At 72.3% G+C, this 56460-nt stretch carries 52 protein-coding genes (1 of these 52 only partly in view); 31 read left to right on the forward strand and 21 right to left on the reverse strand.

Annotated features, from left to right (window positions below; all coding sequences use genetic code 11):
- Both ACZ66S_RS25865 and ACZ66S_RS25870 read left to right on the forward strand, forming a co-directional pair.
- A partial coding sequence (locus ACZ66S_RS25865; RefSeq protein ID WP_469903902.1) for an MmyB family transcriptional regulator occupies positions 1–533 on the forward strand: 533 nt, incomplete at its 5' end.
- Positions 534–635: 102 nt separating this feature from the next.
- On the forward strand, positions 636–1496 hold the full coding sequence (locus ACZ66S_RS25870; RefSeq protein ID WP_469903903.1) for an alpha/beta fold hydrolase: 861 nt from the start codon (positions 636–638) through the stop codon (positions 1494–1496).
- 69 nt (positions 1497–1565) lie between these two features.
- Here the strand turns inward: ACZ66S_RS25870 and ACZ66S_RS25875 are convergent, their stop codons facing one another.
- Complete coding sequence (locus ACZ66S_RS25875) at positions 1566–1910, reverse strand: hypothetical protein (RefSeq protein WP_469903904.1); 345 nt, start codon at positions 1908–1910, stop codon at positions 1566–1568.
- A 201-nt stretch (positions 1911–2111) separates the two neighbouring features.
- Between ACZ66S_RS25875 and ACZ66S_RS25880 the strand changes: the two genes are divergently transcribed.
- On the forward strand, positions 2112–2684 hold the full coding sequence (locus ACZ66S_RS25880; protein ID WP_469903905.1) for a TetR/AcrR family transcriptional regulator: 573 nt from the start codon (positions 2112–2114) through the stop codon (positions 2682–2684).
- On the opposite strand, the gene ACZ66S_RS25885 is transcribed toward ACZ66S_RS25880, so the two are convergent.
- The 3 genes from ACZ66S_RS25885 to ACZ66S_RS25895 all read right to left on the reverse strand — a co-directional run bounded on the left by ACZ66S_RS25885 (position 2678) and on the right by ACZ66S_RS25895 (position 6186).
- A complete protein-coding gene (locus tag ACZ66S_RS25885) occupies positions 2678–3583 on the reverse strand; it encodes a Bax inhibitor-1/YccA family membrane protein (protein WP_469903906.1) in 906 nt (301 codons plus the stop codon). The genes ACZ66S_RS25880 and ACZ66S_RS25885 overlap by 7 nt on opposite strands.
- Before the next feature lie 193 nt (positions 3584–3776).
- Positions 3777–4517: a GNAT family N-acetyltransferase gene (locus ACZ66S_RS25890; protein WP_469904326.1), complete on the reverse strand. Its 741-nt coding sequence runs from the start codon at positions 4515–4517 to the stop codon at positions 3777–3779.
- A gap of 265 nt (positions 4518–4782) precedes the next feature.
- Positions 4783–6186, reverse strand: a complete 1404-nt coding sequence (locus ACZ66S_RS25895) for an FAD-binding protein (RefSeq protein WP_469903907.1) — start codon at positions 6184–6186, stop codon at positions 4783–4785.
- Positions 6187–6585: 399 nt separating this feature from the next.
- Here ACZ66S_RS25895 and ACZ66S_RS25900 point away from each other — a divergent pair, with 399 nt between their 5' ends.
- A complete protein-coding gene (locus ACZ66S_RS25900; protein WP_469903908.1) occupies positions 6586–9372 on the forward strand; it encodes an ATP-binding protein in 2787 nt (928 codons plus the stop codon).
- Between the two features lie 260 nt (positions 9373–9632).
- Positions 9633–10058, forward strand: a complete 426-nt coding sequence (locus tag ACZ66S_RS25905) for an SRPBCC family protein (protein WP_469903909.1) — start codon at positions 9633–9635, stop codon at positions 10056–10058.
- Positions 10059–10269: 211 nt separating this feature from the next.
- Here ACZ66S_RS25905 and ACZ66S_RS25910 read toward each other — a convergent pair whose 3' ends face one another.
- Positions 10270–11808 carry an MDR family MFS transporter gene (locus ACZ66S_RS25910; RefSeq protein ID WP_469903910.1) on the reverse strand — a complete coding sequence of 513 codons (1539 nt, stop codon included), beginning with the start codon at positions 11806–11808 and terminating at the stop codon, positions 10270–10272.
- 198 nt (positions 11809–12006) lie between these two features.
- On the opposite strand from ACZ66S_RS25910, the gene ACZ66S_RS25915 reads away from it, so the two are divergent.
- Positions 12007–12495, forward strand: coding sequence for a TetR/AcrR family transcriptional regulator (locus tag ACZ66S_RS25915; protein WP_469904327.1), 489 nt, complete (start codon positions 12007–12009; stop codon positions 12493–12495).
- Between the two features lie 74 nt (positions 12496–12569).
- Here the strand turns inward: ACZ66S_RS25915 and ACZ66S_RS25920 are convergent, their stop codons facing one another.
- Both ACZ66S_RS25920 and ACZ66S_RS25925 read right to left on the reverse strand, forming a co-directional pair.
- Positions 12570–13487, reverse strand: a complete 918-nt coding sequence (locus ACZ66S_RS25920; protein WP_469903911.1) for a TIGR03619 family F420-dependent LLM class oxidoreductase — start codon at positions 13485–13487, stop codon at positions 12570–12572.
- Positions 13488–13497: 10 nt separating this feature from the next.
- Positions 13498–14148 carry an HAD-IA family hydrolase gene (locus ACZ66S_RS25925; RefSeq protein WP_469903912.1) on the reverse strand — a complete coding sequence of 217 codons (651 nt, stop codon included), beginning with the start codon at positions 14146–14148 and terminating at the stop codon, positions 13498–13500.
- Between the two features lie 166 nt (positions 14149–14314).
- On the opposite strand from ACZ66S_RS25925, the gene ACZ66S_RS25930 reads away from it, so the two are divergent.
- Positions 14315–14896 (forward strand): TetR/AcrR family transcriptional regulator, encoded by a 582-nt coding sequence (locus ACZ66S_RS25930; protein WP_469903913.1) that lies wholly within the window; start codon positions 14315–14317, stop codon positions 14894–14896.
- 314 nt (positions 14897–15210) lie between these two features.
- On the forward strand, positions 15211–17955 hold the full coding sequence (locus tag ACZ66S_RS25935; RefSeq protein WP_469903914.1) for a helix-turn-helix transcriptional regulator: 2745 nt from the start codon (positions 15211–15213) through the stop codon (positions 17953–17955).
- A gap of 7 nt (positions 17956–17962) precedes the next feature.
- Here the strand turns inward: ACZ66S_RS25935 and ACZ66S_RS25940 are convergent, their stop codons facing one another.
- Positions 17963–18760 (reverse strand): alpha/beta hydrolase, encoded by a 798-nt coding sequence (locus tag ACZ66S_RS25940; RefSeq protein ID WP_469903915.1) that lies wholly within the window; start codon positions 18758–18760, stop codon positions 17963–17965.
- Positions 18761–19195: 435 nt separating this feature from the next.
- Here ACZ66S_RS25940 and ACZ66S_RS25945 point away from each other — a divergent pair, with 435 nt between their 5' ends.
- The gene (locus ACZ66S_RS25945) at positions 19196–19648 is read left to right on the forward strand and encodes an SsgA family sporulation/cell division regulator (RefSeq protein WP_469903916.1); all 453 of its coding nucleotides are present in this window, start codon (positions 19196–19198) and stop codon (positions 19646–19648) included.
- A 289-nt stretch (positions 19649–19937) separates the two neighbouring features.
- Here the strand turns inward: ACZ66S_RS25945 and ACZ66S_RS25950 are convergent, their stop codons facing one another.
- The gene (locus tag ACZ66S_RS25950; RefSeq protein ID WP_469903917.1) at positions 19938–20960 is read right to left on the reverse strand and encodes a class I SAM-dependent methyltransferase; all 1023 of its coding nucleotides are present in this window, start codon (positions 20958–20960) and stop codon (positions 19938–19940) included.
- Positions 20961–21265: 305 nt separating this feature from the next.
- Here ACZ66S_RS25950 and ACZ66S_RS25955 point away from each other — a divergent pair, with 305 nt between their 5' ends.
- Positions 21266–21949 (forward strand): aggregation-promoting factor C-terminal-like domain-containing protein, encoded by a 684-nt coding sequence (locus tag ACZ66S_RS25955; protein ID WP_469903918.1) that lies wholly within the window; start codon positions 21266–21268, stop codon positions 21947–21949.
- Between the two features lie 248 nt (positions 21950–22197).
- A complete protein-coding gene (locus ACZ66S_RS25960; RefSeq protein WP_469903919.1) occupies positions 22198–24843 on the forward strand; it encodes a beta propeller repeat protein in 2646 nt (881 codons plus the stop codon).
- Positions 24844–24888: 45 nt separating this feature from the next.
- Here ACZ66S_RS25960 and ACZ66S_RS25965 read toward each other — a convergent pair whose 3' ends face one another.
- Positions 24889–25197 carry an acetyl-CoA synthetase gene (locus ACZ66S_RS25965; RefSeq protein ID WP_469903920.1) on the reverse strand — a complete coding sequence of 103 codons (309 nt, stop codon included), beginning with the start codon at positions 25195–25197 and terminating at the stop codon, positions 24889–24891.
- Between the two features lie 368 nt (positions 25198–25565).
- Here ACZ66S_RS25965 and ACZ66S_RS25970 point away from each other — a divergent pair, with 368 nt between their 5' ends.
- Together ACZ66S_RS25970 and ACZ66S_RS25975 are read left to right on the forward strand one after the other, a co-directional pair.
- Entirely contained in the window at positions 25566–26024 is a 459-nt protein-coding gene (locus ACZ66S_RS25970; RefSeq protein ID WP_469903921.1) for an SRPBCC family protein, read from the forward strand.
- Positions 26024–26353 carry a TfoX/Sxy family protein gene (locus tag ACZ66S_RS25975; protein ID WP_469903922.1) on the forward strand — a complete coding sequence of 110 codons (330 nt, stop codon included), beginning with the start codon at positions 26024–26026 and terminating at the stop codon, positions 26351–26353. Before ACZ66S_RS25970 ends, ACZ66S_RS25975 begins: the two co-directional genes overlap by 1 nt.
- Before the next feature lie 17 nt (positions 26354–26370).
- Here ACZ66S_RS25975 and ACZ66S_RS25980 read toward each other — a convergent pair whose 3' ends face one another.
- The 3 genes from ACZ66S_RS25980 to ACZ66S_RS25990 all read right to left on the reverse strand — a co-directional run bounded on the left by ACZ66S_RS25980 (position 26371) and on the right by ACZ66S_RS25990 (position 28699).
- Positions 26371–27246: an LLM class flavin-dependent oxidoreductase gene (locus ACZ66S_RS25980; protein WP_469903923.1), complete on the reverse strand. Its 876-nt coding sequence runs from the start codon at positions 27244–27246 to the stop codon at positions 26371–26373.
- A gap of 160 nt (positions 27247–27406) precedes the next feature.
- Entirely contained in the window at positions 27407–27649 is a 243-nt protein-coding gene (locus ACZ66S_RS25985; protein ID WP_469903924.1) for a DUF5302 domain-containing protein, read from the reverse strand.
- 39 nt (positions 27650–27688) lie between these two features.
- The gene (locus tag ACZ66S_RS25990) at positions 27689–28699 is read right to left on the reverse strand and encodes an NADP-dependent oxidoreductase (RefSeq protein ID WP_469903925.1); all 1011 of its coding nucleotides are present in this window, start codon (positions 28697–28699) and stop codon (positions 27689–27691) included.
- A gap of 112 nt (positions 28700–28811) precedes the next feature.
- Between ACZ66S_RS25990 and ACZ66S_RS25995 the strand changes: the two genes are divergently transcribed.
- Both ACZ66S_RS25995 and ACZ66S_RS26000 read left to right on the forward strand, forming a co-directional pair.
- Positions 28812–29399 carry a TetR/AcrR family transcriptional regulator gene (locus ACZ66S_RS25995; RefSeq protein ID WP_469903926.1) on the forward strand — a complete coding sequence of 196 codons (588 nt, stop codon included), beginning with the start codon at positions 28812–28814 and terminating at the stop codon, positions 29397–29399.
- A 44-nt stretch (positions 29400–29443) separates the two neighbouring features.
- The gene (locus tag ACZ66S_RS26000; RefSeq protein ID WP_469903927.1) at positions 29444–29995 is read left to right on the forward strand and encodes a GNAT family N-acetyltransferase; all 552 of its coding nucleotides are present in this window, start codon (positions 29444–29446) and stop codon (positions 29993–29995) included.
- Positions 29996–30010: 15 nt separating this feature from the next.
- Here ACZ66S_RS26000 and ACZ66S_RS26005 read toward each other — a convergent pair whose 3' ends face one another.
- Positions 30011–30607 carry a TetR/AcrR family transcriptional regulator gene (locus tag ACZ66S_RS26005; protein WP_469903928.1) on the reverse strand — a complete coding sequence of 199 codons (597 nt, stop codon included), beginning with the start codon at positions 30605–30607 and terminating at the stop codon, positions 30011–30013.
- A 131-nt stretch (positions 30608–30738) separates the two neighbouring features.
- Between ACZ66S_RS26005 and ACZ66S_RS26010 the strand changes: the two genes are divergently transcribed.
- The 5 genes from ACZ66S_RS26010 (at position 30739) to ACZ66S_RS26030 (ending at position 37420) form a co-directional block, all read left to right on the forward strand.
- Entirely contained in the window at positions 30739–31641 is a 903-nt protein-coding gene (locus ACZ66S_RS26010; protein WP_469903929.1) for an NAD(P)-dependent oxidoreductase, read from the forward strand.
- 437 nt (positions 31642–32078) lie between these two features.
- The gene (locus tag ACZ66S_RS26015) at positions 32079–32699 is read left to right on the forward strand and encodes an SRPBCC family protein (protein ID WP_469904328.1); all 621 of its coding nucleotides are present in this window, start codon (positions 32079–32081) and stop codon (positions 32697–32699) included.
- 62 nt (positions 32700–32761) lie between these two features.
- Positions 32762–35053: an FdhF/YdeP family oxidoreductase gene (locus tag ACZ66S_RS26020; protein ID WP_469903930.1), complete on the forward strand. Its 2292-nt coding sequence runs from the start codon at positions 32762–32764 to the stop codon at positions 35051–35053.
- Positions 35054–35240: 187 nt separating this feature from the next.
- Entirely contained in the window at positions 35241–36308 is a 1068-nt protein-coding gene (locus ACZ66S_RS26025) for a hypothetical protein (RefSeq protein WP_469903931.1), read from the forward strand.
- Between the two features lie 2 nt (positions 36309–36310).
- Positions 36311–37420 carry a hypothetical protein gene (locus tag ACZ66S_RS26030; RefSeq protein WP_469903932.1) on the forward strand — a complete coding sequence of 370 codons (1110 nt, stop codon included), beginning with the start codon at positions 36311–36313 and terminating at the stop codon, positions 37418–37420.
- A 299-nt stretch (positions 37421–37719) separates the two neighbouring features.
- Here the strand turns inward: ACZ66S_RS26030 and ACZ66S_RS26035 are convergent, their stop codons facing one another.
- Positions 37720–38205, reverse strand: a complete 486-nt coding sequence (locus ACZ66S_RS26035; RefSeq protein WP_469903933.1) for a MarR family transcriptional regulator — start codon at positions 38203–38205, stop codon at positions 37720–37722.
- A 136-nt stretch (positions 38206–38341) separates the two neighbouring features.
- On the opposite strand from ACZ66S_RS26035, the gene ACZ66S_RS26040 reads away from it, so the two are divergent.
- From ACZ66S_RS26040 to ACZ66S_RS26070, 7 genes are all read left to right on the forward strand, one after another.
- On the forward strand, positions 38342–39514 hold the full coding sequence (locus tag ACZ66S_RS26040; RefSeq protein WP_469903934.1) for a PP2C family protein-serine/threonine phosphatase: 1173 nt from the start codon (positions 38342–38344) through the stop codon (positions 39512–39514).
- A 136-nt stretch (positions 39515–39650) separates the two neighbouring features.
- Positions 39651–40550 carry an STAS domain-containing protein gene (locus tag ACZ66S_RS26045; RefSeq protein ID WP_469903935.1) on the forward strand — a complete coding sequence of 300 codons (900 nt, stop codon included), beginning with the start codon at positions 39651–39653 and terminating at the stop codon, positions 40548–40550.
- On the forward strand, positions 40547–40972 hold the full coding sequence (locus tag ACZ66S_RS26050) for an STAS domain-containing protein (protein ID WP_469903936.1): 426 nt from the start codon (positions 40547–40549) through the stop codon (positions 40970–40972). Before ACZ66S_RS26045 ends, ACZ66S_RS26050 begins: the two co-directional genes overlap by 4 nt.
- Positions 40972–41415, forward strand: coding sequence for an anti-sigma regulatory factor (locus tag ACZ66S_RS26055; RefSeq protein ID WP_469904329.1), 444 nt, complete (start codon positions 40972–40974; stop codon positions 41413–41415). Before ACZ66S_RS26050 ends, ACZ66S_RS26055 begins: the two co-directional genes overlap by 1 nt.
- Positions 41412–42497, forward strand: coding sequence for a SpoIIE family protein phosphatase (locus ACZ66S_RS26060; protein ID WP_469903937.1), 1086 nt, complete (start codon positions 41412–41414; stop codon positions 42495–42497). The genes ACZ66S_RS26055 and ACZ66S_RS26060 overlap by 4 nt, the downstream gene beginning before the upstream one ends.
- A complete protein-coding gene (locus ACZ66S_RS26065; RefSeq protein ID WP_469903938.1) occupies positions 42481–44343 on the forward strand; it encodes a PP2C family protein-serine/threonine phosphatase in 1863 nt (620 codons plus the stop codon). The genes ACZ66S_RS26060 and ACZ66S_RS26065 overlap by 17 nt, the downstream gene beginning before the upstream one ends.
- Positions 44321–45508 carry a PP2C family protein-serine/threonine phosphatase gene (locus ACZ66S_RS26070; RefSeq protein ID WP_469903939.1) on the forward strand — a complete coding sequence of 396 codons (1188 nt, stop codon included), beginning with the start codon at positions 44321–44323 and terminating at the stop codon, positions 45506–45508. The genes ACZ66S_RS26065 and ACZ66S_RS26070 overlap by 23 nt, the downstream gene beginning before the upstream one ends.
- 11 nt (positions 45509–45519) lie before the next feature.
- On the opposite strand, the gene ACZ66S_RS26075 is transcribed toward ACZ66S_RS26070, so the two are convergent.
- Positions 45520–46023 carry a MarR family winged helix-turn-helix transcriptional regulator gene (locus ACZ66S_RS26075; protein ID WP_469903940.1) on the reverse strand — a complete coding sequence of 168 codons (504 nt, stop codon included), beginning with the start codon at positions 46021–46023 and terminating at the stop codon, positions 45520–45522.
- A 413-nt stretch (positions 46024–46436) separates the two neighbouring features.
- On the opposite strand from ACZ66S_RS26075, the gene rph reads away from it, so the two are divergent.
- Positions 46437–49034 carry a rifamycin-inactivating phosphotransferase gene (gene rph / locus ACZ66S_RS26080; RefSeq protein ID WP_469903941.1) on the forward strand — a complete coding sequence of 866 codons (2598 nt, stop codon included), beginning with the start codon at positions 46437–46439 and terminating at the stop codon, positions 49032–49034.
- Positions 49035–49089: 55 nt separating this feature from the next.
- Here the strand turns inward: rph and ACZ66S_RS26085 are convergent, their stop codons facing one another.
- From ACZ66S_RS26085 to ACZ66S_RS26100, 4 genes are all read right to left on the reverse strand, one after another.
- Entirely contained in the window at positions 49090–49428 is a 339-nt protein-coding gene (locus tag ACZ66S_RS26085) for an STAS domain-containing protein (RefSeq protein ID WP_469903942.1), read from the reverse strand.
- Positions 49425–50717: a PP2C family protein-serine/threonine phosphatase gene (locus ACZ66S_RS26090; protein WP_469903943.1), complete on the reverse strand. Its 1293-nt coding sequence runs from the start codon at positions 50715–50717 to the stop codon at positions 49425–49427. The genes ACZ66S_RS26085 and ACZ66S_RS26090 overlap by 4 nt, the downstream gene beginning before the upstream one ends.
- A gap of 2 nt (positions 50718–50719) precedes the next feature.
- Entirely contained in the window at positions 50720–51520 is an 801-nt protein-coding gene (locus ACZ66S_RS26095; protein WP_469903944.1) for an alpha/beta fold hydrolase, read from the reverse strand.
- 71 nt (positions 51521–51591) lie between these two features.
- Entirely contained in the window at positions 51592–52308 is a 717-nt protein-coding gene (locus ACZ66S_RS26100; protein ID WP_469903945.1) for a CBS domain-containing protein, read from the reverse strand.
- A 329-nt stretch (positions 52309–52637) separates the two neighbouring features.
- On the opposite strand from ACZ66S_RS26100, the gene ACZ66S_RS26105 reads away from it, so the two are divergent.
- From ACZ66S_RS26105 to ACZ66S_RS26115, 3 genes are all read left to right on the forward strand, one after another.
- A complete protein-coding gene (locus tag ACZ66S_RS26105) occupies positions 52638–53843 on the forward strand; it encodes a globin domain-containing protein (RefSeq protein WP_469903946.1) in 1206 nt (401 codons plus the stop codon).
- 178 nt (positions 53844–54021) lie between these two features.
- On the forward strand, positions 54022–54588 hold the full coding sequence (locus ACZ66S_RS26110) for an Rv1733c family protein (RefSeq protein WP_469903947.1): 567 nt from the start codon (positions 54022–54024) through the stop codon (positions 54586–54588).
- A gap of 46 nt (positions 54589–54634) precedes the next feature.
- Positions 54635–55090, forward strand: coding sequence for a universal stress protein (locus tag ACZ66S_RS26115; RefSeq protein ID WP_469903948.1), 456 nt, complete (start codon positions 54635–54637; stop codon positions 55088–55090).
- Positions 55091–55139: 49 nt separating this feature from the next.
- On the opposite strand, the gene ACZ66S_RS26120 is transcribed toward ACZ66S_RS26115, so the two are convergent.
- Positions 55140–56460: the 3' portion of a sensor histidine kinase gene (locus ACZ66S_RS26120; protein ID WP_469903949.1), read on the reverse strand. Its footprint extends 404 nt past the window's final position; 1321 of the gene's 1725 nt are visible here — the last part of the coding sequence; its start codon lies off the right edge, out of view; it ends in the stop codon at positions 55140–55142.

Below are 56460 nucleotides of genomic sequence, written 5' to 3' on the forward strand. Positions count from 1 at the left end.
TCGACCAACTCACCCACACCCCCGCCCTCGTCCTCGGCAAACGCCTCGACATCCTCGCCTGGAACCCCACCGCCACCGCCCTCTACACCGACTTCGCCGCCGTACCGGCCCCACAGCGCAACTACCTGCGCCTCATGTTCACCGACCCCGCGATCCGGGGGTTGCACAAGGAGTGGGCCCACGACGCCCGGGACGCGGTGGCCGCCCTGCGGATGGAGGCGGGCGCCGATTCCGACGACCCGGAGCTCGCCCGCCTGGTCGGGGACCTGACCATTCAGGACGCCGACTTCCGCACCTGGTGGGCCCAGCAGCGCGTCAACAGCGCGACCTACGGCACCAAGCACTACCGCCACCCCCTGGTCGGCGACCTCACCCTGGACTGCGACACCTGGTCCGGAGGCGACGGCTCAGGGCAACGACTGATGGTCCTCACCGCCGAACCCGGCAGCCCCTCCCACGACGCCCTGCGCATCCTCGCCTCCTGGACCGCGAGGCAGACGGAACCGGACTCGGCGCGGCACACATCCCGATAGGCTCCGGCCGGCTGAACCCGCGGGCCCTCCTCCCTCGTCGTCCTAGGGAGGCTCGTCGTCCCGGGGAAGCTCGTGCTCCTGGGGAAGTGGGAAGAGGTGGGCATGCTCGCGTACGACGTCCGGGGCAGCGGACCCGGTCTGGTCCTGTTGGCCGGGATCGGGGGCACCGCGGCGGACACCTGGGAGCTGTTGCTCGCGGACCTGGCGGCCGAGCACACGGTCGTGCCGATCGACCTCCCCGGCTCGGGCCGCAGTCCCTTGCCCGTCGGCCCGCTGCGGGTGGATGCCGTGGCCGACCAGGTGGTGGCCACCGCGCGCGAGGCCGGGCTGACGGAGTTCGTGATCGCCGGGACCTCGCTGGGCGCGGCCGTCGCCGTCGCGGTCGCGGCCCGCCATCCCCGTTCGGTGCGCGGCCTGTTCACCCTCTGCGGATTCGCCCGGCCCCGCACCACCCTGTGGCTCGGTCTGGAGATGTGGGCCTCGGTGCAGGTCCGCGGCGAGAGCGAACTGAACGCCTTCCTTGCCTCCCTGTCCTTCTCCCGGACCTACCTCGCCGGGCACACGGCCCACACGGCCCGGCTGCTGACCGCCCGGCTGGCGGGATCCGCACCCGGTGTCTCCCAGCAGATCTCCCTGGCCCTGAACATCGACCTGCGCGACGATCTCGCCGCCGTCACCGCTCCCACCCTGGTCGTCGCGGCCACGGGCGACCAGTTGGTCGCCCCGGAGCACTCGGTGGAACTCGCGGTGGGGATACCCGGTGCACGGCTGGCCGCGGTCAAGGGCGGGCACGCGGCGACCTTCGAGGAACCGGAACGGACGCTGGAGCTCCTCACCGAGTTCCTCCGCGACCTCCACCGCCGCCCCCGCCCCGCACCCTCCCCCACCGACTCCGTCGGTCGCCCGACGGCACCGGGCTCCCCGCGGACCGTTCCGGCTCCTCGCCGTCCCCATGAACGCTGACCACGTCATCGGCCGGGACGGCAGGACGGGACCCGCCCCCGGTTGCGCCCCCAAGGGCAGACCTCCCCGTCATCCCGTCCCGGGGTGCGGGGCGGGCTCCGGTTCCTGCGCCACCCGCTCCAACAGCCTTTCCGCGCTTGCCAGTTCGACGCCGGCGTCAGGCCCGGGGTGGGTGGTCACCTCGTGCAGTGCGGCGAGGAGACGGGCGAGCCGGCCGTCACCGGCGTGGGTCAGGGCGACGCTGCCCTCCCAGAGGATCTCGCGCAGCCGGACCGGGGTGAACTGGCCGTCCCCGGCGCAGGCCACCAGCAGGCGGGCCGCGAGCGTGCGCTCCAGCGGTCCCGGGACCCAGTCGCCCCGGTCGAGGTCCTCGGTCAGGGCGGCGGACAGTGCGGTGAGGCGCTCATGCGGCATGGGAGTCGGCGGCCTTCTGTTTCGTCGCGGACGAGATGTCGGTGCCCCACCCCGTTCGGACGGCGCACGGGTGTAGGTTTCCTTCAGAATACGTGTCTCATGTGTGCCCCACGCGGAGACGGCGACATGTATGACACTCCACCACTTGCCCGGCGCGGTGCACCGCGCTGTGTGGCCCACCGGAGAGAGACCGGAGCATCGATGAGAGCGGACGCACGCCACAACCGGCTGCGCATCCTCGAAGCCGCGGCGGAGACGCTGGCCGCTGCCGGTGACACCTCGCTCAAGTCCATCGCACGCAGAGCCGGCGTGGGCCAGGGCACCATCTACCGCCACTTCCCCACCCGGGAGGCTCTGGTGCTCGAGGTGTACTGGGAGGAGGTGGAGGAGCTGGTGGCCGCCGTGCCCGTCCTCCTCGGCGCCCTGTGCCCGCCGGTCGCGCTGCGGGCGTGGCTGAAGCGGCTCCTGGACGTCGGCGGCCGCACCCCGGAGTTCGCGTGCGCCATGAGCACGGCGGGCGACGTACTGACCGAGCAGTGCCGGCAGGCGTACCAGCCGCTGCTGGACGCGCTCACGGCCCTCGTGGCGGCCAACCAGGCGGCCGGGACCATCGTGCCCGGCACGACGGCCGAGGACGTGCTCCTGCTCCTCGGCCCGCTGTGGCGGGTCGGAGCGGACGACGAGGAGTGCGCCCGGTCGGCACGGCTCCTCGACGTGCTCCTGCGCGGGCTGTGCCCGTCGGGCGACCCGCGGGAAGCACCGCCCGGTCAGTAGCAGTCCTCACCGGGAAACAGGGTGAGCAGCCGTACGGTCTCCACGTACAGCCAGGACAGGGTCAGCGTGAGCCCGAACGCGGCCGGCCAGGACTGGCTCCTGGGCGCGCCGTGGGTGATGGCCTCCTCGACCTTCCTGAAGTGCAGGGACAGGAAGGACGCGGCGAGCACGACACCTACCAGGCCCGTGCAGACCCCCAGCCCGAAGGGACGCAGGCCCAGGACGTCCCAGCCGGTGACGGGGAACAATGTCCAGTCCGCCAACGCGAGGAGACACGCGCCGAGGAGCGCGGCGCCGGTGAAGCCGCGGAAACGGCGGTGCACCCGCATCCAGTGCAGTTTGTGGGCGAGGAGGACTCCGGCGGAGGTCGCCATCGTGGCCAGCACGGGCTGGACCAGGACACCGGGTGAGATGTGGCCGGAGACCGTTGCCGAAAGCACGGCGAGGAACACGCCCTGGAACCCGGCGAACGCCAGCGTCCGCGCCGGGGACGGCGCCTGACTACGGCACTGGACCACCACCAGCGCGGCGGCGGCGAGTCCGGCCCCGGCGGCGATGCCGTAGGCGACGGGCGCGCCGAAGGGGGCGTACGGCAGCAGCGTCCAGGACGGGACTGCCGCGAGGGCCGTCACCGTGAGCCCCGCCAGTGTCCTGGCGAGGACCTCGTCCATCGTCATCAGGTCGCCGACGGAGAAGGGAAGAGGCGCGGAGCCGTCCGCATACGGCGGGTCCCTGTCGAGGTCCTGTTCCTGGGCCGTTCCGAGCCTGCTCTGCGCGAGGGCGATCCCGGCCCATGGATCCCGGACCGCCGTCTTCTGTCCGCCGCGTCGCCCGAACTGCGGCCGGGCGAGTATCGGGTTGCTGCTCTTCAGGGAACGCTGCTGCTCGACTGGTGTCACGCCAGGTCCTCTTCCTCGTCTCGGACGTACCGGCACCGGTTCCGCGGGGCGGCGGGTCCGGTGCCGAGGGGCTCGCCGGAGGTGTCGGCTGTCGTCAGCCTGCGCTTGCGGACATACCGCGCGCATCAGTCACTTGACGTTCGGTCCGATACGCCCGCCCCGGAAACGGGACGCACGGTCAGGGCGGTTCGGCTCAGCCCTGCAGCGCGTAGAAGTGCATCGGCGAGTTCGGCTCGAAACCGATGCGCGGATACACGGGGGCCCCGGCGACGGTCGCGTGCAGGGTCGCCCGGGTCAGACCGGTGGCGCGGGCGCCCTCGTACAGCGCCTTGCGGGTGACCGCCTCGCCGTAACCGCGGCGCTGCTGCCCGGGGTCGGTGGCGACGAGCACGACGAAGAGCCTGCCCTGGGCCTCGACGGTGGCCGCACAGGCGACCGGTGTGCCGTCCCGCAGGGCCAGGTAGGCGTGCACGTCCCGCTTCCACAGGCGGGAACCCGCCAGTCCGTCGCGGCCGTCGTCGAGGGGGAAGCCGTAGGCGCGCGAGTTGAGGTCCGCGTACGCCAGGAGGTGCTCGTCGGAGGTGACCCGTTCGAACGTCAGCTCCGGGTGGTGGGGTTCGGGGATCGGCAGCAGGTCGCCGGCCATGCCGGTGCCGGGGAAGGCGTGGGCGAGACCCGCGCGTTCCGCGGCCTCTTCCAGTGCCTCGCGTGCGTCATCGGCGAGCAGGTCCTCGAACAGCCACAGGAAGCCCGGCTGCCGCTTGGACGCCATGATGTCCGCCGCCTGTCGCAGCCGCTTCTCCAGGAGCGTCGCGTCGGCCCCGGTCTCGGTCAGGGTGACCGCGTTCCAGAAGGCGAAGCGGCAGTCGGCCCAGCGAACAGCGACCCCCGGCAGATCGCGGACGTCCGCCTGCTCGGTCCGGTCGAGCACCATGGCACGCCAGACCGTGCAGAGCTGTGCCACGGATTCGGTCGCGGCGGTCAGGTTCGTCACGGCAGTCCCTCGCTTCGTCGTGTGCTGCGGAATGTGTGGTGCCTGGTGCGACGATCTTCGCCGTCCCGGGTGCGGTGACACCGCCGTTCACGTCGGAGAGCGTCCGGTTCCGGACAGCGCCCACCCCGGGGGCGGCCGCCGGAAGGTGTGCCCGTCGACCCTTCGCGACCGGCACGGCTCCCGGACGGCCGCCGGTTCACGTCCGTCAGGCGGGCCTGATGTTGTGGTTGAAGCGGAAGACGTTGGTGGGGTCGTACCGCTTCTTCACCGCGGCGAGCCGGTCGTAACGCTGCGCACCGAACACCGCGCGCACGCCCTCGGCATCGGTCGCCTCGTCCGGCGAGAGGAAGTTGACCATTCCCCGCTGCGCCGCCCAGGGCGCCAGACCGTCCATGACCCGGGCCAGGTCGGCCCGCAGCGTCTCCGCCTGGTCCGGAGCGCCCGCCGCGAACGCGAAGACGACATACGGGAGGCCGCGGCTGGCCACCGCGTTGGGGAACTCCGGCTCGCGGTCGAAGGCACCGCCGAGCGCCCGTATCTCGACGTTGGCCAGGGTGCATCCCGACTCCGCGCCGGTCAGCTCCACAAGCGTCTGAACGGTCTTCTCGGAGAACTCCTCCAGGCAGAGGCTGCGGTCGTAGTACGGCATCGGTTCCACCGGGTCCAGGTGGATCTCCCCGATCGAGGTGAAGGGTTTCTCCCCGACCAGGTCGATCAGCACCGGCGCGGACTCCCGCAGCGGGGCGATCAGTTCGGCCCCTTCGGCCGCGGAGCCGAGGTGCCCGACGCGCAGGTGGATCACGAAGGCACCGCGCAGCGGCTCGGGCAGCACCGGCAGGTCGGGCAGGCGCTGGATGCCCAGGGACGAGGTGGTCTCCTCCCCCACCGTCGGCAGCCAGGCCCGCCAGGCCTCCAGCACCCGGGGCAGGTGCTCGCCCGCGAAGAAGAGGCCGCCGCCGTAGAAGCGGGTGACCGGGAACACCTCGAACTCGATCTCGGTCACCACCCCGAAGTTGCCCTTGCCGCCCAGCAGGGCCCAGTACAGGTCGGGTTCGCTCCGCGGTGTCACGTGGCGCAGTTCACCGTCGGCCGTGACCACGTCCAGCCGGCGCACGTGGTCGGCGGCGTAACCGAGGCTGCGGCCCAGCAGCGGGCTCTGGCCGCCGCCCAGCGTGTAGCCGACGACACCGACCTCCGGCGCCGAGCCCACGACCGGGGCCAGGCCGGCCTCCGCGGCGCGCGGCAGCACCTCGCTCCAGCGCACACCTGCCTCGACACGGACCGTGCGTTCCCGCGCGTCGACGGAGATCCCCTTCATCCGCCGCGTGGTGATGAGCAGCCCGTCCCGGGCCGGGGCGACGATCTGGTGGGCCGCCGACTTCACCGCGACGGGCAGGCCGTGCCGCACGGCGAAGCGCACCGCCTCCTGGACGTCGAGCCCACTGCTCGCGCCGACCACCAGGGCCGGGCTGAGACCGCAGGTCAGGTTGAACGTGGCGCACTCCGCCGCGTACCCCTCCGAGTCCGGTTCCAGAACCGGGCCGCGTACGGACCGCCGCAGAGCCGCCACGTCCTCCGGGCCCCAACCCGCATCTGCTGTACGACACATGTCCGCGCTCATCCTGATCACAACCTCACTCACACCCGAAAGGGCGTCACAACCTGACGTCACTGAGACGGGCCGAACACCCTGCGGCGTTCACACCAACATGATCGAAGTGGTCAGCACACGTGTGAGCAGCCGTGCTCAGCGGCGGTGACGAGGCGGACGGCAGCCGCCGATGGCGATGACCTGGGACCGTGAACCAACGGTATGGTGGATCGCGGACCATCGATTCACCAGGAGACCGCCGCCATGCCCCTCGCCCCCCGACCGCGCTGACGTGGGCGCGATATGGACGTCCTTTACACTCCAGTGATTGCATGGGCCGCACGGAGCCAGGTGCGGGCGCAGCCGGGTCGGCGGACCCCACCGGGCCTCCAGACGTCAGCCGTTGGAGGCAGCTCGATGAACGACCAGGACCCGCCCGCCCGCCTGGCCGCGACACGGCTGGTCGGACGCGACCGGGACCTCGACTTCATCCACTCCTTCCTCAACAACTCCGAGGTGCACGGGGCGGCCCTGCTGCTGTCGGGCGAGGCGGGAGTGGGCAAGACCGCCGTGCTCGACGCGGTGGCGCAGGGCGCGGCGCACAACGGCGTCCGGGTGCTGCGCGCGGGCGGGGTGCAGTTCGAGGCGGACATCAGCTACGCCGGGCTCAACCAGCTCCTGGTGCCCCTCTTCGACGAGTTCGACGTCCTGGACCCCGTGCACCGCGACGCCCTGCGGGTCGCGATCGGCATCGGCGGCGGACCGGCGCCCGACCGGCTCCTGACCTCCACCGCGGTCCTGCTGCTGCTGAGGCTGATATCGGCCCGTACGCCGCTGCTGCTCGTCGTCGACGACCTGCCGTGGCTGGACCGGGCGACCAACGCCGTGCTCGGCTTCGTGGCCCGGCGGCTCGTCGGCAGCCGGATCGGTTTCCTCGCCGCCTCCCGCACGGGCTCCGAGAGCTTCTTCGAGTCCAGCGGCCTGACCGAGCGGCGGCTGGAGCCGCTGGACGACGCCTCGTCGGCCGAGCTGCTCGCCCGCACGCACCCCGACGTCTCCCCCGCCGTACGGCGCCGCATCTCGGCCGAGGCGCGCGGCAACCCGCTGGCGCTGGTGGAGCTGCCGATGGCGCTCTCCGCCGAGCAGCGCACCACGCTGGCGGCGGTGCCGGGGGTGCTGCCCCTCAGCGAACGGCTCCAGGCCATGTTCGCCTCGCGCGTGGCCGGGCTGCCCGACCCCACCCGGCTGATGCTGCTGCTCGCGGCCCTCGACGGGACCGGCGACCTGGCCGCCGTCGAGGCCGCGGCCGCCGACCGGGCCGGTGTCGACGACCTCTCCCCCGCTGAGCAGAACCGGCTGGTGACGGTCTCCACCGACAACCGGCGGCTGTCCTTCCGGCACCCGCTGATCGGTTCCGCGGTGGTGGAGCTGGCGACCGCCGCCGACCGCAGACGGGCCCACCGGGCGCTCGCCGACGTGCTCGGCGACCAGTTGGAGCGGCGCGCCTGGCATCTGGGCGAGGCTGCCGTGGGACCGGACGAGACGGTCGCGGCACTGTTGGAGGAGTCCGCGCGCCGCCGGCTGCGGCGCGGGGACGCGCTCGGCGCGGTGGCGGCGCTGACCCGCGCCGCGGGACTCAGCCCCGCGGCCTCCGACGAGAGCCGCAGGCTGGCGGAGGCGGCCTACGTCGGCGTGGACTCCAGCGGCGACCTCGACGACGCCTCGCGGCTGCTGGCCGGGGCGCAGGCCCATCCCACCGGACAGCAGTCCCTGCACGCGGCGGCCGCGGCGGCGTTCCTGCTGATCAACCGGGACGGCGACATGGACACCGCCTACCAGCTCCTGGTCGGCGCGATCGAGTCCGGCGAGCACGGTTACGACGCCTCGGACGAAGGCCTCGTCGAGGCCCTGCACGTCCTGGTGCTGCTGTGCTGGTACGGCGGTGACCCGAAGCTGTGGCAGCCGCTCCTGACGTACGTGGAACGACTGACTCCCGAGCCGCCCGAACTGCTCTGGGTGATCATCCAGACCTTCGGCGACCCGGCGCGCACCGGGGCCGCGGCGCTGACCCGCCTGTCGAAGCTCATCGCCACCGTGGGCGACGACCCCACCCGGGTGATCCGCGTCGGCACCGCTTCGGTGTTCGCGGACCGGCTCGGCGACTTCCGGTGGGCCACCCGCCGGCTGGTGGAGCAGGGGCGCGCCGGTGCCGCGCCCGTCCGCCGCCATCTGGGCGCCCTGATGCATCTGGGCCTGGACTACTTCCACCTGGGCCGGTGGGACGACGCCGCCGAGCTGGCGGCCGAGGGGCTCGCGCTGTGCGAGAACCACGACTACCGGTTCTTCGCCTGGTACTTCCAGTACATCCAGGCGGCCGTCGCCGCGGCCCAGGGCGACGCGGCGACCAGCGCCGGGCTGACCGAGGAGATCGTCCGCTGGGCGACCCCTCGCGGCACGCACGGCGCCCGGTTCTTCGCCTGCCACGCCCGGGCGCTGGCCGCCCTCGGGAGCAACGACTTCGAGACCGCGTACCAGCACGCCTCGGCGCTGAGTCCGGCCGGGACCGTGGCCCCCTACCTGCCGATCGCCATGTGGGGCGCGATGGACCTGGTGGAGGCCGCCGTACGGACCGGCCGGGACAAGGAGGCCGCGGCACACACGGCGGCGATGCGTGCCTGCTCGATGGCCGCGCTGTCGCCCCGCCTGGAGCTGTCGGTGCTGGCCTGCGAGGCGCTGACCACACCCGCGAAGGCGTCGCTCGCCTTGTTCGAGCAGGCGCTGTCCCTGCCCGATCCGGAGCACCGGCCCTTCGACGTCGCCCGGGTGCGGCTCTTCTACGGCGAGCGGCTGCGGCGACTGCGGGCCGCTTCGGAGGCCCGCGAGCAGCTCTCCCGGGCGCTCGAGGACTTCCGGCGGCTGGGCGCCAAGCCTTGGGCGGCGCGCACCGCGGCGGAACTGCGGGCCGGCGGCCACTCCGCGTCGGTGGCCGCCCGGCCCGGACCGGGAGCCCTGACCGCACAGGAACTGCAGATCGCCAGGCTCGCGGCGACCGGACTGACCAACAAGCAGATCGCCGAGCGGCTGTTGCTGTCCCATCGGACCATCGGCACGCACCTGTACCAGATCTATCCCAAGCTGGGCATCACTTCGAGGGCCGCGCTGCGGGACGCCCTCTCCGAGCTGGAGCCGAACAGCGGCGGCTGACCTCGGCCGGAGCTGTGCCGCGGCTGTGCCGTCGCCTCAGTCATTTGACGTATGCCGGGGCTGCGGCCGCCGCGCAGAGTGGACCCGGGGGCATCCCTGTCGGTGTGCCCTGTCCACGGTGGCCGCATTCGACGCCGCCTCGCACCGCGTACGAGAGGGGACCCGGAATGTCCGGTGCCTCGGACCGCCATCCGGACATCCACTGGCCGTCGGGTTTCTCGCCCGACCAGGCACACAGCTTCTGTCAGACACAGGCTGTCGTGCAGGCCCCGCCGGCCCTGGCGTTCGCCCTGCTCACGGATGTGCCGCGGTGGCCGGAGTGGGTGCCGGGCCTCACCGAGGCCAGGGCCGGGCCGCTCGCGCGGAGCTTCGAGGTGTGGTTCCACGGCCACCGGTTCGAGGTGTTCACGGGAGAGCACGTGCCGTACACACGGCTCGGCTGGGCGGGGGTCGGCGCCGGGGTGCAGCTCTACCAGGCATGGCTGCTCACCCCGGTGGCGGGTGGCACCCACGTGGTGACCGAGAACGTGGTCCGCGGTCCCGCCGCCAGGTCCCTGACGGCGTCGTCCCCACTGTGGGCGCAGCGTCTGAACGCGCTGTGGGTGACCCAGCTCAGGCGCCTTTCGGAGGCGGCTCCGCGGGAGGCTCCGCAGGAGGACGGGGTGCAGCGGAGCGACGACACGTAGCGGACGTCGACGGCAGCCCCGCCGGACAGCGGCGCGTAGCGGATGTCCGTGACAGCCCCGCAGGACAGCGGCGCGTAGCGGACATCGGGAAGGGCTCCAGCCCCGGACGTCGGGGGCGGTACCCGCCAGGACGGCGCCGTGTGGCGGACGCCCTGGGCATGCCGCCGGCCGGCACCCGGGTGGGGCGTCGGCCGGTCGAGGGCGTGGTGGGTCAGGCGGCCCGGACGGGGTCCTTGGCGGGCGCGGGCTCGGAGCGGTCGGGGACGGTTTCGCCGCTCTTGCGGGCCGGCTTCAGGAACAGGGCGAGGACGATCCCGACGGCGAGGGCGGGCGCGATCCAGAGGTAGCCGGCGGCCGTGGCGTGGGCGAAGGCGTCCAGTGCGGTGTCGCGCAGGGCACCGGGGAGCCGGCCGATGGTGTCGGGGCGGGTGGCGTCGAAGCCGCCGGCGGTCGGCAGGCCGCTCGCACGGTCGGCGAAGCCGGTGTTGAGGAGGGTGCCGAAGACGGCGACTCCGAAGGCGGCGCCGATGGAGCGGGCGAAGGTGACCACGGCGCTGGCGGCGCCGAGGTCGGCGGTGGGCACGCTGTTCTGGACGGTGGTCAGGACGACCATGGGCACCATGCCGATGCCGACACCGGTGATCAGGAAGTAGACGCTCAGTACGAGGGTGCCGGTGGCCGCTCCGATGGTGCCGAGCAGGAGCAGTCCGGCGAGGTTGGCGACCAGGCCCGCGAGCAGGATCACCCGCAGCCGCCCGGCCTGTGCGGCCCAGCGTCCGGCCAACGACTGGCTGATGACGAGCCCGGCGACCAGCGGCAGCATGTGGATGCCGGAGAGGGTGGCCGAGACTCCGTGGACGATCTGGAGGTAGGTCGGCAGGTAGACGAGCACGGAGAACATCGCGGCGTTGGCGAAGAAGGCGATCAGCGAGGAGAACACCACGGTCCGGGAGCCGAGCATGGCCGGCGGCAGGACGGGGGCGGCGGCGCGGCGCTCGACGGGCAGCAGCACGGCCGCCAGTGCGACGGTGGCGACGATCAGGCCGACGATGCCCGGCGAGCCCCAGCCCCAGCGCTCACCGAAGGAGGTGACGAGGACCAGGCCGGTGGCGATGGCGGCCAGGAGGGTGGCGCCGAGGTAGTCGATGCGGGCCTTGGCGCCTCGGGTGGCGGCCGGCAGGGCGCGGGCGGCGATGGCCAGGGCGACGATGCCGACGGGCAGGTTGATCAGGATGGCCCAGCGCCAGGAGAGCTGGTCGGTGAAGACGCCGCCCAGCAGGGGGCCGACGATGCTGGCGACGCCGTAGACCGAGCCGAACATGCCCTGGTAGCGGCCGCGTTCGCTCGGGGCGACGATGTCGCCGACGAGGGCGAAGGTCAGCACGATCATGCCGCCGCCGCCCACACCCTGCAGGACGCGGGCACCGACCAGTTCGGGCAGGTTCTGTGCCAGGCCGCAGGCCACGGAGGCGATCAGGAAGACCGAGGTCGAGGCCAGGTACAGCCGCTTGCGGCCGAACATGTCGCCGAGCTTGCCCCACAGGGGTGTGACCGCGGTCGACGCGAGCAGGTAGGCGGCGCTGACCCACGCGATGTCGTCGAAGCCGTTCAGGTCCTCGGCTATCCGGGGCAACGCGGTCGAGACGATCGTCTGGTCCAGGGCGGCGAGGAGGACCGCCAGGACGAGCGCGCTCATCGCGGCGGCGACACCACCCGCCTTGGGTGAGGAGGAGTTGTCTGCCTTCGACATCGGAAGGTGCCTTTCTAGAAGACTCACGGATCTGGCACTACCAGATCTATCTGTCACTAGACTGTAGCACTTAATAGGCAGCCTTCTACTCCCGAGAGGCGCTAGATGTCTCAGGCATCACATTGCGCCACTAGAATCAGTGCGGTGAGAGCTGATGCAGCGCGCAATCTCGAAGCCGTCCTGACCACCGGCGCACGCATGCTCGCCGCCGACCCCGGCACGAGCATCGCGAGCATCGCCACCCAAGCAGGAGTCGACCGACGCACCGTCTACCGACGCTTCGCCTCCCGCGAAGACCTCCTCGCAGCCATCTACGACGCCCGCCTCACCGCCATCGAACACGCCATCCACGACGCCCGACTACGCGAAGCACCCGTCACCGTCGCCCTGCACCGCTACGTCGAGAACATCATCACCGTCAACCGCACCTGGCCCGTCGACCTCACCCGCATGCTCACCGACGAGAGCGTCCACGCCCGGCGTGACGCCGCCGTCGAGGAGGTCGACGCCTTCCTCCGGCGTGCCACCGACGAGGGCCTGCTGCGGCCGGGGCTCCCGCAGGGCTGGGCGAGCGCGCTGCTGCCGCAGCTCATGCACCTGGTCTCCCGGCAGTTGCCCGAACTGAGCGCGGGCCAGGCGGCGGACGTCGTCGTCGACACCCTCCTCAACGGCCTCGGAGCGTCCTGACACACCAAGCGGCGCCGGGCAGTCGCCCGGCGCCGTTGAGTTGCGCGGTGGGAATTCCGTCCTCGCGAGCCGGATCAGCCGCGGCGGACCCCCTCGATGAAGCGGCCGGCGAGGTCGACGCGTTCGGTGAGGGAGGCGGGCGTCTGCCCGAAGTCCACGAACAGCTCGTGCACACCTGCTTCGGCGGCGGCCCGCGCGTAGTCGACGTACTGCGCGAGGGTGCCCGCCGCGGGCATCCGGTCCGGGCCGGTGCTCGTGTCGGTCAACCGCGGGTTGACGCGGAGCGCCATGCGCAGGGCGGCGGGGTCGCGGTCGGCCTCGACCGCCTCCTTCTGGATGACCTCCCACATCCCCATCAGATGCGGGATCGGCATCGCCACGGGCAGCCAGCCGTCGAGCCGCCGGCCGATACGGCGCAGTCCGCCGGGGGTGAACGCGGCGAGCAGCACGGGCGGCCCGGGCCGCTGACGCGGTTTGAGGCCCACGACGGTCTCGGGAATGGTGAACAGCGGTCCCTGGTGGGAGAAGACGTCGTTGGCCCAGTACTCCCGCAGGACGTCCAGGGTCTCGTCGAGGCGGGCGCCGCGGCCCTTCCAGGGCACGGAGACCGCGGTGTACTCGTCGGGCATCCAGCCCAGGCCGAGGCCCACGATCAGCCGTCCCTGGCTGAGCAGGTCGAGGGTGGTCAGGCTCCGGGCCAGCATCACCGGCGGCAGCCACAGGCCGTTCAGGGTGCTCGTGCCCAGGTTCACCCGGGTGGTGTGGGACGCGGCGAAGGTCAGGGCGACCAGCGGGTCCATGTGGTTCTCGTAGGCGCGCGGCATCTCGCCGTCGGCGCTCGGGTAGGGGGCGCCCGGCACATGGGGGGCGAGGACGCGGTCGCCGGTCCACAGCGAGTCGTATCCCATGTCCTCCGCGGTACGGCAGACGCGCACGATGCCTTCCGGGCAGGCGTCGGGGCCGAAGGTGGGCAGGGCCAGGCCCAGTTTCACAGGTGTCTCCTCAGGGTGTGACCCGCTCCGGGTTCCGGCCCGTCAACGGGATGTCGAGCAGGGCTGCCAGCGCAGCCACCGTCCGTGCCGGCTCCACGGCGTGGACGGTGGCGAATCCCAGCGCGGCCGCCGGGGCCAGGTGCTGCTCGGTGTCGTCCACGAACACGCACTCTTGTGCCGTCAGGCCGAGTTCGTCCAGCACGATCCGGAAGATCTCCGGTTCGGGCTTGCGCGTGCCGTGGTCCTCCGACAGCACCACGGCGTCGTAGCGCTTCTCCAACTCGTAGCCGTCGTAGAGGTTCCAGGGCTCCGGGCCCACGGAGTTGGAGAGGATGCCGACCTTGACGCCGGCCCGGCGGGCGGCCGCGGCCGCGGCGATCACGGAGGGCTGGGGGCGCAGATCGGCGAAGACACGGCCCATCAGGTTGTCCGGCCGGACACCGAGCAGTGCGGCGGCCGCTTCGTTCCACTCGGCCTGGGTGAGGTTGCCGCGCTCGAGTTCCTCGGTGAGCCGGATGCCCTCAGGATCGAGATAGAGGCCGGTGAGCAGGGTTCCCTCGGCGAGTCCCTCGCGGCGCTCGAAGGCGAGCGCTGCGGGCAGCAGCGGGGTGGTCAGCACACCACCGAAGTCGAGGACGAGGCCCTTGCGGTGCTGGGTCATACCCACACTGTAGACATGTTTCTCGACGGTCGATCACATGTGTCGGTGGGACCCCGCCTCCTGGAGCGGCGAACATCGCGGTCCCGCTCCGCAGGAGTCGGCGAGTGCACCGCACCCGGGCTCGGGGCCGTCCCGCGCACCGCGCACGCCGGTGCAGAATGAGCGGGTGGATCCGGCGCAGACGACTTCGCAGCAGACCCGACAGGAGCCCCCGCGCAGGCGGGCCGACGCCCGTCGCAACCATGACCGGGTCTTCGCGGCGGCGCTCGGGGTGTTCGAGGAGTTCGGGCTCCAGGGCACGATCCCGCAGGTCGCCGAGCGCGCCGACGTGGGCAAGGCCACGGTGTACCGCAGCTACCCGACCAAGGAGGACCTGGTCGCGGCGGCCGTAGGGCATCGGCTGGCGGAGCTGGAGAGGATCACCGCGCCCGTCCTCGCGAGGACCGGGAGCACGCGGGCCTTCGACACGTACGTGGTGCTGCTCTTCGAGAACCTCGCCCGGGACCGGCTGCTCTCGGAGGCGCTCGCGGAGGGGCGGTCGACGGCGTACACCGGTCCTCTGCTGGACCGGCTGGCCGCTCTGATGGAGGAGGCCAGGGCCGCGGGCCGGGTCCGTGCGGACGCGGGGCCCCTCGATCTGCGCGTGGTGCTGTGCGGCATGTGCCTGCAACTGGTCAACCTCGGGGAGCGGGACCCTGCGCTGTGGCGCCGGTACGGCGAACTCACCCTCCAGGCACTGCGTCCCTGAGCCGGACGACCGGGATTGGCCGGGGCACCGCGCGTCGGCGGATACGTTTGAGACGGACTTACAAGAGCTTTTTTCGGCCATACCGGGTGACGTGAACCCGCAGCGGCATCTAGTCTTCTGCGACAGGTGTGAGTGACCGGCCGGCGACTGGGCCTGCTCTCATGCACGCAGCCGCCCGGCATGTGGCTGCCCGGGACGACGACGTACCCTCGCCTTGCGCCTGGCGTGATTCGCACGCACGGACGCGAGACCGTTCGGGCCGGGGCCGGTTCAGCGGTGAAGGGAGTGGGGGCGTGGAGTCGATCGTCGGAACCATGGTCGGTCGTGAAAGCGAGCAGGAGGCGCTGTCGGCGTTCGTGGCGGCGGCCGGGGGGCGAGCCCTCGTGCTGCGCGGTGACGCGGGCGTGGGCAAGAGCGCTCTGCTGGACCACGTCGTCGACCTCGCGGCGGCCGAGAACCACCGGGTGATCAGGGCGGCCGGTGTCGAGGCCGAGTCGGAGTTGCCGTTCGCCGGGCTGCACCAGTTCCTGTACCCGCTGCTCGGCCACCTCGACCGGCTGGACGACACGCACCGCAGGGTCTTCGACGTCGTCTTCGGCAGGTCCGAGGACACACCCCCGTCGGTCATGACGCTCGGGATCGCCGTCCTCGACCTGCTCTCCCTCGCGGCCTCGCAGCAACCCCTCCTGCTGGTGCTCGACGACGGCCAGTGGCTCGACGCCTCCAGCACCGAGGTGTGCGGCTTCGTGGGACGCCGGCTGACCGGCAGCTCCATCAAGTTCGTCGTCGGCCTGCGTTCCGGCGTGCCCTCCGGCTTCGACACGGCGGCGCTGCCGGAACTGCCGGTCACCACCCTGCCGACGGAGATCGCCGAGCAGCTCCTGGACCAGCGTCACCCCGGGCTCGATCCGCAGATCCGCCACCTGGTCCTGGACGAGGCCCGGGGCAATCCGCTGGCCCTGCTCGAACTGCCGCCCCATGTGCGCGGCGGCCGGGCGGGACGCAGCGCCGAGGAACTGTTCGGCTACACCGGCGTCCCGCTGCCCCTGCGGCTGCAGCAGGTGTACGGCGCGCGCATCGAGTCGCTCGGCGAGGCGGTGCGCGCCGAACTGCTGCGCGGCGCGCTGGACGGCGTCGGAGCGGGCACGGCCGCCGACCGCACCCGCGGCACCCGCTACCGCATGCGCAACGCCGACGAGGCCGCCGCCTGCGGGCTGCTGGACATCGACCCGCTCAGCGGTGACTTCGTCTTCCGGCATCCGCTGGTCCGCTCGACGGTCGTCCAGACGGCCACCCCCAATGAACGGCGCGCGGCCCACGCGACTCTCGCCGAGCTGCACCGGGACGACATGGAGCGGCGGGCCACCCACCTGGCGGCCTCGACGGTCGACCCGGACGAGGGGGTGGCCGCGGCGCTGGAGGCGGCCGCGGACTCCGCGACCCGGCGGGGCGGCGCGGTGACCGCCGTCGCCTGGCTGACCCGTGCCGCGGAACTCAGCGAGAGCCGCGAGGAACGGTCCAGGCGGCTGGGCAGCGCGGCGTACGTCGCCGGACACTCGGGGCGGCTGGACCACGTCCGGCAGCTCGTCCTCTCGGACACCGGGTCCGGAACCGGCGACTCCCCCTCGTCGGTGGTCGCGTCGGGCTATGTCGCGTTCTTCGAGGACGGGGACGTGCGGTCCTCGCAGCGCCAGGTCTTCGCGGCGATCGAGAGCATGCGGGACAGCGGGGTGGAGGAGCCGAACGAGGTGCTTACCCGCCTGATCGACCTGCTGCTGGCGATCGACCAGTACGCGAGCGACGAGGACGCGTGGGAGCGGTCTCACGTACTGCTGGACTCGCTGGGCGATCTGGTCCCGCCGTATTCGCGGGTCTACCAGGACGCGTGGGGCGACGTGGTGCGTCGCGGCGCCGGGTTGGCGGAGCGGGTGGACCGCGCCTTCGCCTCACCGGGCGACCTGGAGCCGTGGGACCTCACCCGGCTGGCCGTGGCCGCCTACCACGTGGACACGCTGAGCCGGTACCGACCGCACCTCCAGCGCACCGTGGACCGTGAGGTCGAGACGGGGGCACTGGCCGACGCCATGACCATGCTGCACCTGATCATGCTGGACCAGATCGCGGTCGGCGAGTGGGACGAGGCCGAGCGCACCGGGGAACGCTGCCTGCAACTGACGACGGCCCACCGGCACACCCTGTTCGTCCATCACACGCAGGCCTATCTGGGGTTGCTCGCCGCACTGCGCGGCCAGGTCGAACGCGCCCGGGAACTCCAAGCAGGCGTCGACGCCTGGGCCCGCCCCCGCGGCATCGGCTTCCTCACCCAGATCACCGACACCATCGGCACCACCGCAGCCCTCGCCGAAGGCGACCACGAAGCCGCCTACCTCCACGCCATCGGCATCACCGCCCCAGGCACCTTCCAGCCCTACGCCCACCAAGCCCCCCGCACCCTCCTCGACCTCGTCGAAGCAGCCCTCCACACCGGCCGCACCGAACAAGCCCACCAGCATGCCCAGGCCGCCCAGCAGGCCGGACTCCCCGACATCTCCCCCCGCCTGCACCTCCTCACCCACGGCGCCCTCGCCCTCACCACCCCCGACCCCACCCAAGCCGACACCCACTACCACCAAGCCCAGAACCACCCCGACGCCACCACCTTCCCCTTCGAACTCGCCCGCATCCGCCTCGCCCACGGCACCCGCCAACGCCACACCCAAGGGCGCAAGGTGGCACGTCATTCGCTGACGCTGGCGGCCGAGGCGTTCGAGCGGCTGGGTGCGGTCACCTGGGCCGAACGGGCCCACGCCGAACTGCGGGCCACCGGTGCGACCCTGCACGCCTCCTCCGCCCATCTCGCGGCGCTGACCTGGCAGGAACGCCGCATCGCCGACCTCGCCGCCGGCGGCCTCACCAACAAGGAGATCGGCGAACGCATGCACCTCTCCCCCCGCACCGTCAGCTCACACCTCTACCGCGTCTTCCCCAAACTCGGCATCACCAGCCGAGCCGCCCTACGCGACGCCCTGGGCAGGATGGCCGACGACCACAAGGTGTGACCCCGCGCTAGCCGTGGGGGGTGCGCAGACCGTACTCGTCCAGCCAGCCAAGCACGTAGTCGGCGACGAACCGCCATCCGTTGTCGATGACCAGGGAGTGCGCGCGGTCCGCGAACTGCTTGAGGTCGGTGACGGCAGTGGAGTCGCCGTACTGCTTGTACGCCGCGCGCGTCACGGAGTCGGGCACCAGCAGGTCCTCCTGCCCGGAGATCAGCAGCAGCGGGCCGCGGTCGGCGTTGCCGACGTCCACCACGGCGTGCCGTTCGCGTGCCGCGCTCGCGTGTCCGAGGTCGTCGAGGAGACGGCGGGGGGCCGGGACGACGTAGCGCTCGAAGAGACGGTCCGACTCCTCCGCCGTGGCGGTGTTCGCGAAGACCTGGTGGAACTGTCGCGGGGAGAGCGTCACGAGGGGTTCGGGATCGGACGGGTCCGGGGTCCACAGACGGGTGGGGGCGTCGGGCAGTTCGATGTCGTTGATGGGGGCGGGAGCGATGGCCACGGCGGCCCGGCCGATGTTGGCGGCGAGGAGATGCTGCGCGATGAGACCGCCGACGGAGTGGCCGACGATCACCGGAGCGGTGTCGAACGAGCGGACGATGCCGGCGTAGTGGTCGGTGAGCACGTCCAGACCGATGCCGGCGATGGTCCCGGCCGACTCGCGCAGCTCCCCGACGTCTGCCGCCTCACCCGGCCAGCCGGGCGTGAACGCGAGGAACCCCCGGCTGGCGAAGCGCTCCGCCCACGACTCCCAGGACAGCGCGTGCAGCCAGGTGCCGTGGATGAAGACGACGGGCGTGTGGTTCACAGCGGGCTCCTCCGAGCATGACGATCATTCGACTCCGGCACGCCGGCGACGGTTTCAGCATGGTTCAGAGGCTGGTCGGGGGGCGACAGTCGAATGACTTAATGAGTCTTCGAATGTGGGCGACTGGAGGGGGTGGGGAGGGCGCAGGCTTTTGGACGCCTGTTGCCTCCGCGATCTTCCCCCACCCCCCAGGGAGCCCCCTCGCTTCCCGTGGCCGTCAGGAGGGCCACGCCGTACTGCGCCTCGCGTCGCACCTGACGTGTGACGCGTGCGACTCGTGCGGCCCGTGACACGGAAGGGCCTCACGGGACACTCGCTGAGCACACCGCACCGTGACTCAGGCGAAGTGGACGGTCAAGTGACTTATGAACGACGCGGGCGGTGCGACCAGGGTGAGTGGTGTCAGCTTTCACCACGGGGAAGGATCCACCCGCAATGAGCAGCAACCAACCCGGTGTACAGTCCCGGCCCTCGTCGTACGCCTGCCCGGAGCTGGTCCTGGACATCGGGCGCGTGCTGGACATCGCCGTCCGGCAGACGATCAGGGCGGAGTTCTCTTTCGACCCGGCGGCTCCCCTCGCCGTGTCCTTGGTACTGGTCGTCGAGGGCGGCCCGCGGGTCCTGTGGCGGATCGGCCGCGACCTCATGCGGCAGGGGCTCCGTTCGGCCAGCGGCCTCGGCGACGTGCAGATGTGGCCGGCGCGGCCCGACGACGGGGGCACGGCGTGGCTCCAGTTGGCCTCCCAGGACATGGCGGCACTCTTCGAGCTGCCCGTGCCTCCGCTGGAGGCGTGGCTGGAGCACACCTACGAACTCGTACCCGCCGGACGCGAGCTGGCGGAGGTCGACTGGGACGCGGCCACCGCGGATCTGCTGGCGGGTTCCTGAGGAACGGGAGGGCGGGCGGCGGCGGCCGGAGGAGCCAGGACGGGCCCCTGTGGAAACCAGGGCGGGCGCCGAGGACCGCCCAGTGCGGCTGGAGGAGTCGGCAGCCGATCGAGCTAGCGAGCCCCCAAGGAAACCGCCCCAGGCACCGCAGCCCACCCCGCGCCGACCAGAGGGCCAACAGCCCACCAACCGGCCACCCCTACGGCAATCAGGCCACCCCGAGGGCGCGGGCCTGGCGCCACCCCATCCAACCGGCGAAGACACCCCACCCCCGCAACGGCCGCCCCCCTCAGCGGACAGGCCGTCGGCCCGCGACCAACACCGGGCCGCCCGGAACCGTGGGGACGGGCCGAGTCTCCTCCAACCCGTGCGCGGCGAGTTCCGCCCTCATGCGTGCGGTGTCGAAGGAGTTTCCGCCGCCGCGCACCGCGATCCACCGCCCGACAGCGCTGCGCAGGGCGTCGTCGGTGCCCGGGTTGGTCCCCGCCACCAGCCATGCCCCAGGTGCCAGGGCCTCGACCAACCGCGGAAGAGCCGCCCGCAGCGCCTCCTCCGACAGGAACGGCGCCGGCAGCCAGATCAACTCGTAGGCCTCGGTCTCCGAGAGGTCCGCCACGTCCTGCCGGCGCAGCGACACCCGGGCGGCCGGCTCCTGGGCCGCGGCGGTGAGTTCCGCCCGTGCCAGGTCCAGCGCCCGCTCCAGTACGTCGATGCCCTCCACCCGCGCCCGGGGAAAGCGCTCGGCCAGCGCCAGGGCCAGCGCGGCGATCCCGGTGCCGACGTCGAGGATGCGGCTGCCCGCGTCCTGGAGCCGTTCGGCGCAGCCGGTGAGCTGCGGCACGACGCGTTCGGCGAGCGCGCGGCCGGTCGCCGCGGAGGCCCGCCCCTGACTGATCAGCACCTCGTCGGCCTGGGCTCCCCAACCCACCGGCGGTGTCGCCCCGGTCCCCGTCTCCGTGGCGGCGGCGACGGCCTGCCGCAACGAACTGCTCTTCGCCTCCACCCCACTGCGGGACGTCGCCGCGTCCGTCTGTTCCAGCGCCGGGTGCACGACGAACCCATCTCCCTCCCGGCGGACGAGCCCCAGGCTCTCTAGGACCGCGGTGCGCTGCGGATCGCGCGCCAGCACATCGGTGAGGGGTTCCGACAGCGCCTGCCGTTGGGTGCTCACCACCGCGGCCAGGCCCCAGGCGGCGGCCTCCAGCACGGCCACCGGGTTCTCGCCGAGCGGCAGCGCGAGGGCGGAGGAGGGCGTGTCGGTCGAGGACGGGGCGGATGCCGGACCCGGTGTCGCCGGTACGTCGGTGGTCATACGGAGATCCAATCTGTGTGTCTTCACCAGCAATTGTGCGGAGTGCGATGGCCAGGGACGGAGTCGGGCACACCTCGCGGTGCGAGAAATGTGTCATCCGGTGAACCTGACACCGCCTCCGCTCCGTTGCCACAGAGTAGAACTCCTGCGACCAGGGTTCATGGCTGGCCTGATCGCAGGACGGGGTGGTCGTCCTCGTGCTCTTCCCCGACATGAGGGCGACCGCTCCACCCACACCCCAACGGCAGGCGAGACACCTGTCGCGGCGACATGACAGCACGGACGACCGACCGGAAGGAAGACATGTGAGCCCGATCTCGGTCCGGGAATTCGCGGTGGCCTCCGCCACGGCGGTCACCGCCGTGGGAGGCGTCGTCGGCATGACGTCGAGCAGCGCCGCAGTGGACCAGGGCACCGAGGCGACCGCGACGGACACCACGTTCCTCGCGGACCTGCCTGAGGGACGGCGGGCCCAGGTGCAGACCGTGTCCCTGACGCGGCAGGCCGACGTCCAGGCAGTCGCCGCCGACGCGAGCGCCAGGAAGGACGCCGAGGCGGCGGCCCGCCAGGCGGCCGCCAAGTCCGCCATCGAGAAGAAGGAAGCCGCCGAACAGGCGGAACGGAAGGCCGAGAAAAGCACCGAGGCAAAGGCAGCGGCCTCCGCGGACACGTCCGGCACCTCCGCGCAGAGTTCGTACACCGTCGCACAGATCCAGGCGATGGCCGCACAGATGGTGCCGGGCGGACAGTTCCAGTGCTTCAGCAACATCGTGAACCACGAGTCGAGCTGGAACTACCAGGCCGTCAACGCCTCCTCCGGTGCCTACGGCCTCTTCCAGGCGCTGCCGGGCTCCAAGATGTCCTCGGTCGGCGCGGACTGGCGGACCAACCCGGCCACCCAGATCAAGTGGGGCCTCAACTACATGAACAGCTCGTACGGCAGCCCGTGCCAAGCGTGGACGTTCTGGCAGGCCAACCACTGGTACTGAGAAACCCGGCCGGCCCAGTCCATACATCGGGTGCGGACGGTGACCGGAGGCAGGCGTCGATGCCGGCGCATACGGGTGCCGACCGGGGTACAACTGCCGCTGAACGAGCCGGTACCCGTCCAACTCACCCGGCCAGGTGCGTAAATGGCAGGTTCTGGTCAAAGGCTCGCCAAACTCCGGAAGCCCCCGCCCTCTCAGTGATCGGGTCTCCAGCGACGGCTGTATCACCGCCCGTTCGGGAGGACCTGGTGTCAGCACCAACCCACAGAAGACGATGGCTCACGATCTGCGCCATCACCGCAACCGCCGGACTCGTCGCGATACCCGCGAGCGCCGCGCCCGGCCGGCACGACAACACCCCCTTCGGAGCCCGCACCCTCGCTCAACTCGCCGGCGAGCGAGCGCAGTCGGTGGACACCATGAGCCCCGAGGCGAAGGAGGACGACGGCGACGACGGCAACGAGGCGGACGAGATAGCCGAGGGCGCCGACCAGTACGCCGAGGCCCGCACCTCACCCGGCATCGTCGCCCCGGGCGCCTACGGCGCCGCGTGGAGCAGTCTCACCAAGCTGCCCCGCACCGGGGGCAGTTGGCACAACATCACCGATCTGCCGTACAACTCCGACGACCCCCGCTACCGCGACATCGACTCCAACTCCAGTGGCGGCTCGGGCAATGTCACCGGCCGGATGGCGGCGATGGCCGCCGACGACGACGGGTACGTGTACGCGGGCAGCGCGGGCGGCGGGGTGTGGCGGTCCCGCAGCGGCGGTGGGCACTGGCAGCCCGTCAGCGACCGACTGCCCTCCCAGTCCACCGGAGCCCTCGCGCTCGACGGCGGCGGACGGCTGTGGCTGGGCACCGGCGAGGCGACCACCAACGCGGACGCCTACCTCGGCAGCGGCGTCTACGTCCTGTCCGACCCGCACCACGGCACGTTCTCCACGCGCGGCCGGGTCGGCGGCGACGAACTGGAGTCCACCACCATCCACGAGCTGCGCTTCGGCGGCGGCAAGGTGTGGGCGGCGACCAGCGCGGGCGTGTGGAGCCACTCCACGAAGAAGCTCAGCAGCGCCTGGAAGCTGGAGTTCGCGCCCAACCCGGACTATCTGCCCGGCGGGTCGAAGGCCAAGGACCCCGACGCTCCGTACAAGAACATCACCAGCGACATCGCGATCGACCCCAAGAACCCCGCCAAGGTCGTGCTCGCGGTCGGCTGGCGCAGCGGTGACGACTACAACGGCTTCTACACCCGGACGAACGGCACCTGGACCAGGATCAGCAGTGGCTTCGGCGACCTGCCGACCGACCCGGACGACGTCGGCAGCGTCACCTTCGCCCGCTCCGCCGACGGCTCCCGCTACTACGCCGTCGACCAGTCGCCGGAGCAACTGAACACCAACCCGGACAGCGGCCTGGAGGGCATCTACGTCTCCAAGTCGGGCTCGCCAGGCGGCCCTTGGACGAGGATCGCCGACTACCAGGGCCTGGCCGCCTCCGGTTCGGCACTGACCTCCCCTGACTACATGCCCGGCGTGCAGGCCTGGTACAACCAGTTCCTCACCGTCGACCCGGCCGACCCGGAGCACGTGTACGCGGGTCTGGAGGAGGTCTACGAGACCAGGGACGGCGGCGGCAGTTGGTCGACCGTCGGCCCGTACTGGAACTTCAACTTCCCCTGCTGGAGCATCGACCCGGCCAAGCAGACCGGCGACTGCAACCCGACCACCCACTCGGACCAGCACGGCGTCGCGATCGGCCGCTACCACGGCAAGAGCTTCGTGTACGTCGGCAACGACGGAGGCGCCTACAAGCGCCCCGTCAACGGCGCCCAGGACACCTCCGGGCACGCCACCGACTGGACCTCCCTCAACGACGGCACCATCGACACCCTCCAGTACTACTCGGTCGGCGTCGGCAAGGATGTGACCCACGGCGGCGTCTCCGTCACCGGCGGCCTCCAGGACAACGGCCAGTCGATCCTGCGCAGCAACGACAGGGTGATGGGCTCCAACTTCGGTGGTGACGGCGGTGACACGCTCACCGACCCCGCCAACGGGTGCGACATCGCGGAGGAGTACGTCTACCTCGCCATCCAGGTCACCCAGAACTGTGCCGTGAACGACGGCAGTTGGATCGACGACCCGAGCAAGGCCACGTCGTACGACGTCGCCCCGGCCGACAACGCCACCGGCGAGGCGCGCTTCATCGCCCCGCTCGCGGCCGACGCGAGGAACAGCTCGACCTGGATCGCCGGCGGCCGTCACGTCTGGGTGCAGACCCACGGTTGGGCCATCCGCAGCGGCGACGAGTGGAAGAGCGTGTACGACCTCGGCTCGGGGCGTACCGCGACCGCCGTCGCGGCCTCGGGCGGCAAGGTGTACGCGGCCTGGTGCGGCCCCTGCAACAACCAGGGCTTCGCCCGCGGCATCTCCGTCGGGAACGCCGACGGCACCGGCTGGCACGACATCGCCCTGCCGGTCGACGGGACGGTGCCCAACCGCTACCTCAGCGGCTTCGCCCTCGACCCGAAGAACGCCGACCACGTCTATCTGACGGTCAACGGGTTCTCACGGCAGTGGACCGAGGGTCCGGGTGCCGGCGTCGGCCACGTCTTCGAGTCCAGGAACGGCGGCACCACCTGGAAGGACATCTCGAAGAACTTCCCCGACGTGCCGGCGGACTCCGCGGTCGTCACCCCGAGCGGCGGCCTCGCCGTGGGCACCGACCTCGGCGTCGTCCACCGCGCGCCCGGGCGTTCGACCTGGCAGCGCGTCGGCTCGCTCCCGGCCGTCGCCGTGCTCCAGCTCAAGCTGAGCCCTGACGGTCGCACGCTGTACGCGGCCACGCACGGCCGCGGCATCTACACGATCAAGGTGCGGGACGGCGACTGAGGCACGAGCCGCGTCACAGTGCAGGGGTGGCCCCGGTCTCCGGGGTCACCCCGCCGTCGTGTGCGGCACCACGTCGACCCGGAGCGTGAAGGCCACGCCGCCCGTGCCCGCCAGGTCCGGCTCCTTCGCCAGGACGCTGATCGCGGCGGTGCCGCCCCGGGTGCCCGGGCAGCGCAGCGAGGCCCTCGCCGTACCGTCCGCGTCCAGCCGCCAGCCGGACGGCAGCACGAAGACCGGGGCGGAGCTGCGCACGGCGGTCCACCGCCTGCCGTCCGTGCGCGGGCGCAGGACGAGCGACAGCACGGTGCCGGGCCGGACACAGATCTGCCGCCGGACGGCGTCACCCGGCGACACGACGACCTCCGCCCGCCCCGCGACACAACTCCTCGACGAGGGCGCGGAGTCCGTACCGGTCGGGCTCGGTCCGCTCGGTTCCCGTGTCGGTGCCACAGACGGGCTGGCGGACGCGGACGTACCGGACGACGGCGTGGCCGAGCCGCCTCCGGCCGACCCCCCGGACGAGCCCCCGCACGCCACCAGGACGACCACCCCCGCGATCACGCACCCACCGGCCCACCACCGCATCCGTGCACCTCCCGGCCCGGCCCTCGACGGACACCAGCATGCCCGGAGCGAGCTGTGCCGCGCACCCGCCGCCGATCCCGGCCATGCTGGGAGACGACCGAGCGCCGACGGCGGAAGGGGTGGAAGGCGGTGACACGATGACCATCGACGTGACGGTCCGACGCCTGATCCGGTTGCCGCCCGAGCGGGTGGCCGCGTACGCCATGGACTGGCGCCACGACGCCGAGTGGACGCAGGGCATCCGGACGGCGGAGCTGACCCGGCAGGCCGACGGCGGCGGCTTCGGGACGGGCGCCGAGGTCACCCGTACCGCACGCTTCCTCGGCCGCCGCATCGACTACGTCCTGCGGGTGGCCGCGTACGAGCCTCCGGGGCTCCTGGACATGGTCTCCGTGGCCGCGCCCATGCCGATGCGCGTGACCTACTCCTTCGCGGCGCATCCGCGTGGCACACTCGCGGCCATCCGGGTACGCGGAGGCCCCGGCGGTCTGCTCCGCCTGGCGGCGCCCCTGCTCGCCCGCCAGGTCCGTTCCTCCCTCACCAAGGACCTGCGCGCCCTCGAGCGCAGGCTCTCCGAGCGGCAAGGAGACATCTGATGGCGTACGACGAAGGGCTCGCCGAGCGCGTCCGGCACTGTCTCGGCGGGCGTCCCGGCGTCGCCGAGCGGCGCATGTTCGGCAGCATCACCTTCCTGTACCAGGGCAACCTGGCCGTCGGTGTGACCGGTGACGACCTCATGGTCCGTATCGGCGCCGACGCCACCGACGCGGCCCTCGCCAAGCCCGGCACCCGGCCCTGTGACATGACGGGCCGGCCGATGCGCGGCTGGGTCCTGGTCGCCGGGTCCGCCGTGGCGGAGGAAGAGACGCTGCGGGACTGGGTCGACGAGGGACGCGCGTTCGCGGCGAGCCTGCCGCCCAAGTGACGCGCGCTCCCGGGACGTCAGTTCCGGCGCGTGGCCTCCAGTACGGCCTTGAGCTGCCGCAGCAGCTCCGGGCCGGAGATCCGCAGGACGACCGTGTCGGCGCCGGCCGTCGCCAGTTCGCGGATGCGCTCGGCGGCCTGCGCTGCCGGGCCCGAGACGGTGAACACCTCGTGCGGCGGGCGGCCGAGCCAGGCGGCGTGGCCCTCGACGCTCGGGTGCAGGGTCCGGGCCACCTCGTCGGCGTCGTCACCGACACAGGCGAAGGCGAAGACCGTCAGGGTGTGGTCGGGGTCGGCGCCGCCCTTGCCGGTCAGAGCGCGGGCGTGCGCCAGATCCTGCGGACCATGCCCCTCCGCGATCACGGTGCCGTCCGCGACCCGTCCGGACAGCTCCAGTGAGCGAGGGCGCACCACGCCCGCGACCACCGGCGGCACCTCGGCCGGGGGATGTGTCAACTCCACGCCGTCCAGGCGGACTTCACGGCCAGCAAGCTCCACGCGCTCTCCGCGCAGCAGCGCGCGCACCGAGGTGATCGTCTCCTCCAGCAGAGCCAGCGGAGAGCGGGCCGCGGCGCCCACCTGGGCCATCCACTCCTGCACGCCGTGCCCGATGCCGGCCACCAGCCGACCGGGGAACACCCGCCCCAGCGTGGCCAGTTCCATCGCGAGGAGCGCCGGGCTGCGCAACGGGGCGGGGGCGATGCCGATGCCGACCCTGATGCGTTCCGTGGCGCCCAGGGCCACGGCCGCCGCGGAGACCCCGCCGTTCCACCCGAGGTCCTCGACGACCCACAGGTCGTCCGCACCGAGCGCCTCGGCCTCCCGCGCGAACCCGGGCAGCCCCTCGGGGGCCCAGTCGCGGTCGTACATCACACCGATCCGTACGTTCGTCATGGGCCGGAACCTATGCGGCGGTGGCGTCTCGATCAACGGGGCGTCCCGGTCGGGGGAGTCGGCCGTCGGCAGGATGCGAGGTGCCCGGGAGCGCGCGCTCCCGGGCACCCGGAGACACGGCGGAGCGCCGGACCACCGCTCCGAGCCGATGCCGTGCGGCTCAGCCCCCGCTCTTGCGCCGGAACGACCGCTGGCTCGACGCCGGGCCGTGCGCCCCGCGGATCTTCGACCCGTGGGTGTTGGCGGCGAGGTCGGCGGCCTCCGCCTGCGCGCCGCGCTTGCGCGCGAGAGCCTCACGGAACTTTCGTTTGAGGTCGTAGTTGCCGTCGCTGTCGGGCGCGAGAGCCGACGTCTCGGGGTCGGCCGGTTCCGAACCTTCCGGGGATGCAGCTTCTGCGGTCATCGTGACCTCCTGGGTTCGGGCAGTGGGAAGCACAGCTTGTCATGCCGTGAGGACGATCTTCCCCTGGATATGCCCGCGGGCTGCCCGTTCGTGTGCCGCCTGGGCGTCTTTGAGCGCAAACGTGCTGTCGATCGCGACGCGGACCGACCCCGCGTCGACCAGGCGCCCCAGTTCGGCGAGCTGCGCGCCGTTCGAGCGGACCTGGGTGGCCGTGACGGTGACACCGAGCCTGGCGTTCTCCTCCTCGTCGAACTCGCCGAAGTACACGGGGTAGAGGGCCCCGCCACGCTTCAGGGTCCGCAGGAAGCGCCTGCTGCCGGGGCCCCCGACCGTGTCGAGCACCAGGTCGATGTCGCGGGCGGCCTCTTCCGGCCGGTCCTTGGTGTAGTCGATGAACTCGTCGGCCCCGAGATCGCGCAGGAACGTCTCGTGGGCGCCGGAGGCCACGGCGATGACGCGGGCGCCCTTCCACTTGGCCAGTTGGAGTGCAAGATGACCGACACCGCCGGCGGCTCCGTTGACGAGCACGGTGCTCCCGCTGTCGAGCGCCATCGGCCGGTGCCGGGCCGCCTGGAACGGCGAGGGGTGGTCGTGCCCGAGCTCGATCAGGTACTGCCATGCCGTCAGTCCCGACATGGGCAGGCCCGCGGCGTGCACGTGGTCGAGGGAAGCCGGCTTGGGCGCGAGGTCGGACGCCGGGGCGGTGACACACTCGGCGTACGCGCTGCCCTGGAGGGAGGTGGGAAACCGCAGCAGCCCGACGACCTCGTCTCCGACGGCGACGCCCTCGACGTCCGTGGCGACGGCTGCCACGACACCCGAGACGTCGGTCCCCGGGATCAGCGGGAGGTGGAACGGGGGCTTGAGTTCGGGAGGTACGTCTGGCATTCCTTCGCGGGCGTACCAGTCGGGGGGATTGAGGCCCACGGCGTGCACGCGCACGAGCACCTCCCCCGGGCCCGGTGCGGGGACCGGCACCTCTTCGTAGCGGAGCACCTCGGGACCGCCGAACTCATGCAGACGGATCGCCCTCATCGTGTCTGTCGACATCGTTTCTCTCCTGCCCGCACTGCGGGATAGGCTCATCCGGATCAGTGATCCAGGTATCCGGTTCACTGATCCGAATATATGGATCACTGATCCGGAACGTCAAGAGGGGCAGATGCGAGCCGACGCCAGGAAGAACCACGATCACCTGCTCACCGTTGCGGGCGCCGTCATCACCGAGCAGGGTGTCGACGCGTCGCTGCGCGACATCGCGCGCCGGGCCGGGGTGGGACTCGCCACGCTGATCCGCCATTTCCCCACCCGCGAGGCACTCCTCGAAGCCCTGCTGCGCACGAGCTTCGACGATCTGGCGGCGCGGGCGACCGTGCTCGAGACGTCGACGCGCCCGGACGACGCCCTGGCCTCGTGGCTGCGTGACTTCGTCGCCTGCGCGCACAACTACCGGGGCGTCGTGGAACTGATGGTGACGGCCATCGAGGACCCGCAGTCCGCGCTGCACGCCTCGTGCGTCGCCATGCGCGCCGCCGGCACCCGGCTCCTGACCCGCGCCCAGGCGCAGGGCCTGGCACGCACCGACATCGACGGCACCGACCTGTTCGCGCTGGCCGGATCGCTCGCCTGGCTCAGCGATCAGCCCTCGCTCGCCGCACGCTCCGACCACCTCTTCGACGTGGTGGCGAGCGCCATCCTGAGGAGCCCGGCGCGTCACGACGACACGGCGACCACGTCACCGGCCCGCTAGCCGGGAGACCGGGCATGCCCGGAGCCGCCGATACCTTGGCCGCCATGATGCAACTCGGTTCCGTTCCCTGGCCACTTGACCCGATCAGGACCGAGCGGCTCGTGCTCCGCCGGTCGCAGTCCCGGGACCGTCCGGCATTCGTCGAGCTCTTCTCCTCACCGGAGGCGCACACCTACCTCGGTGGCCCCCGGCCCCGGGACGAACTCGAACGCGCGGTGCCCGAGACACCGGGACGGCGTCCCGGCCTCTTCGTGGTCGAGCTCGACGGAGCGATGATCGGCACCGTCGAGGTCAGTCGGCCCGAGGCGGAACGTCACGGTCAGGTCCGGCCGGATGCCGGGGCGGCCGAACTCGGCTACCTGTTCCTGCCGCAGGCGTGGGGGCGCGGCTACGCAGCCGAGGCGTGCACAGCGGTGCTCGACTGGTTCGCGGAGGTGTGTCCCGAGACGCCCGTGGTGCTCTGCACCCAGACCGCCAACAGCCGCTCGATGCGCCTGGCGGCAAAGCTGGGGTTCACCGAGCTGCGGCGGTTCGTGAAGTGGGGCGCCGAACAGTGGACGGGCGTCCGGGCACCGGTTGCTCCGCCCGCCGAATGAGTTCCCGGGCTCCCCTCAGCCGTCCCGGCGTACCGCCGCGTCGAGGAGGGGACCGAGTTCCCGGGCCACGGTCGTCAGCGGCCCCACGTCCTGCTGCGCCCGGGCCATGAGGATCGCTCCCTCCAAAGAGCTGACCATGAGGGTGGCCAGCGCGCCGGCCCGGGCCTCGGGCACGCCCATGTCGGCCAGCGCCCGCGCCACCGGAGCGGTCCAGGTCGCGAACGCCTCCGCGACGGCCGCCCGCGTGGACGCGGTCGACTCCGCCCAGTCCACGGTGGCGGCGGCGACGGGGCAGCCACCGGCGAACCCGGAGCTCTGGTACTCGTCGGTCCACTGGCGCACCATCGCGGCGAACAGCCCGCTCGGCGTCGGCTCGGGCAGGGCGGCGAGGAAACGGGCGACCCGGTTGCCCGCGTACCGGCCCGCCCACCGCACCGCCTCGTTGACCAGTTGCTCCTTGCCGCCGGGGAAGTAGTGCTGGAGCGAACCGCGCGGCGCCTCGGCGTGGGCGGCGACCTCGCGCATGCCGGTGGCGGCGACCCCCTCGCGCCGGATGAGCTGGGCCGCGCTGAAGACCATCCGCTCCCGAGCCCCCCTCTCGGACCCCGCCATCGCCGACCTCCCAGTCCGGTGTCATTCCGGGGTCACTCTATGACCGCCGTCATAGAAACGCTTACTATGACCACTGTCATAGTGTGCGGCAGCGGCTCGGCCTCGGCGCGAGCCGGAAAAGGCGGTGCCTCGTGTTCGTGGGATTCATCGGCCTCGGAACCATGGGCCGGCCCATGGCCCTCAACCTCGTCCGGGCCGGGACGCCTCTCCTCGTGTGGAACCGCACCCCCGGCCGCAGCGAGGCGCTGCGCGCCGCGGGTGCGGAGGTCGCCGCCGGCCCCGCCGAGGTCTTCGACCGGGCCGGGACCGTGTTCCTCATGCTGGCCGACGAGGCCGCCGTGGACACCGTGCTCCAGCGCGGCACCCCGGAGTTCGCCGGCCTCGTGGCGGGGCGGACCGTCGTCCACATGGGCACGACCTCGGCCGAGTACTCGGCCGGCCTCCAGGATGCCGTCCGGGCGGCGGGCGGAAGGTACGTCGAGGCTCCCGTCTCCGGTTCCCGCATCCCCGCCGAGCAGGGTGAACTGGTGGGCATGACGGCGGGTGACGACGACGCCGTCGCCGCCGTACGTCCCCTGCTGGCCGCCATGTGCCGGGAGACGTTCGACTGCGGTGCGGTCCCCGGCGCGCTGCTGATGAAGTTCTCGGTGAACCTGTTCCTGATCACCCTCGTCACCGGGCTGACCGAGGCGTTCCACTTCGCCGACCGGCACGGGATCGACCAGCGGCTGCTGCGGGACGTCCTGGACGCGGGCCCGATGGCCAGTGCCGTCTCGCGGGTGAAGGGGCCCAAGCTGCTGGCCCGCGACTTCACCGTGCAGGCCGCCGCGGTCAACGTCCTGGAGAACAACCGTCTGATCGCCGAGGCCGCCCGCAAGGCCGGCCTCGCCTCCCCGCTCCTCGACGCCTGCCACGTTCTGTACACCGAGGCCGTAGACCAGGGCCACGGCGACGAGGACATGGTGGCCGTCCTGCACGCCCTGGAAACCCGAACCGACGGCCCACCCGCCCCGTCAGGCGAACGAACCCCCTGACAGCCGTACGACCCCGTGGAGCCCCGGCGCGCCCCCACGGAGCCCGAAGCCGCGCCCGCCCGTCCCTCCGGTGTCCCCTGCAGAACCCATGGACGAGCGGGCCCAACTCTGGACCGACAGTTGGAATCAGCCCCGGGAGCCCGTCCGCGTCGACGGCCACTCCGCCCCGCAGCTCTTCGTCCCCAACCCGCCGCCGTCAGACTCCAGGTCGACGGCGGGACTCTGCACCTCGCCCACTACGGCACGTGCGGAACCCACTACAGCCGCACTCCCCCGCCCGCGGAACGGACTCCCGGCCCCTGAGCCCCCCGCGCGGGACATCACGACCGTATTCGGGCGACTCGAAAACCCCGATGTGGGAACCGGTAGAGGAGCCCTGACACACGCAGGGGCCTGGGGCGTGCCGCCCCGGCGCCCTCACCGGAGGAGAGGCCATGATGGCGCCTGAACACGACTCCCAGCAGGCCGTCCCGAACCCGCCGGGGATGCGCCCCGACGGCGACGGCGTCACGCGCCGCCGTCCGCTGCGCAGGCGCCACGTCGAGGAGACCGTCGAGATCGCGGTGCCGGTGCGGACGGCGTACAACCAGTGGACGCAGTTCAAGACCTTCCCCCGGTTCTCGAACGTGGTGCACGACGTGGAGCAGGTCAGGCCCACCGTGACCGCCTGGACCATCGGCTACGGACCGCTCCGCCACCGCTTCGCGGTGGAGATCGTCGAGCAGGACCCCGACGCCTACCTGGCCTGGCGCGGCCTGGAGCTGCGCCCGTCCCACCAGGGCGAGGTGGAGTTCAGGCCGACGCGGTCGGGCGGCACAGCCATCACCGTACGGATGCTGCTGCAGCCACGCGGGGCCGCCAAGCGGCTCACCGGATCCTCCAAGGTCGCCCAGGTGACCTCCCGGCTGGTGCGCCGCGAGCTGCAGAACTTCAAACTGTTCATCGAGGGCCTGGGGCAGGAGGGCGGGGCCTGGCGCGGCACCATCCGCAACGGGCGAGTGCAGCACGATCACCCGGAGCCGCCGAGGAGCCGGGTGGCCCAGTGGCCCGTCGGCTGACCGGCGCGGCGGACACGCAGGACACAGCGGCGAGCCCGTCGCGGCAAGAGAAAGGCGATGCGATGCAGAACCCGCCCGGCGAGGAGCCGGAGACCACCCTCTCCGTGACACCGCCGAAGAAGTGGGCGGCCGGGGTCCCCGCCGTCGTGCACGCGCTGGAGTACTCCCTGGAGCAGACGTCCCCGCGCAGGACCGGGGTGGACCTGCTGACCATGAACCAGGTGGGCGGGATCGACTGTCCCGGCTGCGCCTGGGCCGACCCCGCCCCGGGACACCGTCATCGCAACGAGTACTGCGAGAACGGCGCCAAGCACATCAACGACGAGGCCACCAAGCGCCGGATCACCGCCGACTTCTTCCGCGAGCACAGCGTCTCCGACCTCGCCGCCCGCTCCGACATGTGGCTCAACCAGCAGGGCCGCCTCACCGAGCCGATGATCAAGCGGCCGGGCTCCGACCACTACGAGCCCACGAGCTGGAACGACGCCCTGGGCGTGATCGCCGATGAGCTCGCCTCGCTGTCCACCCCCGACGAGGCCGTCTTCTACACCTCGGGCCGGGCCAGCAACGAGGCCGCCTTCGTCCTCCAGCTCTTCGCCCGCGCCTTCGGCACCAACAACCTGCCCGACTGCAGCAACATGTGCCACGAGTCGAGCGGCTTCGCCCTGAGCGAGACCCTCGGCACCGGCAAGGGCACCGTCAGCCTCGACGACCTCCACCACGCCGACCTGATCTTCCTGGTCGGGCAGAACCCCGGCACCAACCACCCGCGCCAGCTCTCCGCCCTGGAGGAGGCCAAGCGCAACGGTGCCCGCATCGTGGCGGTCAACCCGCTGCCCGAGGCCGGGCTGCGGCGCTTCAAGAACCCGCAGAAGGCACGCGGGGTCATCGGCCGCGGCACCCAGATCGCCGACCGCTTCCTGCACATCAAGCCCGGCGGCGACCTCGCCCTCTTCCAGGCCCTCAACCGGCTGCTGCTGGAGGCCGAGGACGCCCGGCCCGGCACCGTCCTGGACCACGACTTCATCGAGGCGCACACGGCCGGCTTCGAGGAGTTCGCCGAGCACGCCCGCACCGTCGACTGGGACGACGTGCGCGCGGCGACCGGGCTGACCCGCGAGGAGATCGAGAAGGTCCACGACGAGGTCCTGCGCAGCGAACGCGTCGTCGTGTGCTGGGCGATGGGCATCACCCAGCACAAGCACGGGGTGCCCACCATCCGGGAGATCGTCAACTTCATGATGCTGCGCGGCAACCTGGGGCGGGCCGGCACCGGCGTCTGCCCGGTGCGCGGGCACAGCAACGTCCAGGGCGACCGCACCATGGGCATCTGGGAGCAGATGCCGGACTCGTTCCTCGACGCGCTCCAGGAGGAGTTCGGCTTCGACCCGCCGCGTCCGCACGGACTCGACTCGGTCAACGCGATCAGGGCGATGCGCGAGGGCCGCGTCAAGGTGTTCCTCGCCCTGGCCGGCAACTTCGTGCGCGCCGCCCCCGACAGCGAGGTCACCGAGGAGGCCATGCGGTCGTGCCGGCTGACCGCCCACATCTCCACCAAGCTGAACCGGTCGCACACCGTGTGCGGTGACACGGCGCTGATCCTGCCGACCCTCGGGCGTACCGAACGTGACGTCCAGGCCGACGGCGAGCAGTTCGTCACCGTGGAGAACTCCATGAGCGAGGTGCACACCTCCCAGGGGCGCCTCGAACCCGCCTCCCACCTGCTGCTCAGCGAAGTCGCGATCCTGTGCAGGCTCGCCCGCCGCACCCTCGGCGGCAAGCCGGACATCCCCTGGGACCGGTTCGAGGGCGACTACGGCACGATCCGCGACCGCATCTCCCGCATCGTGCCGGGCTTCCACGAATTCAACGCGCGCGTGAGCCGCCCCGGCGGCTTCCAGCTCCCCAACCCGGTCAACGAGGGCGTGTTCAACACCTCGGCCGGCAAGGCGCTGTTCACCCGCAACGAGCGGGTGGTGCCGAAGGCCCCCGAGGGACATCTGCTGTTGCAGACCCTGCGCTCGCACGACCAGTGGAACACCATCCCCTACACGCTCGACGACCGCTACCGCGGCATCCACGGCAGCCGCCACGTCGTGCTCGTCAACCCGACCGACCTGAACGGGCTCGGACTCGCCCAAGGAGACCGTGTCGACCTGGTGAGCGTCTGGGCGGACGGCACCGAGCGCCGCGCCGAGAACTTCGAGGTCGTCCCCTACCCGGCGGCACCGGGTTCCGCCGCCGCCTACTACCCCGAGACCAACGTCCTGGTGCCGCTGGACAGCGTCGCCGACATCAGCAACCAGCCCACGTCGAAGGGCATCGTCGTACGCCTGGAGCCCACGTCGGCCTGAGGACGGCGCCGAAACACAGGGAGGGGCCGGGACGACGAGTCCGGCCCCTCCTTCTCTTTCCTGCGGACGAACCGCTGTCCCCCGCGGACGAACCGTTCTCCCAGGGCCCACGATCGGCCGGATGCCGTCTGTCCACGGCCCGGTGACGGCCAATAGCCTGTGCGGCCTTCGCGTACTGGGAGGTCTCGTGAACGGGCTCCGTGCGGTCGTCGTCTGTCTTGTGATCACCTGTGCCGCGACGGTGTCGCCGGCCGCCGCCGTGCCGGCGGGCCCGGCCGCGCAACCGACCTGGTCGGCGCTGCCGGTACCGGTGGCGATCCCGCCCGTGACCGTGTCGGACCTCGCCGCGCGCGGACCGGACGAGGCGTGGGCGACCGGTTACGAGCAGGCGTCCGACGGGGCGCGGCCGCTGCTGTACCGCTGGGACGGCACGGCGTGGAGCCGGGACACCGCCTTCCCCGGCGCCGGTGAGCCGGGCTGGCTCGGCAAGGTGCAGTTCGTCGGGGCGGAGACGTGGATCCTCCACAACCGGGCGGGCGAGGGCGAGATCCTGCGCCGGTCGGCGGGAGGCTGGAGTGCCGTTCCGCTGCCGCAGACCCTGTGGACCTATCAGGACTTCACGGCGGTGCCCGGGGCCGCGTGGGTGGTCGGGGAGGACGACACCGGGCTGAAGGTGCTGCACCACGACGGCTCCCGCTGGACCGCGCAGGCCACCCCGGACGGCGTGCGGTACCTGATGGGCATCACCGCGCGCACCGCCACGGACGCCTGGGCCTGGGCGGACACCGACACCGGGACGACCGTCCTGCACTGGGACGGCGCGGTGTGGCGGGACGCGGATGTGCCGCTGCCGGCCGACAGCAACGTGCACACCCTGCTGCTCGAACCGTCCGGCCGGATCACGATCGGCGGCAGCCAGTACACCGACGGCGTCGCCCGCACCTACCTGACGATCTTCAACGGGCACGCCTGGCGCACCACCCGTCCGCCGCTGGGCGACACCTCCACCGAGGCCATGGTGCGCGGCCCGGACGGCGCACTGTGGCTGCCGCTGCGCAGCGACCGCGCGTTCCAGTCGAGGTACGCGCGGGTGGACGGCCCCCGCACCGCCTTCTCCTACGGCCCGGAGCGCACGAACGCCATCGACGTCAAGCCGCGCGCGCTGGCCAGGGCCGGGGCGACGCTGCTGTGCTTCGGCACGGTCGAGATCTACGGCTCGAAACCGAACCTGATGAGTGAGCGGCTGGGAGGCTGACCATGGCACGCAGACTGTTCGTCGCCGCCCTCGCTCTCGCCATGGCCCTGGTCGCCGTCATGAGCTCGGCCGCGGCGGGCCCCCTGTCCTGGCAGCACGTGCCGGTCCCGGCCGACGTACGACCGCAGGCCGCGCTGAACGAGGCCGTGGCGTTCGGCCCGGACCGGGCATGGGCGGTGGGCGCCGACGCCGTCGGCCGCGAGGCACCGGGCTTCCCGCTGGTGCTGCGCTGGGACGGCACCGCCTGGCACCGCCAGGGCCTGCCCGGGATCGGCTGGCAGGGTGAGCTGCTGTCCGTCGCCGCGACCTCACCGGCGGCGGTCTGGGCGGTGGGCCGCGACGCGGCGGGCGGCGCCCGGCTGCTCCGCTTCGACGGCACCGCCTGGTCCGAGAGCCGGCCCCCGTCCGGTGTGGTGCTCACCGGGGTCGTCGCGGGCGGCGGCGAGACCTGGCTGACGGGCTCACGGAACGGCACCCAGGTGCTGCTGCGCCGGGACGGACGCGCCTGGCGGGACGTGCCCGTCCCGCCGGGAGCCGTGTACGGCCTGCACATCAAGGCAGCCGACGACGTCTGGGCCGCGGGCGCCACCGACGCGGGCGCGGCCGTGTCCCACTGGGACGGGCAGGCCTGGCAGCAGACGATCGTGGACGGCTTCCCGCGGTCGGCCGTGGGCAGTGTGCTGGCGGTCTCCGCGACCGAGGTGTGGGCAGGCGGCACGGCCGGGTTCGTGGGCGGTCCCCCCGGCCGGCCGATACCTCCGCTGCTGGTCCGCTTCGACGGGCAGACCTGGAGCCATGTGACCGTGCCCACCGACTTCGGCTCGGTCACCTCGCTGGCGGCCGACGCGTCCGGCGCGCTCGCCTGGGTCGCGGTGGCCCGCTCGCAGAAGTGGGGCCCGCCGGGCAGCACTCCGCCGCTCGTTCCCGGCCCGGACTTCCTTGCCTGGAACGGACAGGCGTTCACCGAGTACGGCGAACCCCCGGTGGCCGGGGAGGGCGACTCCTGGACGCTGCGCCTGGCCCCGGTGCCGGGCACGGGGACGGTGTGGTCGGTGGGCCGCGCCGCCGGTCCCGAGGGCACCTTCGCCCCGCGGATCCTGCGCTTCGGCTGAGAAGCGCGGAGCGAAGCGGAAATCCATCCCTCTTCCCCGCGAGTCGCGGCGCATGCACGGTTTCCCTCGATCGAGAGACATACGGCACACCCGCCGAGGAACTCGGCACGACGGGGTAACCGAGTTCAGGTAAGGGCGTCGGACGCACTGTTGCCGTCCGACAATGGAAGCCAGAAGGCAGTACAGCAACCGTGTCGTACGTATGGGGAAGGACCGGGAATGCTTCGGTGGGCGGAGACCACTCCGTGTGCTGGTCACCCATGTCGAGAGGTGACAGGAACGCCGACGGGCTCGGCGGTTCAGGCGGTCCGGCTGTCGGAGCCCGCCTCGTCGTCGTGCGTCGGCGCCGCCGCGGCGGCGCAGAACGCCTCCAGCCCTTCCAGCAGCGCGACCCGCTTGCCGGCGGGCATGTCCGCCAGCACGGTCTGCAACTCCCTCTCCCTGCGGATCCGCAGGTCGACGAGGAAGTCGCGGCCGCGGCCACTGAGATGCAGCCGCACCTCGCGCCTGTTCTCCTCGCACACGACCCGCTCCACGAGTCCGGCCGCCACCAGTCGGTCGCACAGCCGACTCGTGGCCGGCGGGGTCGAGGCGAGGGACTCGGCGAGGGTGCGCAGGTTGATGCCGTCGTGGTGTTCGAGGATGTACAGCGCCCGAAGCTGCGACGCGGAGGTGGGCGCGGTCGACGCCCGGCCCCACACGACCTCCAGCAGCTCGACGGCCGTCGTGGTCACGCGTGCGACCTCATCAGGCTCGAAGCGGCGTCGGAAGGCAGTCACGATCACACTCTCGCAGGCACTGGGGTGCCTGCCAGCGTACTAGGCGCGTGCGCCGACCCCACAGGACAGGGCTGGTCGAAGCGAGCCGGTCTCGTGACCGGGGCCCGTACGTCGTTTTGCGAAGGACAGGTGTTCACCCATCATGAAGAGATTTCTGGCCGCTGAACGCGCCCTGCGCACAGCGGCCCCCCACGAGTTGCTCGACGCCGTCCGCGCCGTACTGATCGAGGAGTACGGCGCGGAGGACGTCGAGTTGTTCATGGCCGACTACAGCCTGCGGGTGCTGCAACCGGTGTCGGTGCTGCCGCACACGCTGGAGCCGGTGTCGGTGCACAGCAGTCCGGCGGGCCGGGCCTTCGGTGCGCAGAAGCCGTACTGGGAGGACGTGCGCGACGGGCGGACGCGGCTGCACCTGCCGGTCAGTGTGCGCGGCGACCGGCTCGGCGTGCTGTCGGTCACCCTGCCGGACGGCGAGGCCACCCGGCACTGGGAGTCCGAGCTGGCCGCCGTCGCCGAGGTACTGGGGCACGAGGTGGTCGTGGCGGAGCGTGACACCGACCTGTACCTCCAGGCGCGGCGCAAGGACCGGCTGACCCTGGCCGCCGAGATGCAGTGGCAACTGCTCCCCGGCCGCGCCTGCTCCCGCCCCGAGTACGAACTGGGGGCCCAACTGGAGCCGGCCTACGCGATCTTCGGTGACAACTTCGACTGGTCCGCCACCGCCGACCACCTGATGCTGTACGTCACCAACGGCATGGGCGAGGGCATAGAGGCCTCCCTGCTGACGAACCTGGCGATCAACGCGCTGCGCAACGCCCGGCGTGCCGGGCTGTCCATCGCCGACCAGGCGGCCCTGGCCGACCAGGCCGTGTACGCCCACTACCGGGGGCGGTGCTACCTGTCCGTCCTGCTGTTCGACTTCGACCTGGCCACCGGCCGGGCGAGCGTCGTGGACGCCGGCTCCCCCCAGTTGTGGCGGCTGCGCGGCGGTGCCGTGGAGCGCGTCGACTTCGACGCGCAGCTCCCGCTGGGCATGTTCGAGGAGACCGACTACCTCGCGCAGGAATTCCAGGCCGAGCCCGGGGACCGGCTCGTCTTCGTCAGCGACGGGGTCCACGCCGTGGCCTCCCCCAGGGGCGAGGCGTACGGTGAGGCGGCTCTCTCCCGGGCCATCCACGCCACCCGCCTGCTGCCCGCCGCGGAGGTGCCGCGCGCCGTCCTGCGCGAGCTGACCGGCCACCGCGGCGAGTCCATGCCGAACGACGACGCGCTGATCGTCTGTCTGGACTGGCACGGCAGACCGGAGTTCGCCTGACCGGCGGGGTCTGCCTCGCGGCGGCGGGGGCATGTTGTTCACCGCCACACGCACGCGTTAACGTTTGCCATGCGGCAATAATTGCCACATGGCCTGACCGCTCGGCGGGCCGCAAGGGCTCGCAGGCAGGGAGACGATGCAGGTGGCGGAGCACGACACGGCCCTCGAGACGGCGAAGGAGCTGGGCGCCTTCCTCGAGCGGCGTCGTGAGCAGATCGCCCAGCGCTGGGCGGACGCCGCCCTGTTCCGAACGGTCTTCACCGTCTCCCGGGACGAAGCGGTCGAGGCGTGCAAGGCCGTGGTGGACTCCCTGGCCGACGTGGCGCGCACCGGGCGGCTGGAGGACGTCGACGCCCCGGGCTTCGGCACCGTGCGGGACCAGCTCGGACGCATGGCGGCGGCCCGAGCCCGGGCCGGGTTCACCCCCGTGCAGATCGCCGGCGAGGTCGCGATACTGCGCGAGCCGGTAGCCGCCCTGCTGCTCGCCGAGTTCCAGGACGCCGACGACGAGGCGCGCGGGGTCGCCTGCGCGCAGGCGCTGGCCGTCCTGACGGCCACGCTCCGTCTGGTCGTCATGGAGACCACGGTGAGCGCGGGCGAGGAGCTCATCGCCCGGCAGCACCAGCAGTTGATGGAGGTGGCCACGCCGGTCATCAAGCTGTGGGACGGCGTCGTCGCCGTACCGCTGATCGGGACCCTGGACAGCGCCCGCAGCCAAGTCGTGATGGAGAGCCTCCTGGAGGCCATCGTGGACCAGCGGGCCGCGTACGCCATCCTCGACATCACCGGCGTCCCGACCGTGGACTCGCTCGTCGCCCAGCACCTCATGAAGACGGTCGCCGCGGCCCGGCTGATGGGTGCGGAGTGCATCGTCTCCGGGATCCGTCCCGCCATCGCGCAGACCATCGTCCACCTCGGCATCGACCTCGGGTCGATCATCACGCGGGCGGGGCTCGCCGACGCGCTGGCCTACGCTCTCACCCAGCAGGGCATCGTCGTCTCCGCACGTCCGGTGACGGCGGCGATCCCACGGTGACCGGCTTCCTCGCCGCGCACTCCGGCTCCGGTCCGGTACCGGTGCTGACGCTCGGGGACGTCCTGCTGGTCACCCTGCAGGGCGAGCTGCACGACGGGGCGGCCGAACAGCTCCAGCACGACATCTCCCAACGGATCGCGTCCAGCCCGACGCCGGTGAACGGCGTCGTGATCGACATCTCCGGGGTGGACGTCGTGGACTCCTTCCTCGGCCGCGTCCTGGCCGAGATCGCCGCGAGCGCACGCCTGATGGCCGCACGGACCGTGCTGGCCGGAATGCGTCCCGCCGTGGCCATCACCCTTGTCGAGATGGGGCTCACCCTGCCCGGCCTGGGAACGGCCCTGAACGTCGAGAAGGCCCTGTCCCTGCTGGGCGGCGCCCTCTCGGCAGCTCCGACCGCACACCCGGAAGAGGGTGCATGATGCATGCCCCCATCACCTCGACCGCGCGTCTGCCCATCGGCTCGGACGCAGACCTGGCCTGGGTCCGACAACAGGTGCGTCAGACCGCTGCCGAACTCGGCTTCAACCTCGTCCAGCAGACGAAGCTGGTGACCGCGGCCAGCGAACTGGCCCGCAACGCCCTGGTCCACGGCGGCGGCGGACACATGGAGATGATGGTGCTGTCGGAAGGCGTCCACCACGGACTGCGGCTGTCCTTCGTCGACAAGGGCCCAGGCATCCGGGACGTCGACCTCGCCATGACCGACGGTTACACCACTGGTAGCGGCCTGGGTATGGGCCTGAGCGGGGCCAAGCGCCTCGTCAAGGAGTTCGCCCTGGACACCCGCCCCGGTGCGGGCACCACCGTCACCATCACCGACTGGGTCTCCGGCGTGCCCGCGCCGCGCACAGGTGCCTCTTGAGCAGGGTGTGGGACATCCCCGTCCAGGACAGCACCCGTGTGCGGGACGTACGCGTCGCCGCCGAGGCCGCCTGCGCCCGGGCGGGGCTGGACGCGCACGCCACGGCGGTGGCCGCGCTGGTGGCCACCGAGCTGGGCACCAACCTCGTCAAGCACGCCGGCGGCGGCCGGATCGTCATCAACCTGGTCGCCCCCGCCGACACGCTCGCCGAGGACGTGCCCTGCGTGCAGATCGCCTCCCTCGATCACGGCCCGGGCATCGACAACGTCCCGGCGGCCATGCGCGACGGTCACACCACCGCCTCCTCGTCCCTCGGCGCCGGCCTGGGCACCTGCCGGCGCGTCTCCAGGGAGTTCGACCTGCACAGCAGCCCCGGCCGGGGCACCGTCGCGGTCGCCCGCATCACCCCGGCACGGACGCCCGGCGGACCCCGCCCCCGGAAGGTCCGCCCCCGCACGGGCACCCGGGCCGGGGGGATCACCACCTCCCTCGCCCACGCCGAACAGTCCGGGGACGCCTTCAGCCGGGTGCGTTCCGGCAGGCGCGTCACCCTGATGCTGGTGGACGGGCTCGGCCACGGGGACAAGGCGGCCGACGCCTCCACGGCCGCCGTGGAGGAACTGCACCGGTGCGCGGATCTGCCGCCGGCCGAGATCCTGCGGCGGCTGCACGCCGCGCTTCGGGCCACGCGGGGAGCGGCCGTCGGCGTGGCACAGCTCGACGAGGACGCCGGCCGGCTCACGTTCGCCGGGGTCGGCAACATCGGTGCCCGGCTGCGCAGCGGCGGCGCGTGGCAGCCCCTCGTCTCCCACCCCGGAATCGTCGGAGCCCACTTCCCCGCCACCGTGCCCCTGCGCGAGAATGGCTGGACCCCGGACAGTCTGCTCGTCCTGCACAGCGACGGGCTCCCCAGCCGCTGGGTGCCACCCGACGGCCCCCATCTCGGCACCCACGATCCGGCCGTGGTGGCCGCGGTCGTCCTCAGGGACGCCGGAAGCGCCGCCCGGCCCCTGCGCGACGACGCCAGTGTGGCCGTACTGGCCCCTGACCCCCGGACGGACCCGCATGACCGCACCCCATGACGTCTGGAAGATCGCGTCGGCCACCGACGCCGCCCGGGCCCGTGCCGCCGTCGACCGCATCGCCACCGACGGCGGGGCGCCGACGGTGGACCGCGTCCGCTTCCTGACGGCACTGTCGGCACGGCTGCGCCACTGCGTCGGTCAGGGCGGCGCGTGGGAACTGCGGCTCCACGTCCGGCAGTCCGCTCCCGGACAGGGCGCCCGGCTGGAGGTGTCGCTGACCCCGGCAGGCGACGGCGAGCCGGGCCCGCGGGACGAGACACCGGCGCTCGTCTGCTCCCTGGCCCACCCGCCCGCCCGTACCGGCCGCCGCGGCACCGCCCCGCTGGCGCAGGCGCTGCTGCGCGCCGACGAGAACACCGCGGCGGTGCTGCGCCTGCTCGACGAGCAGGAGAACCTGGTCCGGCTGCACCGGGAGGAGCTGCACCACACCAACCAGGGCGTCCTGGCCCTGCACGCCGACCTGGAGGCCGCGGCACGCGCGCAGCGCGAACTCCTGGAGGCGGAGCGGACCGCGCGCACCGCGGCGGAACGGGCCCGGCGCCTGCTGACCTTCCTCGGTGACGCCAGCGCGGCCATCACCTCCTCGCTCAGCCACACGGCCATCCTGCGCCGCCTCTCCGACATGCTGGTGCCGGAGTACGCGGAGCGCCTCGACGTCTGGCTCTTCGACGAGGAGGAGTACGAGGACCACGACGACGAGCGCCCGCACCGGGTCCCGGAGCACTCGGCGGCCGCCGTCGCCGCGGCCCGTACCGGCCGCCCCCAGCACGCCGCCGCCCACCCCGGCAACCTGCCCGGCGTCGACGACCTCCCGGCCTCCGCCCTGTCCCCCGAGCGCCCGCTGCTGGCCATCCCCCTCGTCGCGCAGCGCCTGCTGGGCGTCCTCACGCTCACCGCCCCTGGCGACCGCTTCGACGAGGACACCTCAATGATGCTGGTCGAGCTCGCCCGCCGCGTGGGTGTCGCCCTCGACCACGCCCACCGGTACCAGCAGTCCCGCAACACCGCCGAGGCCCTGCAGCGCGCCCAGCTCACCGACCTGCCCACCCCGCCGGGCCTGCTGCTAGCCGCGCGCTACCTCCCCGCCACCTGGGGCATGAACATCGGCGGCGACTGGTACGACGCCTTCCTCCAGCCCGACGGGAGCCTGCTGGCCGTGATAGGGGACGTCACCGGCCACGGACTGCACGCCGCGGTCGTCATGGGCCAGTTGCGCACGGCCCTGCGCGCCTACGCCGTCGAGAACGCCACCCCGGGCGAGATCCTCACCCGGCTGCACCGCATGCTCGGCCACCTGCAGCCGGACCTGTACGCCACCGCGCTGATCGCCCGCTTCCGGCCCGGCGAACCGGAGGTGGTGTGGGCCTCGGCGGGCCACCCGCCCGCCGTCGCACGCGCCGCCGACGGCACCGTACGGGTCCTCGACGCCAAACCCGGCGTCATGCTGGGCATCCCGCTGCCGTACGTGTACACCGACCAGCGGACCGATCTGCCGCCCGGTTCGTCCCTGGTGCTGTACACCGACGGCCTCGTGGAACGCCGGGGGCAGGGCATCGACCCCGGCATCGGGCGTCTCGGCCGCGCCCTGGAGGCGCTCGGCACACCGGAACTCGAACAGGACCTGGACGCCGCCGCGGACGCCCTGCTCAAGCCCCTCCTGTACGACTCCGAACGCGACGACGACGTCTGCCTGCTGCTGTGCCACACCGTGGCCCCGACGGAGCGGGAGCGGCCCCGGCAGGCGGACCGGTCCCCCTCCGACTTCGAACCGCCCGACAGCCCGCCCGCGCACGGTAGCGTGAAGGACTCAAGGCGAGAGGGTGGATTTCGTGAAAGCCTCTGAACCGCAGCCGTCCGCGGAGGCCCAGCTCCGCGCGGCCCCGCCGCACGCGCTGGTGGCCACCGCCCAGCGTCTGCTCGCCGAGCGGGTGGGCGCCCAGGACGTGCGCCTGCTGCTCGCCGACTACGGCCTGGCCGTGCTGCAACCGGTGACCCACCTGCCGCAGACCGGTCCCCCGGTCTCCGCCCACGAAGGACCCGCCGGCAGCGCCTTCCTCACCCAGCGGCCGGTGCTCGAAGTCCTCCACGACCCGGCCGGGCACCTGGCCCATCTGCCGATCACGGTGCGCGGCGACCGCCTCGGCGTCCTGTCCGTGCACCTGCCGACGGGCGCCGTCGACCCGCACACCGTGCTCCAGCTCGCCGACTTCGCCACGGCACTCGGCCACGAGGTCACCGCCGCCGGCCGCGACACCGACCTCTACCTCCAGGCCCGCCGCACCCGCCGGCTGACCCTCGCCGCCGAGATGCAGTGGCAGCTCCTGCCCGGCCGGGGCTGCGCCCGCGAGGAGTACGCCATCGGCGCGCACCTCGAACCCGCCTACTCCATCGGCGGCGACACCTTCGACTGGTCCACCGGCGCCGACCACCTCGTCCTGACCATCACCGACGGCATGGGACACGGCATCGACGCCTCCCTGCTCGCCGGCCTCACGACCGGCGCCCTGCGCAACGCCCGCCGCGCCGGCATAGGCCTCGCCGACCAGGCGTGCCTCGCCGACCAGGCCGTCTACGCCCAGTACGGCGGCAAGGCGTACGCCTCCACGCTGCTGTTGCGCTTCGAGCTGGCGACCGGCGTCGTGCAGGCCGTCGACGCGGGCTCCCCGCAACTGTTCCGGCAGCGCGACGGCCACACCGAGCGGATCGAGCTGGAGGCGCAGATGCCGCTCGGCATGTTCGAGGAGACCCTCTACTCGGAGCAGACGTTCCAGGTCGAGCCCGGCGACCGTCTCATCGCCGTCAGCACCGGTGTCCACGGCACCCGCTCCGCGACGGGCGACCTGTTCGGCGAGCGCGTCCTGCGCCAGATCCTCGGCGCCACCCGTACCGCGCCGCCCCATGAGACAGCACGGGCGGTCGTCGCCGGCCTGATCGAGCACTTCGGCAGCCGTGACCTGGTGTCCGACGCCGCCGTGGTCTGCCTCGACTGGAACGGCCGCCAGGGCTGACCTGCCGCCGGTCAGCGTCCGGGGTCGTCGCTCTCCTTGTCGGTGTCGTCCTGAGCGCTCAGGAAAGCCCGCAGCCCTGCGCTCAGGGCGGCCCGCTCGGCGGGGCCCATGGCGGCGAGGACCGCGGCGAGCGCCTGCGACCTGCGAGCGGCCACCTCGTTCAGCACCTGCCGCCCGCGTCCGGTGAGCACGAGCTGCACCTCGCGCCGCCGGTGCGGATGCAGGAGACGCTCCAGCAGACCGGCTGCCTCCAGCCGGTCGCACAGGCGGCTCGCGGTCGGCGGCCCTATGTCCATGCTCTCGGCCAGCGTGGTGAGGTTGAGCCCCGGTTCCGCCTCCAGGACCCGCAGGGCTCGCAGTTGGTGCGGCGACAGCCTCAGACTCGCTCCCTGGGCGGCCACCGACCACAGGTTCGCGAGACCGTCCACGGCGTCGGCGACCTCCAGCGCGACGGAGAGTGGGTCGTCACCCGTTCCGCTCGACTGGTCGTCCCCCGAGCCACTGAGACGAGTCACACACCCATCGCTTTCAGTAATCGCTTGGCCATGCAGATACCACCCTTATTCAAACGCGGTACCCGATGACACGTCGACCAAGCACATGGCTCGCTCCGGAGAACGGCAAAAGGAAAAGGCAAGGAGAGAACTCTCCTTGCCACTACTCAACTTATAGCGCGACGGGGGGCTTGCGGCAAGCCCCCCGTCGCGGCGCAGAATCGTCGGCCGAGGCCACAACCTGCGGAAATGGGGGAACGACGTGTTGTTGTCGACGTCTGGTGCGCAGCGCCCGGGTGGGCGGAGCGACCGACCGACTCGTCGAGGGGAAGGCAACCGCGGATGACGACGTGCTCGACCAACGGTTCGAACAACCTGCACATTCGATCGGGCAACGCGGTGCAGTACGGCACGGCCGCCTCGGAGGTGTCACGATGACCGAGCAGTACGTGCTGGATCTCCAGGAGATCGACGAGAGCCGGCTCGCCGTCGCCGGCGGCAAGGGAGCACATCTGGGCAGTCTGTCGCGGATCGAGGGGATCCGCGTCCCGGCGGGCTTCTGCGTGACGACGGACGCCTACCGGCGGGTCGTGGCGCGGGAGCCGTCGGTCGAGGCACAGCTCGACCGGCTCGCACGCGTGAGCCCGGACGACCAGGAGGCGATCCGCACGCTCAGCGCGGAGATCCGCCGGACCATCGAGGAGATCCCCGTCCCGGACGACCTGGCGAAGGAGATCACCCTCGCGCTCGGCCGTTCCGGTGAACAGGTCCCGCACGCCGTCCGCTCCAGCGCGACGGCCGAGGACCTGCCCACGGCCTCCTTCGCGGGCCAGCAGGACACCTACCTGAACGTGGTGGGCCCGACGGCGGTCCTGCGGCACGTCAGCCGCTGCTGGGCGTCCCTGTTCACCGAACGGGCCGTCACCTACCGGAGACGCAACGGCGTCGACGACCGTACGGTCCTCATGGCCGTGGTCGTGCAGCGGATGGTCTTCCCGCACGCCTCCGGCATCCTGTTCACGGCCGACCCCGTCACGGGCGACCGGACGGTCGCGAGCGTGGACGCCGGCTTCGGGCTCGGCGAGGCCCTGGTGTCCGGCCTGGTGAACCCGGACGTCCTCAAGGTGCGGCACGGCGAGGTCGTCGCCAGGACGATCTCCGCCAAGCGGCGGGAGGTGCGCGCGCTGCCGAACGGAGGCACGCGGGAAGTGGCCGTCGGCGCGGGGCGCCAGGAGGAGCCCGCCCTGACGGACGCGCAGGCGGTCCGGCTCGCGGAGCTCGGGCGCCGGATCGAGGCGCACTTCGGCCGCCCGCAGGACATCGAGTGGTGCCTGGTCGACGACGACTTCCACATCGTGCAGAGCCGGCCGATCACGACGCTGTTCCCCGTCCCCGAGAGCGGCGACGGGGAGAACCACGTCTACGTCTCCGTCGGCCACCAGCAGATGATGACCGACGCCATGAAGCCCTTGGGCCTGTCGATGTGGCAACTGACCGCCATGGCGCGGATGCACGCGGCCGGCGGGAGGCTGTTCGTCGACGTCACCGAGCGTCTGGCCGCGCCCGCGAGCCGTGCCGCCCTGCTGGAACTCATGGGCAGGGGCGACCCGTTGGTCCGGGACGCCCTGGAGACGGTCCTCGACCGCGGGGACTTCGTCCCGTCGCTGCCGGACGCGCCTCCCGGCGGGCCGCGCGCCGGCGGGCCCCCGGAGCCGGTCGAGACCGACCCGGCCGTCGTCACCGGTCTGATCGAGCGCAGCCAGGCGTCCATCGCCGCCCTGCGGCGCGCGGCCCGGACCAAGTCCGGACCGGAGGTGTTCGACTTCCTGCTGGAGGCCTTCGAGGAGCACAAACGCGTCCTCACCGACCCGCTGAACTTCAAGGCGATCATGGCGGGCATGGAGGCCACCTGGTGGCTCAACGACAAGCTGGAGGAGTGGCTCGGCGAGAGGAACGCGGCCGACACGCTGACCCTGTCCGCCCCCGGCAACGTCACGTCGGAGATGGGGCTCGCGCTGCTCGACGTCGCGGACGTGATCCGTCCGCACCCGCAGGTGGTCGACTTCCTCGCGGGCGTCGAGGACGACGGCTTCCTCGACGACCTGGTGAAGCTCCCGGGCGGGACCGAGGCCCGCGACGCGATCGAGGCCTACCTCGACCGGTACGGCATGCGCTGCGTCGGCGAGATCGACGTGACGAGGCCGCGTTGGCGCGAACGCCCCGGCACGCTCGTCCCGGTGATCCTCGACAACGTCAGGAACTTCGCCCCGGGCGCGGCCCGGCGGCGTTTCGAACAGGGCCGGCAGCGGGCGGCGCAGAAGGAGCAGGAGGTGCTGACCCGCCTGCGGGAACTGCCGGACGGGGAGCGGAAGGCAGCCGAGACCAAGGGCATGATCGACCGGGTCCGCACCTTCATCGGCTACCGGGAGTACCCCAAGTACGACATCATCAGCCGCTACTTCGTCTACAAGCAGGCCCTCATGGCGGAGGCCGAGCGCCTGGTGGCGGCGGGCGTGCTCGCCGACCGGGACGACGTCTTCCACCTCACCTTCGAGGAGTTCCGCGAGGCCGTGCGCTCGCAGCGGGTCGACGACCGGCTCGTCCGCCGGCGCAAGGAGGCGTTCCGCGCGTACGAGGCGCTCACCCCGCCCCGGGTCCTCACCTCGGACGGCGAGGCCCTCAACGGGGCCTACCGGCGCGACGACGTGCCGGCGGGTGCCCTGATCGGCCTGCCGGTCTCCACCGGGACCGTCGAGGGGCGGGCCCGCGTCATCCTCGACATGGCGGACGCCGACCTGGCGGCGGGCGACATCCTGGTCACCACGTTCACGGACCCGAGCTGGTCGCCGCTGTTCGTCGGCATCGCGGGCCTGGTGACGGAGGTGGGCGGCCAGATGACCCATGGCGCGGTCATCGCCCGAGAGTACGGCCTGCCGGCCGTCGTGGGCGTGGAGCAGGCCACCCGGCGGATCCGGGACGGCCAGCGGATCCGCGTGCACGGAACCGACGGGTACGTCGAGATCCTGCCCTGACCGCGCGGGGCGGAGCCGCCTCCCGGCTCCGCCCCGCGCGCCCCGGCAGCCCGGTTCAGGGACGGGTGGCGGTCTCGCTGTCGGGGTGGATGGTGAAGATCTGGTCGAGGCCGACGATGCGCAGGACGCGCAGGATGTTCGGCGGTACGGCGGCCAGGGCGACGTCCGCCTGGACGGCCTGCGCGGTGCCGCGCGCGGCGATCAGGGAGGTGATGCCACTGGAGTCGCAGAACTCCAGGCCGCTCATGTCCAGGACCAGGCACTGGCCCGCTCGGAGGTGAAGGCCGCCGAGAACCGACTGCAGTTCGGCGACGTTGGCGTAGTCGAGTTCACCGAAAATCTCCAGCACGGGACCGGTCGCGGCATCTCGGGTAGTGATCTTCAGCTTGCTCATCGTTCGTTTCTCGTCCGGGGGTCGGAGGCGGGGACACCGATGGCGAGCAGGGCGGTGTCGTCGTCGAGGCCGTCACCGAAGCCGTCCAGAAGGCCGGTCAGGGCCTCGACGACGGCGTGCGGCGGCTTGCCCGCGTGAGCGGTGACGAAGGCGAGCAGCGCTTCGTCGCCGTAGCGGCCGGTGCGGTCCGGGCCGGTGCGGGCTTCGGTGAGGCCGTCCGTGTAGAGAAGAAGCGTGTCGCCGGGGCCGAGGACGGTCCTGGCGTCGGTGAAGGGCGCGGCGGGCAGGATGCCGACGAGCAGGCCGCCGGGGGTGGGCAGGAACTCGGCGGTGCCGTCCGCGCGCAGGACGATGACCGGGGGGTGACCGCCCGCGGCGAGGTGGACGGCCAACTGCCCGGTGTCGGGATCGGGTTCGAGGGTGCCGAAGACGGCGGTGCAGTAGCGGGGGTCGCCGCTGCCGGCGTAGCGCTCGTGGAGCACCGTGTTGAGGGTGCCCAGGGTGGCGACGGGGTCGTGGTTGTGCAGTGCGGCGGCGCGCAGGGTGTAGCGGGTCAGCGAGGTGAGTGCGGCGGCCTGGGGCCCTTTGCCGCAGACGTCGCCGAGGAAGAACCCGAAGCGTTTGCCGTCGAGGGCGAAGACGTCGTAGAAGTCGCCGCCCAGCCGGTCGGGCGAGGCGGTGTGGTAGTGAGTGGCCGTCTGCACGCCGGGTACCGTCGGCAGGATGTCCGGGAGGAGCGACTGCTGGAGCACGGCGAGCGCCTCCTGCAGCCGGGCGCGGTCGGCCTCCGCCTGCCGGCGGGCCGCCTCGGCCGCTTCACGGCGGCGCAGGAGCTCCTCCTCGTAGGCGCGGCGGTCCCGGGCGTCGAAGACCGTGGTGCGGATCAGCAGGGGCTGGCCGGTGGTGCCGTGCTTGACCACGGAGGAGGCCAGCACGGGTATCCGGCCACCGCCGGTCTGCTTCATCTCCAGGGCTATGCCGCTGATCTCGCCCTGCATCCGCAGCAGCGGCGCGAAGTGCGTCTCGTGGTACAGCTTGCCGCCGACGGTCAGCAGGTCGGTGAACCGCATCCGGCCCACCACCGCCTCCCGCTCCAGACGGAGCCAGCCCAGCAGGGTGCCGTTGATCTTCGCGATGGTGCCGTCCATCAGCGTGGACAGGTATCCGCAGGGCGCGTTCTCGTACAGGTCCTCGGCTCCGTCCTCCAGCAGTGCGGCGAATGCCGCGTCAGGAGTCTCCCGGTCGGCGTCGGCGTCGTGCGGGTCGGGCTGCTGGTCGGCGCGGCACATCATCACAGGCTCGCGAGGAAGGCGACGATCGCCTGGTTGGTGGCCTCGGGCGCGGACAGGTGGGGGCAGTGTCCGGTCGCGTCCAGCGTGACCAGGGTCGAGCCGGGGATCGTGCGGTGGACGAAGGCTCCGACCTCCCGCGGGGCGATCGCGTCCTGGGTGCACTCCAGCACCAGCGTCGGCACGCTCACCCCCTTCAGGTCGTCCCTGGAGTCCGAGAGGAACGTGGTCCGGGCGAAGACGCGCGCCATGTCCGGGTCGGTGGCGCAGAAGCTGTTCCTGAGCTCGTCGCCGAGTTCGGGCCGGTCCGCGTTGCCCATGATCACCGGGGCCATGGCCGCCGACCAGCCGAGGTAGTTCGCCTCCAGCGAGGCCAGCAGTTCGTCGATGTCCTCGGCGCTGAAGCCACCCCGGTAGCCGTCGTCGTCGATGTACCGCGGGGACGGGGCGATCATCACCAGCGCTCCAATTCGCTCGGGAGCCATGCCGGCAGCCATTACGCCGATCATCGCGCTGACCGAGTGCCCCACGAACACCGCGTCACGCAGGTCGAGCGCCTCGCACACCTCGACGACGTCCCGGGCGTACCCGTCGAGGGAGGAGTAACGGTCCTCCGAGAACGCGGAGGCGTCGGAGCGGCCGGAGCCCACGTAGTCGAACAGCACCACGCGGTAGTCGTCGACCAGAGCGGGCAGGGTCAGCCGCCACATGTTCTGGTCGCATCCGAAGCCATGCGCCAGCACCACCGTCGGCCCCTGGGCGTTGCCGGTGACGGTCACATGGTTCCTGCTCGCGATGTCCATGCCCGACAGTCTCTCAAGCCCCGTCCGGCGCTGTGGCACCCCCTCCACAGGGTGGGGCCCCGGCGCGCTCCTCAGGAGGAGGGCCCGTCCGGTCCGCCCCCCGGGGCCACGGCCGGGAAGTCCGGATCGAGGTCGGGCCGGCGCGGCGGGCCCAGCAGGGCGCAGTCCACGTCCACCACTCCCTCCACGGCCCGCACGAGGCGTACCGCGACGGGCACGATCGAGGTGTCCGGCACCCGGCCGCGCACGGTCACGAGGCCGTCGCGCACCTCGACCCGGATCGGCTCGACGGGGTCGGGGAAGAGGAACCCGACGACGTCGCGGCGCACCTCGCGGGCGATGTCCTCGTCGTCGCGCAGGAACACCTTGAGCAGGTCGGAGCGGCTGACGACGCCCTGGAGCAGTCCGTCGGCGTCCACCACCGGCAGTCGTTTGACCTGGGTCCGCGCCATGGTCCGCGCGGCCTGCGCGATCGTCTCGTCGGCACGCGCGGTGACGGCGGGGGCGGTCATCAGCTCCTCGGCGGTCCGCGCTCCGGCCTTGGACAGGTCGGAGAGCCGGCGCAGCCGGGCGTACCGGTCCGGGTCGCCGTCGCGGAACTCCTCCTTGGGCAGCAGGTCGGCCTCGGACACCACGCCCACGACGCGGTTGTCGCGGTCCACCACGGGCAGGGCGCTGATCCTCCACCGGCCCATGGCCTTCACGATGTCCTTGAAGGCGGTGTCGCTCACCAGGGCGACGACGGTACGGGTCATCACGTCACTGACGGTGTGCGGGGTGCCCGGCATGTCGGCCTCCGGTGTTCGGGTACGGCGCCTGTCTTCAGGTTGCGTCACGGATGCGCGGAGCGCATGGGCCGGTCGGCCCCGTCGGGGAGGCCGTGGTGGCCCCGCCACGGTGGACGCACGGCCGCGCCGGCCGAACGGCCCTGGTCCCGGCCCGTTCGGTCCCGGTCGGGAACGGTGAACCGGGACCTTCGTCCCTACCTCGGCGCCAAAGGTCCCGAGCCACGCCACCAGGGCCCGAAACAACCGCAAATGCCGGAATCCCTGTTGCTATACAGAGTCGGCCGCCCCACGACCGGCGGCCCCGATTCCCCACTCCCCTGGGAGACTTCATGCTGTCCGCCGAGTCCGCCGCCCTCGTGAAGGCCACCCTGCCCGCCGTGGCCGGGGCTCTCGACGAGATCACCAGCCGGTTCTACGCCGCGATGTTCCGTGACCGGCCCGAGCTGCTGGACGGGCTGTTCAACCGCGGCAACCAGGCGAGCGGCGCCCAGCGACGGGCGCTGGCCGCTTCGATCGCCGGGTTCGCGACCGCCCTGCTCGCCGAGCCCGGCGTCCGGCCGGACGCGCTGCTGGCCCGGATCGCCCACAAGCACACGGCGGTCGGCGTCACCGACGACCAGTACACGATCGTCCACAAGTACCTGTTCGGCGCGATCGCCGAGGTCCTAGGTGACGCGGTCACCCCGGAGGTGGCCGCGGCCTGGGACGAGGTCTACTGGCTGATGGCCGGCGCGCTCATCGCCCAGGAGGCCCGTCTCTACCAGGAGGCCGGTGTGGAGCCGGGCGCGACCTGGCGGCCCTGGACGGTGGTCGAACGCCGCGAGGAGACCACGGACGTCGTCTCCTTCCTGCTGCGCCCCGCCGACGGACGGCCCGCCCCGGCGGCACGGGCCGGGCAGTACGTCAGTGTCCTGATGCGGATGCCGGACGGTGTGCGCCAACTGCGCCAGTACAGCCTGTCCGGGGACCCCGGCGGTGAGCTGCGGCGCATCACGGTCAAGCGGGTCTCCGGCACCGGGGACGCCCCCGCCGGCGAGGTGTCGGACCTGCTCCACCGCACGGTGCGGCCCGGGGACGAGCTCACCCTGTCCGCGCCCTTCGGTGACGTCGTCCTCGACGAGACCGACACCCCGCTGGTCCTCGCCTCCGCCGGCATCGGCTGCACCCCCATGGTCGGCATGCTGGCCCGGCTCACCGCGACCGGCTCCACCCGTCCCGTCCTCGTCCTGCACGCGGACGGCTCCCCGGACGAGCACGCCCTGCGCGCCGAGACCCGTGACCTGACCCGGCAACTGCCGCGGGCGCGGAGCGTGTTCTGGTACGAGCGTCCCGGCACCGCCGAGCCCGACGCGCGCGTCGGCCTGATGGACCTCGACGGAGTGGACGTGCCCGCGGACGCCACCGTCTACCTGTGCGGTCCGCTGCCCTTCATGCGCGCGGTCCGCACCCGACTGCTGGAGCGGGGTGTCTCGCCGCGCAACATCCGCTACGAGGTGTTCGGCCCCGACCTGTGGCTCGCGGAGACGACGGCCTGAGACCGGTCGGACATGCCGCGGCCCCGGTCCGGGCACCTGTCTCACCGTGGGCCGAACGGCCCACCCGGCGCCGTGCACGGGTCCTGGCGGCCCGGTGACGGTGTCCGCCCGGCCGGTGTCACAAGGCCCCGGGATCTGCCACCGTCGTAGGCGGACCCCCTGGAGGAGGTGCTCGGGCATGGGCGGGACGTGGTTCTGGCGCTGGCGGAGCAACCCGTTGCGACGCCGGGACGACATCGTCGAGGCGTGGATCGTGCTGGCGGTGTGGGCGGTCATGGCCGTCGGCGGCACGGCCACGGGGCTGCTGGCGGCGCACGCCGCCGACGAGGTGTTCGCCCGGCAGCGCACCGAGCGGCTCCCGGTCCGCGCGGTCCTGCTCACGGACGAGTCGCAGCGTGCGTCGGCGGTCCGCCCGTCGAGCGACCGGTCCCTGGGGGCGGTCCGCTGGACGGCGCCCGACGGCTCGGTCCGCACCGACTGGACGCTGGTCGACACCGGGCTGCGGGCCGGAAGCCGGGTCGGACTCTGGCAGAACGGTCAGGGCACCCTCGTCACCGCTCCCCCGAGCGCCCGGGAGGCCGCCGTCGAGGCGGGTGTCCTGGGCGCCCTCGCCGGCCTCGCCCTCGCCGGTGCCGTGCACACCGCCGGAACTCTCGCGCGGTGGCGGCTGGACCGGCGGCGGGTCGAGGCATGGGGCCGCGAGTGGGACCTGGTCGGCCCGCAGTGGGGGCGTCGGACCATCTGAGACGCACCGGACACGGCGTTCCACCACCTGGCAGGGAGACACGATCGTGCAGAAGCCCGCACCCCGCTTCACCGAGATCCTGCTCGGGGTGGACGCCCGCGATCCCGCCGAGGCCGCCGTCCGTCTCGCCTTCGACTGGGCCGCGCTGTGCGGCGCCCGGCTGCGCGCCGTCCACGCGTGGCGCTTCCCGTCCCGCGCGGCCGAACTGCCCTTCGGCGTACCGGAGGAGGACCGCGGGGCCTGGGAGGACCACGAGGTGCAACTGCTGTCCGACGTGCTGCGGCCGTGGCGGGAGAAGCATCCCGGGGTGCCCGTCCTGGAGGACGTACGGCACCTGCCGCCGGCCGAGGCCCTCGTGCGGCTGTCCGCGGACGCCGACCTGGTGATCCTGGGCCGCGGCCACGACGGCGAACTCGGCCCCGTGGCACGGGAGGTGCTGCGGGATGCCGCGGGCCCCGTGGTCGTGGTGCCCGCCCGGCGCGGGGTTACATCCGTTCTCTAGGACGCGGGCCGTGGGGGGAACCTCCGCGATCCGCCCCTCGCGGGATGCGTCAGTCTCTCACCGGCGCCCGCCAGACCAGTGTGGTCCCGCCCGTCTCCGGACAGTCGATGGTCAGGTCACCGCCGTAACCCTCCGCGCGGTCGGCCAGGTTGCGCAGTCCGCTGCGGCGGCCCTCCGCCGGAACGCCCACCCCGTCGTCGGACACGGTCAGCCGTACCTCGTGGCCGTCGGTCTCCAGGACGACGTCGGCGCGCCCCGCGCGCGCGTGCCGGGCGACGTTGGTCAGGGCCTCGGAGAGCACGGCCACCACGTCGTCGGCGATCTCCCGGGGCACGTCCGTGTCGACCAGGCCCTCCATCCGGATGCTGGGCGGGAAGCCCAGGACCGAGGCGGCCTCGCCGATCACGCGGACCGCCCGGGCCCGCAGTCCCGACCCGGCTCCGCCCTCCCGCGAGCGCAGCCCGAAGATCGTGGACCGGATGATCTTGATGGTCTCGTCGAGGTCGTCCACCGCGCGCACGACCCGCTCCGAGGCCTCGGCGTGCTCGATGAGGCGGCCGGCGCTCTGCAGGGTCATGCCGGTGGCGAAGAGCCGCTGGATGGCCAGGTCGTGCAGATCACGGGCGATCCGGTCGCGGTCCTTGAGGACCGCGATCTCCTCGGCGTCCTGGCGGCGCTCCGCCAGCTCCATCGCGACCGCGGCCTGCGCGGCGAAACCCCGCAAGGGCTCGATCTCCTTGCCGGTGAACACCGTCCGGCCGCTCTCCCGCACCAGCAGGACCACTCCGCGCGCCCCTTCGGTGCCCGAGCCGATCGGCACCGCGACGGCCGGCCCCAGCCCGGCGAAGCGCTCCGCGGCGCCCGCGACCCGGTCGTCGCGGGAGATGTCCACGCTGGTGACGGGAGACCCGCCGCTGAAGGCGTGTCCGATGAGACTGGCGTCCACCGGCAGGACGAGCCCCTGGTGTGCCTCGGCGCGCGTCCCGACGGCGAGTTCCACGGTGAGCGAGTCCGTGTCCGGCACGGGCATCGCGACCAGGGCCAGGGCGGCGCCGGTGTTCTCCCGGGCCCGGTCCGCGATCAACCGCAGGACCTCCGCCTGCGCGCCGCCCGACATCAGGCTGTGGGTGATCTCGGCGTTGGCCCGCAGCCAGCGCTCGCGCAACCGGGAGTCCTCGTAGAGGCGGGCGTTGTCGATGGCGACGCCGGCGGCCACCGCCAGCGTGGACAGCACCGCCTCGTCCTCCTCGTCGAACTGGGCGCCGCCCCGCTTCTCGGTCAGGTACAGGTTGCCGAAGACCTGCTCGCGCACCCGGATCGGGACGCCGAGGAACGTGTTCATCGGCGGGTGGTGGGGCGGGAAGCCGTAC

The organism is Streptomyces sp. NPDC107471 (genome assembly GCF_055582845.1).

What these genes read in the sequence shown, in the direction of transcription:
- ACZ66S_RS25870 (WP_469903903.1), top strand. Translation starts at nt 636, where the DNA reads ATGCTCGCGTACGACGTCCGGGGCAGCGGACCCGGTCTGGTCCTGTTG.
- ACZ66S_RS25875 (WP_469903904.1), bottom strand. Translation starts at nt 1,910, where the DNA reads ATGCCGCATGAGCGCCTCACCGCACTGTCCGCCGCCCTGACCGAGGAC.
- ACZ66S_RS25880 (WP_469903905.1), top strand. Translation starts at nt 2,112, where the DNA reads ATGAGAGCGGACGCACGCCACAACCGGCTGCGCATCCTCGAAGCCGCG.
- ACZ66S_RS25890 (WP_469904326.1), bottom strand. Translation starts at nt 4,517, where the DNA reads ATGGTGCTCGACCGGACCGAGCAGGCGGACGTCCGCGATCTGCCGGGG.
- ACZ66S_RS25895 (WP_469903907.1), bottom strand. Translation starts at nt 6,186, where the DNA reads ATGTGTCGTACAGCAGATGCGGGTTGGGGCCCGGAGGACGTGGCGGCT.
- ACZ66S_RS25900 (WP_469903908.1), top strand. Translation starts at nt 6,586, where the DNA reads ATGAACGACCAGGACCCGCCCGCCCGCCTGGCCGCGACACGGCTGGTC.
- ACZ66S_RS25910 (WP_469903910.1), bottom strand. Translation starts at nt 11,808, where the DNA reads ATGTCGAAGGCAGACAACTCCTCCTCACCCAAGGCGGGTGGTGTCGCC.
- ACZ66S_RS25915 (WP_469904327.1), top strand. Translation starts at nt 12,007, where the DNA reads ATGCTCGCCGCCGACCCCGGCACGAGCATCGCGAGCATCGCCACCCAA.
- ACZ66S_RS25925 (WP_469903912.1), bottom strand. Translation starts at nt 14,148, where the DNA reads ATGACCCAGCACCGCAAGGGCCTCGTCCTCGACTTCGGTGGTGTGCTG.
- ACZ66S_RS25935 (WP_469903914.1), top strand. Translation starts at nt 15,211, where the DNA reads ATGGTCGGTCGTGAAAGCGAGCAGGAGGCGCTGTCGGCGTTCGTGGCG.
- ACZ66S_RS25945 (WP_469903916.1), top strand. Translation starts at nt 19,196, where the DNA reads ATGAGCAGCAACCAACCCGGTGTACAGTCCCGGCCCTCGTCGTACGCC.
- ACZ66S_RS25950 (WP_469903917.1), bottom strand. Translation starts at nt 20,960, where the DNA reads ATGACCACCGACGTACCGGCGACACCGGGTCCGGCATCCGCCCCGTCC.
- ACZ66S_RS25970 (WP_469903921.1), top strand. Translation starts at nt 25,566, where the DNA reads ATGACCATCGACGTGACGGTCCGACGCCTGATCCGGTTGCCGCCCGAG.
- ACZ66S_RS25975 (WP_469903922.1), top strand. Translation starts at nt 26,024, where the DNA reads ATGGCGTACGACGAAGGGCTCGCCGAGCGCGTCCGGCACTGTCTCGGC.
- ACZ66S_RS25980 (WP_469903923.1), bottom strand. Translation starts at nt 27,246, where the DNA reads ATGACGAACGTACGGATCGGTGTGATGTACGACCGCGACTGGGCCCCC.
- ACZ66S_RS25985 (WP_469903924.1), bottom strand. Translation starts at nt 27,649, where the DNA reads ATGACCGCAGAAGCTGCATCCCCGGAAGGTTCGGAACCGGCCGACCCC.
- ACZ66S_RS25990 (WP_469903925.1), bottom strand. Translation starts at nt 28,699, where the DNA reads ATGTCGACAGACACGATGAGGGCGATCCGTCTGCATGAGTTCGGCGGT.
- ACZ66S_RS25995 (WP_469903926.1), top strand. Translation starts at nt 28,812, where the DNA reads ATGCGAGCCGACGCCAGGAAGAACCACGATCACCTGCTCACCGTTGCG.
- ACZ66S_RS26000 (WP_469903927.1), top strand. Translation starts at nt 29,444, where the DNA reads ATGATGCAACTCGGTTCCGTTCCCTGGCCACTTGACCCGATCAGGACC.
- ACZ66S_RS26005 (WP_469903928.1), bottom strand. Translation starts at nt 30,607, where the DNA reads ATGGCGGGGTCCGAGAGGGGGGCTCGGGAGCGGATGGTCTTCAGCGCG.
- ACZ66S_RS26015 (WP_469904328.1), top strand. Translation starts at nt 32,079, where the DNA reads ATGGCGCCTGAACACGACTCCCAGCAGGCCGTCCCGAACCCGCCGGGG.
- ACZ66S_RS26020 (WP_469903930.1), top strand. Translation starts at nt 32,762, where the DNA reads ATGCAGAACCCGCCCGGCGAGGAGCCGGAGACCACCCTCTCCGTGACA.
- ACZ66S_RS26030 (WP_469903932.1), top strand. Translation starts at nt 36,311, where the DNA reads ATGGCACGCAGACTGTTCGTCGCCGCCCTCGCTCTCGCCATGGCCCTG.
- ACZ66S_RS26040 (WP_469903934.1), top strand. Translation starts at nt 38,342, where the DNA reads ATGAAGAGATTTCTGGCCGCTGAACGCGCCCTGCGCACAGCGGCCCCC.
- ACZ66S_RS26045 (WP_469903935.1), top strand. Translation starts at nt 39,651, where the DNA reads ATGCAGGTGGCGGAGCACGACACGGCCCTCGAGACGGCGAAGGAGCTG.
- ACZ66S_RS26055 (WP_469904329.1), top strand. Translation starts at nt 40,972, where the DNA reads ATGCATGCCCCCATCACCTCGACCGCGCGTCTGCCCATCGGCTCGGAC.
- ACZ66S_RS26065 (WP_469903938.1), top strand. Translation starts at nt 42,481, where the DNA reads ATGACCGCACCCCATGACGTCTGGAAGATCGCGTCGGCCACCGACGCC.
- rph (WP_469903941.1), top strand. Translation starts at nt 46,437, where the DNA reads ATGACCGAGCAGTACGTGCTGGATCTCCAGGAGATCGACGAGAGCCGG.
- ACZ66S_RS26085 (WP_469903942.1), bottom strand. Translation starts at nt 49,428, where the DNA reads ATGAGCAAGCTGAAGATCACTACCCGAGATGCCGCGACCGGTCCCGTG.
- ACZ66S_RS26090 (WP_469903943.1), bottom strand. Translation starts at nt 50,717, where the DNA reads ATGTGCCGCGCCGACCAGCAGCCCGACCCGCACGACGCCGACGCCGAC.
- ACZ66S_RS26095 (WP_469903944.1), bottom strand. Translation starts at nt 51,520, where the DNA reads ATGGACATCGCGAGCAGGAACCATGTGACCGTCACCGGCAACGCCCAG.
- ACZ66S_RS26100 (WP_469903945.1), bottom strand. Translation starts at nt 52,308, where the DNA reads ATGCCGGGCACCCCGCACACCGTCAGTGACGTGATGACCCGTACCGTC.
- ACZ66S_RS26105 (WP_469903946.1), top strand. Translation starts at nt 52,638, where the DNA reads ATGCTGTCCGCCGAGTCCGCCGCCCTCGTGAAGGCCACCCTGCCCGCC.
- ACZ66S_RS26110 (WP_469903947.1), top strand. Translation starts at nt 54,022, where the DNA reads ATGGGCGGGACGTGGTTCTGGCGCTGGCGGAGCAACCCGTTGCGACGC.